This is a genomic window from Kineococcus sp. NPDC059986 (assembly GCF_040702905.1).
Taxonomy (GTDB): Bacteria; Actinomycetota; Actinomycetes; order Actinomycetales; family Kineococcaceae; genus Kineococcus.
Map to the genome: position 1 here is coordinate 56,337 of NZ_JBFBND010000010.1, position 57,671 is coordinate 114,007.

Sequence of the window (57,671 nt, forward strand, 5' to 3'; positions counted from 1 at the left end):
TCGCCGACCTCGTGGCGGCCGACGACGCCGCGCGGGCGTGGCTCGCGCCGCTGCTCGCCCGGGACGACGTCCGCGTCGTGCTCACCGGGGCCGGCACGTCGGCGTTCGTGGGGCTGGTCCTGGCCCCCGCCCTCACCCGGCTGCTCGGGCGCCCGGTCGAGGCGCTCGCGACGACCGACCTCGTCGCGGACCCGCGCGGAGCCCTCCTCACCGACCGCCCCACGCTGCTCGTGTCCTTCGCCCGGTCCGGGGACAGCCCCGAGAGCGTCGCCGCGACGCAGGTCGCGGACGCCGCGGTGGCCGAGGTCCACCACCTCGTCGTCACCTGCAACGCCGGGGGCCGCCTCGCCACCGCCCACACCGGGCGCGCGCGCTCGCACGTCGTGACCCTGCCGCCCGCGACGAACGACCGCGGGTTCGCCATGACGTCGAGCTTCACGTCGATGCTGCTCGCGGCGCGCCTCCTCCTCGCCCCGGCGGCGAGCGTGCCGGTGCCGGCCCTCGCCGAGGCGGCCGAGGCGGCCCTGCGCACGGCCGACGACCTCGCCGCCGTCGCGGCCCGCGGTCACGACCGCGTCGTCCTGCTGGGCAGCGGTCCGCTGGAAGGCCTGGCCCGGGAGGCCTCGCTGAAGCTCCTCGAACTCACGGCCGGTGCGGTCGTCGGGCTGCACGACACGTCCCTGGGGTTCCGCCACGGCCCGAAGTCCTTCCTGCGGCCCGGGACCCTCGCGGTCGTCTTCCGCTCCGGGGACCCGTACACGCAGCGCTACGACGACGACATCGTCGCCGAGCTGCGGGCCGCGCTGGGCGAGCGGGACGTGCTCGTCGTCGACCCGGGGCTCCCCGACGGCGTGCCGGACGACCTGCGGGCCCTGCCCGCCGCGGTCACCGCCCAGCTCCTCGCACTGCGGTTCGCCCTCGCCGGTCCCGGCACCCCCGACGACCCGTTCCCCGACGGGGAGGTGAACAGGGTCGTGCAGGGGGTCACCGTCCACCCGTGGCAGCCGTGAACGCCGCCGGGGGTCCCACGCAGCCCGCCGTGTTCCTCGGCGTCGACGGCGGTGGCACCAAGACGGCGCTCTGCGTCCTGACGGAGCAGGGGGAGGTGCTCGCCGAACTCCTCGCCCCCAGCTGCTACCACCTCGAGGGCGACGGCACGACGGACGTGACGCGGGACGTGCTCGCCGCGGCCGTGGCGCGCGTGTGCGCCGAGGCGGGCACGGCCCCCGCGGCGGTGGAGTTCGCGTTCTTCGGGCTGCCGGCCTACGGCGAGGTGGCCTCGGACGTCCCCGTCCTCGACGCCCTCCCCGCCGACCTGCTGGGGCACGACCGCTACGCCGTGGACAACGACGTCGTCGCGGGGTGGGCCGGGTCCCTCGGCGGCGCCGACGGGATCGGGGTCGTCAGCGGAACGGGCTCCATCGCTTACGGCCGCAACGGGACGCGAACCGCCCGCGTGGGTGGCTGGGGCGAGGGGTTCGGCGACGAGGGGTCCGGGCACTGGCTCGGGCTGCGGGCCCTGCAGGAGTTCTCGCGGATGAGCGACGGCCGCCGGGCGCCGGGTCCGCTGCTCGACGTGCTCCGCGAGCACCTGTCCCTGCGCACCGACCTCGAGGTCGTCGACGTCGTCCTCAACCGCTGGCGCCGTTCCCGGCGCGAGGTCGCGGCCCTGTCGCGGCCGCTGGTCGAGGCCGCCCGGCGCGGGGACGCCGTCGCGGCGGGCGTGCTCGAGGAGGCCGCCGCAGAACTGGTGGCCCTCGTCGTCGCGGCCCGGACGCGCACGGGGTTCGCCGACGACGCGGTCGTCCCCGTCTCCCGGTCCGGCGGGGTCCTCGCCGTCCCGGAGGTGGCGGAGGGTTTCGCCCGGCGGTTGTCGGCGCTGGGCGGCTACGACGTGCGCACCCCCCGCTTCGAACCGTCCCGGGGGGCGGCGCTGCTGGCCGCGCGGCTGTCCGGCCGCCCGTTGGCGCCGCAGGCCCTGGAGCGGGTGGAACGCACGGCCGCCGAGGTGGTCGACGCGACGGGTGTCGTGGCAGGATGGAACCCCGCGGTCGTTCCGGGTTCAGGTATTTCAAAGTGAAACTATCTGGTACCCTGGGAGGATGACCGAGCAGAACCCCCGCTGGCTCACCTCCGACGAACGCCGGGTCTGGCTGCGGCTCAGCGCGCTCATGGAACTGCTCCCGGCTGCCCTCGACGCGCAGCTGCAGCGGGACGCCGACCTCACGAAGACGGCCTACCTGACGCTGGCGATGCTCTCGGAGGAACCCACCCGCAGCCTGCGCATGAGCGAACTCGGCGCGCGCTCCAACGCCAGCCCCTCGCGCATCTCCCACGTGGTGTCGCGGCTGGAGAAGGACGGCTGGGTGCGACGGGAGAAGAGCCCCTGCGACGGCCGCGGTCAGGTCGCGATCCTCACCGACGCCGGCTGGGACAAGGTGGTCGCCTCCGCGCCCGGTCACGTCGAGCGCGTGCGCCAGCTCGTGATGGACCCCCTCGACCCCGAGGACCTCGGTCGTCTCGACGCCGTCATGGTCAAGCTGCTCGACGTCCTCGACCCCGACGCGAAGTTCGCCGCGACCGCGCTGGCGCGGCAGGTCTGACAACCGAGAGGGCCCCGGGGAGCGTTCCCCGGGGCCCTCTCGCGTGCGGTGCGTCAGACGTGGTCGCGCCAGGAGTGCTCGGGTTCGTACCCGAGCAGCCGGCGGGCCTTGTCGATCGACAGCAGCGTCTCGTGCTCGGCGAGTTCCTTGCGGACCTCGACACCGGGGTAGACCTCGGCCATGAGGTCCGCCGAGGAGCGCGTCATCACCGTGTCGGCGTTCGCGACGATGCAGACCTCGACGCCCGGGCCCTTGCGCTGCAGCGCCTTGCGCACGGCCTGGGCGCCGTCGCGCGCGTCGATGTACCCCCACAGGTTCCACTTGCGCAGCAGCGGGTCGGCGTCGAAGGACGGGAACCGCGCGTAGTCCTCGACGTGCATGACGTTGGAGAAGCGCAGCCCCGTCATCGTCAGCTCCGGCTCCCACCGGCAGAAGTGGTGGGCCATCTCCTCCTCGAGCGACTTCACGAGGGAGTACGTCGACTCCGGACGGACCCGGTACTCCTCGTCCAGCGGCGCGTAGGGCGGGGGAGCGGCGTCGAACGGCAGCCCCAGGACGGTCTCGCTGGAGGCCCACACGACGTTGCGGATCCCGGCGGCGCGGGCCGCGTCGAAGACGTTCCACGACGCGGCGGAGTTGTTGCGGAACGTCGCGCCGTTCGGCGCCAGGCCCGGGGCCGGGATCGCCGCGAGGTGGACGACGCCGTCGAAGGGACCGCCGCGCTCCTCGATGCGGCCCGTGACCGCCTCGGTCACCTGGCCGTGGTCGGTGAGGTCGATGCGGACGAACTGGGCGTCGTCGGCGTCCGTCAGCCCCGGCGGGGGCGTCTGGTCCAGCGCGAGGACGGAGAAGCCGTGGTCGAGCAGGTCGCGCAGCACGATGCGGCCGAGCTTGCCGGCGGCCCCCGTCAGCACGACGCGGGGTTTCTCAGCAGACAACGGTGTCCTCCAGGGGTGGGGCGGAGTTCAGTGCGGATTCAGTACAGGTCCGGGTCGACGACCGGGATCTGCTGGGTGTCGACGCCGAGCACCGCCCGTTCGTCGGGCTTGTTCGGCAGGACGCCGACGACGTAGGAGTTCACGGCCTCCTCGAGGCCCACGTCGCGCGACGCCCGTTCGGACAGGTACCAGCGGTGCTCGAGCACCTCGTGGAACAGTTCAGCAGCCTCGACCTTCCCCCGCATCTCGCGGGGGACCGCGCGCTGCACGGGTTCGAAGACGTCGGCGACCCAGTCGTGCGCGACGATCTCCTCGTCCTCGCCCTGGCGGCCGTTCGCGGCCGTGTAGGAGTCGAGGTCGTTGAGCAGGCGCCGGGCCTGGTTCTCCTCGGCGTCCAGCCCCGTGAGCCGCAGGAGGCGACGGGAGTGGTGGCCGGCGTCGACGACCTTGGGTTCGATGCGGACCGTCGTGCCGTCGATGTCGGTCGTGATCGACAGTTCCCCGACGTCGAACCCCAGGTCGTTGAGGCGGCGGATGCGGGCCTCGACGCGCCAGCGGTCGCCGCGCTCGAACGACTCGGGTTCGGTGAGCTCGGCCCACAGCACGTGGTACCGGGAGACGATGCGGTCGGCGATGGCCAGGACCTCGTCCATGTCGGCCTCGAGGGCCTCGGAGGCGACGACGTCCATGAGTTCGCCCGCGATGTTCGTCCGGGCCAGGTCGACGTCGTACGCGCGCTGGCCGGGGGACAGCTCGTCGTAGAGCTCACCGGTCTCGGCGTCGACGAGGTACGCCGCGAAGGCCCCCGCGTCGCGCCGGAACAGGGTGTTGGACAGCGACACGTCGCCCCAGTAGAAGCCCGTCAGGTGCAGCTTCACGAGCAGCACGGCGAGGGCGTCCACGGCCCGCTTGGCCGTGTCCGGTCGCAACGTCTGGCTGTAGAGCGCCCGGTAGGGCAGGGAGTACTGCAGGTGCCGGGTGATGAGCACCGCGTTGAGCGGCTCCCCGTTGCGGTCCACCCGGCCGGTGATGACGGCGACGGGGGCGACCGAGGGCACCTCGAGCCGGTTCAGCAGCCGCAGCATCCGGTACTCGCGGTGCGCGATGGGCGCGTTGGTCTCCTTGACCGCCAGCACCCGGTTGCCGAGCTTGACGAACCGCACGATGTGCCGGGAGATCCCCCGGGGCAGCGCGGCGAGGTGCTCCTGCGGCCACTCCTCCAGCGGGACGTCCCACGGCAGGTCCAGCAGTTGGGGGTAGGGGCGGGCAGCGGTGATCTGCAGCGACGCCGCCGTCGAGGTGCTCACCCGACCATCCTCTCAGTCCCCGTCCCGCCCGGCCCATCCCCTAGGCCCAGCCCCTCGGTCCCGTCAGCACGCAGGGCCGCCACTCCGGAGCGGAGTGACGGCCCTGCGTGCCTACCGGGTCGTGCGTGGGGGCGTCAGCCGCCGATGCGCTCGCCGCTCGTCACGTCGAACAGGTGGACGTGGCCCTGCTTCGGGGTGAAGTGGACCGTCGCACCCTTCTCCGGAGGACGGCGGCCGTCGACGCGCGCGATGACCTGGTGGGACTCGCCACCGGGCTGCGCGAGCGAACCGTAGATGTAGGCGTCGGCGCCGAGCTCCTCGACGACCTCGACCTGGACGGGCAGACCCGAGGTGGACAGCTCGAGGTCCTCGGGGCGGACGCCCAGGGTGACCTTGTTGCCCGTGCCGGCGAGGAGCGAGCGCTCCACGGGGTGCACGGTGTCGCCGAACTTCAGGCCACCGTCGGTCGACTCCAGCGTCAGCAGGTTCATGGCGGGGGAGCCGATGAAGCCGGCGACGAAGACGTTGTTCGGGTGGTCGTACATGCGGCGGGGGGTGTCGACCTGCTGCAGCAGACCGTCCTTGAGGACCGCGACGCGGTCGCCCATCGTCATGGCCTCGACCTGGTCGTGGGTGACGTAGACGGTCGTGACGGCCAGGCGGCGCTGCAGGGACGCGATCTGCGTGCGGGTCTGGACGCGGAGCTTGGCGTCGAGGTTCGACAGCGGCTCGTCCATGAGGAAGACCTGCGGCTGGCGGACGATGGCGCGGCCCATGGCGACACGCTGACGCTGACCACCGGAGAGCGCCTTCGGCTTGCGGGTCAGGTACGCCTCGAGGTCGAGGATCTTCGCCGCCTCCTGCACGCGGCGCTTGATCTCGTCCTTCGGGGTGCCGGCGATCTTGAGCGCGAAGCCCATGTTGTCGGCGACGGTCATGTGCGGGTAGAGCGCGTAGTTCTGGAACACCATCGCGATGTCGCGGTCCTTCGGCGGGACCGTCGTGACGTCGCGGTCACCGATGAGGATGCGTCCACCGTTGACGTCCTCGAGACCGGCGAGCATGCGCAGGGAGGTGGACTTGCCGCAGCCCGAGGGGCCGACGAGGACGAGGAACTCGCCGTCCTCCACGTGCAGGTCCAGGGCGTCCACCGCGGGCTTGTCGCCGCCGGGGTAGATGCGCGTCGCCTTGTCGAACGTGACCGTAGCCATCGTCGCTGTCCTTCCACCGGCAGGTACGTGCCGGACGATCCGTTGTGGAATGGGTGTGTCTTCAGTTGTCCTGTGGTGCGCCCGTGTCGTCGACCACGGGCGCTGAGGGCGTCCGTGCACGGCGGTGTGCATCGCTGCACCGCGGGTCCGCAGATCATGCACGACGGAACCCGGCGGGGCAAGGGCTTGCCCGGGATGGGTCTGCCCCCCGGCGGTGTTGACGAGGGCAGGACGTCGCACGGTTGCGGCGTCCGGGGGACAGCCGCCGCCCTGGTCGTCGGCTCCCTCGAGCCTGGAGGACACTGAGGACCGTGGACCTGGAAGAGACCAAGCTGCCCGGCGTCGGGCTGCGGCACGACTTCACCACCGCGCGGGGCCGTCGCATCGGCGTGATCTCGACCCGCGGCGGTGAGCGCGAGCTGCTCGTGTACTCCCAGGACGACCCCGACGCCTGCCACGCCGTCGTCGACCTCGACGGCGACGAGGCCGAGGTGCTCGCCGAGCTGCTGGGCCAGCCCCGCGTCATCGAGCGCCTGGCGCGGCTGCGCGAGCAGATCGAGGGGCTGGCCACCGAGGGCATCTACCTCGAGGACTCCTCGCCCTACGTCGGCAAGACGCTCGGCGACGCCGCGATCCGCAGCCGCACGGGCGCCTCGGTCGTGGCCCTCGTGCGCAACGGCGAGGTCGTCCCGTCGCCCGCGCCGTCCCAGCGGTTCTCCTCCGGTGACAAGATCGTGGTCGTGGGCACCCAGGAAGGGGTCCGCGCGACCGCGGAGCTCCTGCACAACGGCTGAGGCCGGGGCGGGACAGCCGGTCGGAGCGCAGGGAGGGGAACGGGTCTGGAACAGGTGCACACCGCTGCTCTGCTCATCGAGCTCGGTGCGGTCATCTTCGGGCTCGGTCTCGTCGGTCGCCTCGCCGGCCGGCTGGGGATCTCCCCCGTGCCCCTGTACCTCCTGGCGGGCCTGGCCTTCGGCGCCGGTGGGGTCGTCCCGCTCAACGCCCCGGAGGGGTTCCTCGACGCCGCCTCCGAGATCGGCGTCGTCATGCTCCTGCTCATGCTGGGGCTGGAGTACTCCGCGGGCGACCTGCTGGGCAACCTGCGGCGGCAGGCGCCGGTCGGACTGCTCGACCTGCTGCTGAACGGGTTGCCCGGTGCGGCCTTCGGGCTGCTGCTGGGGTTCGGGCCCGTCGGCGCGCTGGCCATGTTCGGCATCACGGCCGTCAGCTCCTCGGGGATCGTCGCGAAGGTCCTGGCCGACCTGGGCCGCCTGGGGAACCGGGAGACGCCCGCGATCCTCGGCATCCTCGTCCTGGAGGACCTGGGGATGGCCGTCTACCTGCCGATCCTCACCGCGGTGCTCGCGGCCTCGGGGGTCTGGGAGGCGACGGGCTCGGTGCTCATCGCCCTGGCCTGCCTCGCGGTGGCGCTCGTCGTGGCGCTGCGCTGGGGGTCGGTCATCTCGAAGTTCGTCTCGGGCGGCTCGGGTGAGGTGACGCTGCTGCGCGTGCTGGGCCTCGCGTTGCTCGTCGCCGGGGTCGCCGAGCAGCTGCACGTCTCGGCCGCCGTGGGGGCCTTCCTCCTCGGCATCAGCCTCTCGGAGGACCTCGCGCCGGAGGCGCACCACCGGCTCGAACCGCTGCGCGACCTCTTCGCCGCCGTCTTCTTCGTCTCCTTCGGGTTGTCGACCGACCCCACCTCGCTGCCCCCGGTGCTGCTGCCGGCGCTGCTGCTCGTCGTCGTCGGCGTCGTGACCAAGCTCGTGACGGGGTGGGTGGCCGCGCGCCGCGCCGGCATCGCCGTGCCGGGCCGCATCCGCGCCGGCGCCGCGCTCATCCCCCGTGGGGAGTTCTCCATCGTCATCGCGGGGCTGGCGACGGCGGCCGGTGTCGACGCCCGGCTGGCCGCGCTCGCCGCGGCGTACGTGCTCGTCATGGCCGTCCTCGGACCCGTGCTGGCCCGCTTCGCCGACCCGTGGGCGCGCGCCTACGTGCGGCGGCAGCGGGAGCGTGCCGCGACCACCGCCCGCTGACCCTCCCCGCTCCCTGGAACGGCCGCCCGCACCCGCGGGCGGCCGTTCTGCGTGGGGGCGGTGAGGTCTCTGTGCACGGGACTGGGTGCCGCTGTGCCTTGACACTCCAAACATCTGACGAATACGGTCACAGCCAATCCCGCCCTGACGTACTCGACGAGGAGGCGCCGTGCTCACGCACGCGAACTTCGGCGGCGGCGAGCGTTGTGTCGATGCACAGCACGCCGCGGCCGAACTCAGTGGTCTGATGAATCGGTCGCGCTCGTGGCGCTGACCCCGTTGCGGCCCGGGAAGGTCGCGGACGCAGCCGGCACCAGCGTGCGGGGGCCGTCGGCGGCCCGCCGCAGCCTGCGACGGCACTGGCAGCTGTACCTCATGCTGGCGGTCCCGCTGCTGTGGTTCGTCGTCTTCAAGTACATCCCCATGGTCAACGCCGTCATCGCGTTCAAGCAGTACAACGTGGTCGACGGCATCTGGGGCAGCGACTGGGTCGGCCTGGCGAACTTCCAGCGCTTCTTCGACAACCCCGTCTTCGAGCGCATCGTCTCCAACACGTTCCTGCTGTCCGTCTACGCCGTGCTGGCTGGCTTCCCGATCCCGATCGTCCTCGCGCTGGCGATCAACGAGGTGCGGTTGCGGTTCTTCGCCAAGACCGTGCAGCTCGTCACCTACGCGCCGTTCTTCATCTCCACGGTGATCATCGTCTCGATGACGATCCTCATCCTGTCGCCGCGGATCGGCCTGGTCTCGGACGTCTTCGGCTTCTTCGGCGCGGACGACCCCAACATCCTCGGCGACCCCAACGCCTTCCGGCACATCTACGTCTGGACCGACGTGTGGCAGACGGCGGGCTACTCCGCCGTCATCTACCTCGCGGCGCTCGCGGGCATCGACCCGACGCTCTACGAGGCGGCCCGCGTCGACGGCGCGAACCGGCTGCAGAAGATCGTCAACGTCGACCTGCCGGGCATCGCGCCGACGGCGGTCATCATCCTCATCCTCGGTGTCGGCAACGTCATGTCGCTCGGGTTCGAGAAGGCGTTCCTCCTGCAGAACCCGCTCAACCTGTCGCAGTCGGAGGTCATCGCGACCTACACGTACAAGGTCGGGCTCATCAACGCCGACTTCAGCCTGGCCAGCGCCATCGGCCTGTTCAACTCCGTCATCAACCTGGTGCTGCTCCTCACGGTGAACCGGGTCGCCAAACGAGTCACGGGGAGTGGTCTGTGGTGAACGGGACGACGACGGAACCGCGGCGGCGGACCCGGGGACCGCAGCAGGTGCCTCGCGCCCGGCAGGTGAAGGACCCGGGCGTCGACAAGGTCTTCATGGTGGGCGTCTACGTCCTGCTGGTGACGGCGCTCGTCATCGTGCTCGTGCCGCTCGTCTACATCGTCGCGAGCTCCTTCAGCTCACCCGCCGCCGTCTCGGCGGGCCGGGTGTTCCTGTGGCCCGTCGAGCCGACCCTGCGCGGCTACGAGGTGGCGCTGTCCAACTCGGCGATCCTCAAGGGCTTCGCCAACTCGGTCTTCTACACGGTGGCCGGTGCCGCGATCAGCGTGACCCTCACGATCATGATCGCGTACCCGTTGTCGCGGCCGGGGCTGTGGGGTCGCACCGTCATCACGAAGTTCGTCGTCTTCACGATGCTCTTCGCCGGCGGGATCATCCCCACCTACCTCGTCGTGCAGGCGCTCGGGCTGCTCGACACCCGCGGCGCGCTGCTGCTGCCCCAGGCCATCGGGGTGTGGCAGGTCATCATCGCGATCGCGTTCCTGCGCTCCTCCATCCCCGAGGAGCTGCACGAGGCGGCCGCCATCGACGGGGCGAGCGACCTGCGGATCCTCTTCACCGTCGTCCTGCCGCTGGCCAAACCCCTCATCGCCGTCATCGCGCTCATGTACGGCATCGCCCAGTGGAACTCCTACTTCGACGCCCTGCTGTACCTGCGCGACCCCGACCTGGCGCCGCTGCAGATCGTCCTGCGCAACATCCTCGTGCTCAACACGTCCGGGGGCAGCACCGACGCCGCCGCGATGATGGAGCGCCAGCAGCTGGCGAACCTGCTCAAGTACTCGCTCATCGTCATCGCCACGGTGCCGCTGCTGCTCGTCTACCCGTTCGTGGCCCGCTACTTCACCAAGGGCATCCTCGTCGGCGCCGTCAAGGGCTGAACTCCCGCTCGACCCTCCCGTCCGCTCCGGTGACGCCGTCGTCGCCGCCCCTCGAAGGGATCCCCATGTCCAGTCCCAGCCGGTTCCGCTCCCGTGCCCGCACGCTCGCCGTCGGCCTCGCCGCCGTCACGCTGTTCGCCACCACCGCCTGCTCCGGTGGCGACGACCCGGGCGACGCGGACAACCTCTCGATCTTCGCCGCCCAGGGTCCCGACGTCGACCTGAAGACGAACTCCTTCTCGAAGGAGATGGAGGAGCTCTCCGGGTACACGTTCGACTGGCAGACCACGACGTACGACGGGACGACGGCCGCCGAGGCGCGCCGCATCCAGCTCGCCGGCGGGGACTACCCCGAGGTCTTCCTCATGATCCCGTGGGTGGACCAGTTCTCCCAGCAGGACCTGCTGCGCTACGGCCAGCAGGGCGTCCTGCAACCGCTGAACGACCTCATCGACCAGCACGCGCCGAACATCAAGCAGGCGTTCGCGGACTCCCCGGAGTTCAAGGCCCTGGCGACCGCCCCCGACGGCAAGATCTACGGCATGCCGCAGTGGAACGACTGCTTCCACTGCTCGTACCAGTCCAAGCTCTGGATCAACACCGAGTGGCTGCAGAAGCTGAACCTGCAGATGCCCACGACGACCGACGAGTTCTTCGACGTCATGATGGCCTTCAAGACGAAGGACCCGAACGGCAACGGCAAGGCCGACGAGATCCCGCTGACCTCCAGCGTCGACGACCTCCTGCTGCCGTACTTCGCCAACGCGTTCCTCTACGACCCGCAGGGCAGTGCGACCTACCCGTCGACCCTCACGCTGGAGGGCGGCAAGGTGACGCTGCAGGCGCAGCAGGACGCCTACCGCGACGCGCTGGCGTTCATGAACACGATGTACGCCGCGGGGTTGATCGACCCCGGCGCCTTCACCCAGAACCGCGACGCCTTGATCGCCAAGGGTGACAACGCGGAGGCTCCGCTCATCGGCGCCGCGACCGCCCTGCACTCCGGGATCTTCGTGACCACCTACCAGGACGACGGCCGTGACGAGGCCTACCAGGCGCTGGCGCCGCTGAAGGGCCCGAAGGGGGTCCAGTACGCGTCCTACAACCTGCCCAGCATGCCCGGCGCCACGTTCGCGCTGACCAACAAGGCCAGCGAGGAGGAGCAGGTCGCCGCGATCAAGGTGCTCGACCACATGTTCCCCCAGGACCAGCACCTGCGGGCCGAGTTCGGCATCGAGGGCAAGGACTGGTTCAAGCCCGAGCCCGGCGAGACCGCGCTCGACGAGACCCTCACTCCCATCGCCCGCATCCCCGAGACGGACCCCAACGTGAAGCCGGCCAACGACGGCTGGGGCGCACTGGCGCAATACAACGAGAACGCCGAGTTCCGCAACGCCCAGGTCCAGCCCGCGGACGGCTACGAGCGCATGCTCTTCGCGGCCAGCAAGCTGTACGAGCCGTACGTCCCGCAGGACCAGGTCTTCCCGTACTGGTCGGTGTGGGTGCCGCAGGAGGAGTCCGCGGAGGTCGCCGAGCTGACGACCAACATCGAGAACCTCGTGGCGCAGGCCAGCGCCGAGTTCATCACCGGCAGCCGCGACGTGGACGACGACGGCGCGTGGGCGTCCTACGTCGAGGAGTTGCAGTCGACGGGCCTGCCGCGGTACCTCGAGATCCAGCAGAAGGCGTACGACGCCTCCAAGTGAGGCGCGCCGTCCCACCACCCACCAGCCCCGGAGAGACATGACCCACCAGCCCGCCCCCCGGCACGTCTTGCGCTGCGACCGACCGGCGGCCCGGTTCGCCGATGCGTTCCTGCTGGGGGACGGGCGGTTGGGCGTCACCGTCGCCGGTGGTGCCGGGACCGAGACGTTCGACCTCAACGCCGACACCCTGTGGTCGGGAGGTCCGCTCGCACCCCGCACCGACGCGGGCGCCGCACACGTCCTGCCGGGCCTGCGGGCCGCGGTCGCCGCGGGGGACCACCACCGCGCCGACGAGCTCGCCCTGCAGCTGCACGCCGACGGCTACACCGAGTCCTACCAACCCGTCGGCCGGCTGTCCTGGGCCTTCGACGCGTCCGCGGGGGAGCCGGGGGAGTACGCGCGTGACCTCGACCTGGGGTCGGCGGTGGCCTCGACGCGGTACCGGCGTGCGGGGACGGAGCACCGGGTGGAGACCTTCGTCGCGCCGGGCTCCAGCGTCCTCGTCGCGACCACGGGCCGGGAGGGCGGGGACCTGCCCGCCGTCGAGTTCACCAGCCCGCACCCGCTGCCGGTGCAGCGCGTCGAGGAGGTCGAGGCCGGCACCCTGGTGCTGGCGGCCGGTCGCGTCCCGGCCACCGTCGTCCCGAACTACGTGCCGGACGACGACCCGGTCCGGTACGCGGACGACGAACCCGACGCCGACGGGACCGTCGCGCGCGGCGGCGGGTTCGCCGTCGCCGCGCTCGTGCACGGGGACCGGGACGGGACGGGAGACTCGGCGCGGTTGACCGCCACCGTCGTGACCGGGTTCCGGGGGTGGGACCGGCGTCCGTCGGCCGACCTCGAGGAGCTCCTGCGGCAGGCGCGGGAGCAGGTGCTCGCCGCCGCCGGCGAGAGCACCGCCGACCTGCGGGAGCGGACGACGGCCGAGCACCGGCGCTGGTTCGACCGCGTCGACCTCGACGTCACGGCCGCACCGGGTCACGAGGAGGACGTCGCCGTCGCGCAACGGGTCTTCGACCTGGGGCGGTACCTGCTCGTCGCCTCCTCCCGGCCCGGGACGCAGGCGGCGAACCTGCAGGGGATCTGGAACACGGACGTCCGGCCCGGCTGGAGCAGCAACTACACGACGAACATCAACGTCACCATGAACTACTGGGCGGCCGAGACGACCGGGGTGGCCGAGCTGCACACCCCGCTGTTCGACCTCGCCCGCGACCTCGCCGAGGCGGGCCGGGAGACGGCGCGGCTCGACTACGGCGCGCGCGGCGCGATCGTCCACCACAACACCGACGTGTGGCGGTTCTCCCGGGCGGTGCGGGGACGGACGTTCTGGTCGAACTGGCCCTCGGCGCTGCCGTGGCTGGCCGCGCACACCTACGACCACGTCGACTTCGGTTCCGCCGCCGACGGTTTCCTGGCGGAGGTGGCCCTGCCCGTGCACCGGGCCGCGGCCGCCGCCTCGCTCGACCTGCTCGTGGAGGACGCGGACGGACGGCTCGTCCCGAGCCCGTCGACGTCGCCGGAGAACTCGTTCCTGCTGCCCGACGGCTCGCAGGCCGCCGTGACGGCCGGGGCGACGATGGACCGGGAACTCACGCGTGAGGTGTGCACCCACTACCTCGACCTCCTCGCCCGGGCGGGACTGCCGGACGACGACCTCGCCGCGGAGGTGCGCGGGGTGCTGGGCCGGCTCGCCGAGCCGGCCGTCGTCGACGGGGTGCTGCAGGAGTGGGGACCGGGTCTGGAGTCGGCCGAACCGGGCCACCGGCACGTGTCGCACCTGTACGGGGTGTTCCCCGGGACGAGCACGACGCGTCGCCGGACGCCCGAGGAGCTCGCCGCCGCCCGCCGGTCGCTGGAGGGCCGGTTGAGCCACGGTGGCGGTCACACCGGGTGGAGCCGGTCGTGGGTCGTGGGGTTGTCGGCCCGGTTCGGGGACGGCGCCGCGGCGCAGGAGCACCTGCGGGTGCTCGTCGAGGACCTCATGTCGGACTCGCTCCTCGACCTGCACCCGCACAACGGCTGGCCGGGGAACGCGATCTTCCAGATCGACGGGAACTTCGGTGCCGTCGCCGGCATCGCTGAAACCCTGCTGCAGGGGCACGACGGGGCGCTCGACCTGCTCCCCGCCCTGCCCCCGGCCTGGGTCACGGGATCGGTGCGCGGGTTGCGGGCGCGCGGTGGGCACGTCGTCGACCTGCGGTGGGCGGACGGCGTGCTGACCGGCGGACGCGTCCTGGCGGGACGTGACGGGGAACTCGCCGTCCGCGTGCAGGGGGCGGACGTCACCGTGACCACGGCGGAGGGTGAACTCGTCGCGAAGGGCGCCGGCGAACTCGTGTGGGCGGCGGCCGCGGGGGTGGAGTACCTGCTGGAGGCGACACCGGCGCACTGACGTCCCGTGCTCGCGACCGGTACGTTCCGACCCGTCCACGCTCTGCGGAGGGGTCGGGACGTACCGGTCGCGCCGGCATGCCCCGCGTCTCGCGGGTCAGCGGGCGAGCCACCCCCCGTCGGCGGCGAGGACGACCCCGTGGACGTAGTCGGCGGCGGGGCTGGCCAGGAACACCACGGGGCCGGCGATGTCCTCCGGTGTCGCCCAGCGGCCGGCCGGGATCCGTTCCAGCAGAGCGCGGGAGCGGTCGGGGTCGGCGCGCAGGGCCGCGGTGTTGTCGGTCACGACGTACCCGGGGGCGACGGCGTTGACGTTCACCCCGCGGGGGGCCCACTCGTTGGCGAGCGCCCGGGTGAGACCCGCGATCGCGTGCTTGGAGGCCGTGTAGCCGGGGACGTTCACACCCCCCTGGAAGCTCAGCAGCGACGCCGTGAAGACGACCTTGCCGTGCCCGCGCTCGAGCATCGACGCCCCGACGCGCTGCGTCAGCGTGAACTGGCTCGTGAGGTTCACCTGCAACACGTGGTCGAAGTCGGCCTGCGGGTGGTCCGCGGCCGGGGTGCGGCGGATCGTCCCGGCGTTGTTCACCAGCACGTCCACGCCGCGGCCGGCGAGGTGGTCCCCGAGGTCGGCGACGGCACCCGCGTCGGCGAAGTCGCAGCCGAGCGCCTCGTACGTCCGGCCGCTCGCGCGCACCTCGTCGGCGACGTCGCCCTCCGGGGGGTTCGTCGCAACGCCGATGACGTCGGCGCCCGCGGCGGCGAGTGCCACCGCGCAGGCACGCCCGATGCCACGGCTGGCACCGGTGACGACGGCGAGCCGGCCCGTGAGGTCGAACGGCGAACTCACGCCTCGACCTCCGCGGCACGGCAGTCGACGAGCACCTTGACGGCGCCGCCCTCGGCCAGCGCCGCGAACGCCTCGTCGACCCGCGACAGGGGCAGGACGTGCGAGACCAGTGAGGCGACGGGCAGGTCGCCGGCGGCCACGAGCCGGACGGCCTCCTCCACGTCACCGCGTTCGTACAACCGCGCACCGAGGAGTTCCAGTTCGCGCCAGAAGAACGGGTGCAGGTCGATCTCGCGCGGGGCGGCGTGGATGCCGACGAGGCACAGCCGGCCGCGCACCGCGAGCGCGCCGATCGCGGAGGTCAGGCCCGGGGCGGACCCGGACACCTCGAAGGCGACGGCCGCACCGGCCCCGCCCGTCCGCTCGCGGGTGAGTGCGGACAGGTCCTGCGTCAGGGGATCGACGACGTCGAGGCCGAGCGCGGCGGCGAGGGCGCGTCGCGTGGCGTCGGGTTCGGACAGGACGACCTCCGCGCCGGTGCGGCGGGCGACGAGCGCGATGAGCAACCCGACCGGTCCACCGCCGACGACCGCGGCGAACTCGCCGGCCTGCAACCGGGAACGTCGCACGTCGTGCACGGCGACGGACGTGGGTTCGAGCAGGGCCGCGTCCTGCGGGTCGGTGCCGTCCGGGACCCGGACGAGCGTGTGCTCGGGCACGACCCAGTGCTCGGCGAGGGCCCCGGGGGAGTCGATGCCGAGGAAGTCGAGGTGGTCGCACACGTGGGAGAACCCGTTGCGGCACGTGGCGCACGTGTCGTCCGGACGCAGCGGGACGACGGTGACGAGGTCGCCGACGGACCAGCCCGACACTCCCGCCCCGAGCGCGCTCACCGTGCCCACGGTCTCGTGCCCGATGACGGCGGGGGTGCTCACCCGGGCGTCCATGTGGCCGGCCGCGATGTGCAGGTCGGTGCCGCAGATCCCGGTGAAGAGCGGCGCGATCTCGACCTCGCCGGCGCCGGGTGCGCGGCGTTCCACCTGGTCGGCGTGGACGTCCCCCGCGCGGTGGTAGCGGGCGGCGAGGTGGGTGGTGGTGCTCACGCGAGGATCCCTCCGGTGGCGACGGCCTCGGGCGCGCGGCGCGCGACCCACACGGGTCCGTCGGGGAACGTGTGCTCGGCGATGGAGGGGGCCAGCATCTCCCCGCCCCCGCCCGGGGCGAGAGGTGCGCGGTACCGGCCGTTCTCCAGCTGCACGGGGGTCACGAAGTGCTCGTGGAGGTGGTCGACGTGTTCGACGACCCGGTCGGTCCAGGTCCCGGAGATGCTGACGTAGTCGGCCATCGACAGGTGCTGCACCATCTCGCACAACCCGACACCGCCGGCGTGCGGGCAGACGGGAACCCCGTGGTGGGCGGCGAGCAGGAGGATGGCGAGGTTCTCGTTGACCCCCGCGACGCGGGCCGCGTCGATCTGCACGACGTCGACGGCCCCGGCCTGCAGGAGCTGCTTGAACACGACCCGGTTCGCGACGTGCTCACCCGTCGCGACCTTGATGGGGTGCAGCGCACGGCGGACGGTCGCGTGACCCAGGACGTCGTCGGGGCTCGTGGGTTCCTCGATCCAGTACGGGTCGAACGGGGCGAGGGCGCGCATCCACGTGATGGCGTCGCCCACGTCCCAGCGCTGGTTGGCGTCGACGGCGATGCGGATGTCCTCACCGACCGCTGCGCGCGCGACGCGCATCCGGCGCACGTCGTCCTCGACGTTCGCGCCGACCTTGAGCTTGATCTGGGTGAAGCCGTCGGCGACGGCCTGCTCGGCCAGGCGCGCGAGCTTGTCGTCGGAGTAGCCCAGCCAGCCGGGGGTCGTCGTGTAGGCGGGGTACCCCAGGCGCAGGAGTTCCGCCTCGCGCTCGGCGCGGCCGGGGACGGCGCGGCGCAGCAGCTCGAGCGCCTGCTTCTGCGTCATCGCGTCGGTCAGCCACCGGAAGTCGACGAGGGAGACGACCTCCTCGGGCTCGAGGTGGGCCAGGAGCCGCCACAGGGGTTGCTCGGCCCGCTTGGCGCGCAGGTCCCACGCGGCGTTGAGGACCGCGCCGACGGCCATCTGCACGACGCCCTTCTCCGGGCCCAGCCACCGCAGCTGCGGTTCGTGGACCATCTCCTTGGAGAACGCCCCGAGGTCGCCCAGGACGTCGTCCACGCGGCGGCCGACCACGAACGGGGCCAGGGCGTGGATCGCCGCGGTCTGCAGGTCGTTGCCGCGGCCCGTGGTGAAGGCGAGCGCGTGCCCCTCGTGCCCGTCGCCGGCGTCGGTGCGCAGGACGGCGTACGCCGCGGAGTAGTCCGGTTCGGGGTTCATGGCGTCCGAGCCGTCGAGGTGCTCGGAGGTGGGGAACCGGACGTCGTGGACGTCGAGGCTCGTGAAGACGGCGGCGGTGGACAAGGGTTCCTCCAGGCATCTGACGACTCCCTGGCGGTCGCCGAGCCGGGAACTCCGGTGGGGAGTGTCCGCGACCCGGGGCCGACGGGAGGTCGCGCGCGCTGCGGTGGGAGCGCGACGGGTGGTGCGGACCCGCTCGAGGGGCACCGCGGCGGTGGGGGCGGTCGGTCGGCCGGGTGCTCCTGCGGGGACGGGTCGGGCGGGTGAGGTCGAAACTATCCGCCCAGACATCAGATGTCTAGGTCTGGTGGGATCCGTGCACAATGAGCGCGGACCGGCTGCCGACGCGCCCGTCCGTCACACGACCCGGCTGCGTGCCGGTGAGGGCTGGAGGTGGGAGTGGCTGCTCCGCTGACGGAGGCCGCCATCGAGCGCGTCCGTGAACTCATCATCCGTGGCGACCTGCGCCCCGGTCAGCGACTGCCCGCCGAGGCCGCGCTGTCCGAGCAGCTCGGTGTCTCCCGGTCCGGTCTGCGCGAGGCCGTCCGGGCCCTGGCCACCGCCGGCGTGCTGGAGGTCCGGCGCGGGGACGGCACCTACGTCACGAGCCTGACGCCGGACCGGTTGTTCACCGGCATCGCCGACGCCGTCGACCTCATGGCCGACGAGCACCTCCTCGCGATCATGGAGTGCCGCCGGCTCGTCGAACCCCAGGCCACGGCGCTCGCCGCGGCCCGGGCCGACGCGTCCGGGCTCGGAGCCGTCGCCCACCACCTGCGCTGCATGGAGGAGGCCGAGGACGAGGAGGGGCTCGTCGCCCACGACGAGCAGTTCCACGCCGCCGTCGCCGCCGCGAGCGGCAACATGGCCCTGGCCGCCATCCTGCGGGGGATCTCCGGGGCGACGGTGCGGGCCCGCGTGTGGCGCGCGCTCACGGTCGCCGACTCCCGGCAACGCACCATCGCCGAGCACGCCGCGATCTACGAGGCCGTCCGCGACGGTGACCGCGAACGCGCGCACGCCGCCGCGCTGCTCCACGTCGCGAACGTCGAGGCCTGGCTGCGCACGACCCTGCAGCGCTGACCCCGCGCCCCCACCTGGAGCGGAAAACACTCTTCCCGCCCTCCGGGAACGATCCCAGAGGGCGGAAAGAGTGTTTTCCGCCTAGCGGTGGGGGGTGCGGAGGTCGGCGAGGCGGTGCAGGAGGGCGGCGACGTCCGCGGGGCCCTCGACGCGGAACGCGGCGCCCGTCTCGCCGTCGCCGACCTTCACCGTGACGTCCCCGGCGGCGGGGTCGAGGGCGGCGAAGGCGTCCTCGTCGGTCACGTCGTCGCCGGCGAACAGGACGGCCTCGACGGCCGGACCGTCCGCGGTGAGACGGTCGCGCAGCCGCAGCAACCCGGCCCCCTTGCCCAGCTCCACGGCCCCGAGCTCGACGACCTCCTTGCCGCGCAACGCGTGCACGCCCTCCCACGTCGCCGGCCCGGCGAGGGCGGCCTGCGTCAGCCGCTCGGCGTCGGGGCGGGAGGCGCGCCGGGTGTGCAGCACGGCCGACATGGGTTTGCGTTCCACGTGCGCGCCGCCCACGCCCTCGACGAGGGCGTCGAGCTCGGTCCCGAGCCGTTCCAGCAGCGCGGACTCCGCCTCGCTGAGGCTCTGCCCACCCGCGGCGCCCTCGAGCGAGCTCTGGGTGCCGTGCCCGCCGACGAGCACGACGGCGGCCGGGGGAGCGGCGCACGCGCGCAGGTCGTCGAGGTCGCGACCGGAGACCAGGGCCACGTCCGTCGACGCGACGAGCCGTTCCAGCGCCTCGGCGGCGGCGGGCAGCGGCCGGGCGGCGGAGGGTTCGTCGACGATCGGCGACAGGACCCCGTCGAAGTCGAGCGCCACGAGCACCCGACCGCGGCCCGTGAACCGCGCGAGCGCCGCGTCGAGGTCCCCGTCGAGAGGTCCGGGCACGTCCGGCCCGCTCACGAGGCGGCCCCGTCCGCGTCGGCCGCGTGCGCCACGGACGTCGACGCCGGCGTCGTGTGGTGCTCGGCGAGGGCCTGCAGGAACGAGGCCGCCCACCGCTGCACGTCGTGGTCGCCGACGCGCCGCCGCAGCGCACGCATCCGGCGCCCCGCCTCACGCGGCGACATCCGCAGCGCGCGGACGATCGTGTCCTTGAGGCCGTCGATGTCGTGCGGGTTCACCATGAGCGCCTGGCCGAGTTCGTCGGCCGCCCCGGTGAACTCCGAGAGCACCAGGACACCGCGTTCGTCGTGGCGCGCGGCCACGTACTCCTTGGCGACGAGGTTCATCCCGTCGCGCAGGGCCGTGACGAGCATGACGTCCGCCGCGAGGAACAGGGCCGCCATCTCCTCCTTGCCGTAGGAGTGGTGCAGGTAGTGCACCGCGGTGTTCCCGATGGTCCCGTGCGTGCCGTTGATGCGGCCGACGGTGACCTCGACGTCCTGCCGCAGCTGGATGTACTGCTCGACGCGTTCGCGCGACGGGGTGGCGACCTGGATGAGCGAGGCCTCCTCGACCTGCACCTTGCCGTCGTCGAGGAGTTCCTCGAACGCCTTGAGGCGGTGCAGGATCCCCTTGGTGTAGTCGAGCCGGTCCACCCCGAGCAGCACGTGCTCGGGGTTGCCGAGGTCGCGGCGGATCTCCGCCGCGCGCGCCCGGACGCTCTCCCGCTGGGCCAGGTCGTCGAGGGCCGCGAAGTCGATCGAGATCGGGAACGACGCCGCGCGCACCTCCCGGCCGTCCTCGTCGTCCAGCCGGATGCGCCCGGAGCGGGCCGGCAGGTTCGAGGCCCGGCGGCACGCCCGCGTGAAGTTCTGCGCGTCCGCCAGCCGCTGGAAACCCACGAGGTCGGCGCCCAGGAGGCCGTCGATGATGGCCTTGCGCCACGGCAGCTGCGCGAAGATCTCGAACGGCGGGAACGGGATGTGGTTGAAGAACCCGATCGACAGGTCGGGCCGGCGCCGTCGCAGCATCCGCGGGACGAGTTGCAGCTGGTAGTCCTGCACCCACACCGTCGCGCCCTCGGAGGCCTGCTCGGCCGCGGCCGCGGCGAACCGCTCGTTGACGCGGACGTAGGCCTCCCACCAGCTGCGGTGGTAGCCGGGCGCCACGATGACGTCGTGGTAGAGCGGCCACAGCGTGCCGTTGGAGAACCCCTCGTAGTAGTCCTCGACCTCCTCGGCCGACAACCCGATGGGCACGCACCGCACGCCCTCGGCGTCGAAGGGGTCCGGTGGGTCACCGGGCGTGCCGGCCCAGCCGACCCAGGCGCCGTCCTCGCGCTGCATGACCGGTTCGAGGGCCGTGACGAGACCGCCGGGGCTGCGCCGCCAGGACGTCGTCCCGTCGGGTTCCTCCACGCGGTCCACGGGGAGCCGGTTGGCCACCACCACCAGGTCGTAGTCGCCGGCCATCGGGGGGTCCTCCTCGGTCGATCGCTGCGCGACCTCGCTCCGATCGCACGGCCGACCCTACTCAGTGCCCGCCCGCCCCACCCCTCGTGATCGCCGACGGCGCCGGACGCGCGAGCCTGAAGCTGGGCTGAGGAGTCGTCCGGAGCGTGTGAAGAGGCCGTGCGTGACGGGGCAGGGAGGACGCGCTGCCGTACCGTGGGGTCGTGGTCACCCCCTACCCGCACTCCTCGGGCGACGCGCGGACCCGTGCCGTGCCCGCGGGCGGGCCGGACGGCCCCCACGGTCCGCAGTCCCCCCGGGGCGTGGACGACCTGCGCGTCGAGCGGACCCCCGCCCAGAGCTGGTCACCGCACGTCTACGCGCCCTCACCCGGCGACAAGCTCGGCCGCTACCGCCTGGACCGTGAGATCGGCCAGGGCGGCATGGGCATCGTCTACCTCGGCCTCGACGACGAGCACCGCGCCGTGGCGCTGAAGGTCCTCAAACCGCACATCGCCGCCGACCCGCAGGCGCGGCAGCGCCTGGCCCGCGAGGTGTCGACGCTGGAACGCGTCCGCTCCCCGCGCGTGGCGGAGGTCATCGCCGCCGACGTCGACGGCCAGTGGCCGCACCTCGTCACGCGCTACGTCCCCGGTCCCTCGCTCGAGCACGTCGTGCAGACACGGGGACCCTTGCGCGGCAGCCGGTTGCGCGACCTGGGCCACGGGCTCGCCGAGGCGCTGCACGCCATCCACGCCGCGGGGGTCGTGCACCGCGACCTCAAGCCCAGCAACGTCCTCGTGCTCGACGGCCTGCCCGTCGTCATCGACTTCGGCATCGCGCACGTCGCCGACGACGTCCGGCTGACCTCGACCGGTCTCGTCATGGGGACCCCCGGCTACCTCTCCCCGGAGGTCGTCGCCGGCGGGCTCGTCTCGCCGGCCACCGACTGGTGGGGCTGGGCCGCGACCGTCGCGTTCGCCGCCAGCGGCAGGCCGCCGTTCGGCACGGGCCCCATGGAGGTCGTCCTCGACCGCGTCCGGCGCGCCGACGTGGACCTGTCCGAGGTCCCGGTGGACCTGCGCGGTCCCGTCCTGGCGGCGCTCGCGGTGAACCCCGCGCACCGCCCGCACCCCGACGCCCTGTTGCGGGCGCTCGACGGCGCGACGACCGGTCCGCTGGCGCACTCCGACCCCGGCGCCCGGACCACGGCGGTCCCCTCCGCTCCCGTCGACCCGGTGGCGCGTTCCCGGTTCGCCTCGCTCATCGCCGACGAGTCGCTGCCGACGGGGCCGCAGTCAGCCCGACCGGTCGACCCGCGGTCCGAGTCCCCGGCCGAGGCGACGAGCGTGCTGCCGCCCGTGCGGCCGGCGCCTGCGACGGCTGCCTTCCCGCAGGCGGGTCCGGCCGACCGGCGACCGCCCGTGCAGCAGGCGCCGCCCGGGTGGATCCCGCAGGCCCCCGGCCCCGGTCCGAGCTGGGGCCAGGCCCCCGTTCCGACCCAGGCCCACGCGCCCGTCGGACACGTCGGGGGGCAGCCGGCGGGCCAGGCGCCGCGGCTCGGCACCAACGGCGAACCCGCGCGCCCGCAACGGTCCTGGACGATCCTCGCCGGTCTGGTGGCCCTCGTCGGCGTGTTCGCCGTCGCCCCCGCGGCCGGGGTCGTGCTGGCGCTCCTCGGCGGCACCGTCGCCCGGACCGTCGACCGCGCCGCCGCGGGGCTGTTCCGCCGTCGGTGGGAGGCCGGACCCCGCTCGACCGACGCGCTCGCGGTGGGCGCCGCCACTCCGTGGCACGCCCTGCGCGCCGCTGTGTCGACGGCCTTCGCCGCGCTCATCCCGCTGCTCGTCGGGGTGAGCGTCGTGTTCATCCTCGGCACGTTCACGCACGGTTCCCTCGGCGGGTACCAGAGCCCGTGGAACCTCGGCGCGGCCGGCCTCGCGGGAACGCTCGTCGCCTGGCACGGCCCGGGGGGCCGGTCCCTGCAGCGCGGGACCCGGACCGCGATCCGCAGCGCGCTGCGCGGGGAACGCGAGACGGGGATCGCGATCGGCGTCCTGCTGCTCATCGCCTTCGCCGCGCTGCTCGTGGTCCTGGGCGGGGGGCAGGTCGACTGGCGGCCGCTGACGTCCTCACCGCTCGACTGGCTGAACTGACCCCGCACCACTGAAACTGCGCCCGCGGCGGGTCAGTGCCAGACGGCGCCCGTCCCGTCCATGGCCGCCCAGAACGGGTTCGAGGCGTCGATCTCCCCGCGCCGCACGGGTTTCCCCGTGAACGCGGACGCGTAGACGGCCGCGACGAGTTCCAGCGTCTCCCGGGCCGCGGCGAGCGGGACGGGCGGGGTCCCGCCGGTGTCGAGGGCGTCGAGGACGGCCCTGAACTGGGCCTGGTGGCTGGAGGGGACCCCGCGGGGTTCGCGGGCCCAGGCCGCCTCGACCGCCTCTTCGTGACCGGGGGCCGCGGTGACGCGGAAGTCGTCGTCGCGGTAGCCGTAGAGGTGCGTCAGTTCCACCGTGGCGAACTGCAGGTCGAAGCGCATGACCGTCGTCTCGCGCACCGACACGGCCGAGTTCACGACGCTCGCGAGGCTGCCGTCGGCGAACCGCACGGTGGCGACGGACACCTCCTCCGTCTCGGTCGGCCGGGAGCCGTGGGCGGCCATGGCGCTGACCTCCTCCCACGGGCCGAGGACGGCGAGCAGGACGTCCAGCTGGTGGATGCCGTGGCCCATCGTCGTGCCGCCGCCCTCGAGGGCGAAGGTCCCGCGCCACGGCACCTGGAAGTAGGCGTCGGCGCGGTACCACTGGGTGAGGCACGTCGTGACGAGCGGCCGGCCGAGCGAGCCGTCCTCGACGAGCGAGCGCAGCCGCTGCACGCCCGAGCCGAACCGGTGCTGGGAGACGACGGCGACGGATCCGGTCGACGCGCGCTCGGCCGCGAGCAGGCGGTCGGTCTCGGCGAGCGACAGCGCGACGGGCTTCTCGACGACGACGGTGGCGCCGACCGCGAGGGCCTCCTGCGACAGGTCGACGTGGGCGGCCGGCGGCGTGCACACGTGGACGAGGTCCACCGGTCCGTCGGCCAGCACCTCGGTGAGCGTCGCGGCGGTGCGGGGCACCGACCACTCGGCGGCGAAGGCGGCGGCGCGGTCGGCGTCGACGTCCACCGCGGCCACCACCTCGACGCGGTCGCCGAGCGCGCGCAGGGCCCGCACGTGGGAGTGGGCGATCGCGCCGGTGCCGACGACGACCGCGGTGCGGGGGGCCCGCTGCGGGTCCTGGGGGGAGGTGGGCACGAGGGGCTCCTCGGACGGTGGGCTCGGCCGCTCCCGCGAGGTGGGCGGGGCGGTCGTCGACCCGCGGATAGCGCTTACCAGGCGACCCTAGCAAGGTCGCCCTCGCGCGGGAACCCTCCGGTCAGGACAGGGCGGGCGTGCTCGCCCGCAGCAGCACGTCGCCCACGACGTGCTCGAAGCGCGCCGGACCGCCCTCGGCGGAGTCGACGAGGTCGAACAGGCGGTGGCCGATGTCCGTGAGCGGCAACCGGACCGTCGTCAGCGCCGGGGCGATGTCGCGCAGCGTCGGGATGTCGTCGAACCCGGCCACGGCCAGGTCGCGGGGGACGTCGAGCCCCGCGTCGCGCGCCGCGGCGATGGCCCCCACGGCCATGACGTCGTTGGCGGCCAGGAGCGCGGGCGGCGGTTCGGCGCGCCGGCGGCGGTGACCCCGGCGCTCCAGCAGGGCCGCGACCCCGTCGTACGCGCCGTCGCGCGTGAACGGCCCGGCGACGCGCTCGGCCGGTTCCAGGCCGCGCGCCGCGAGACCGGCGAGGAACCCGGCGGTCCGGTCGCGGGCCGTGACGAGGTTCCCCGGGCCCTCCAGCAGCCAGAACTCCCGGTACCCGAGGTCCGCGACGGCCTCGGCCAGCCGCCGCGCCCCGCCCTCGTTGTCGACCAGGACGGTGTCGACGCCCAGGACGTCCTGCGTCGCCGCCGCGACCTGACCGCCGCCGCTGCGGAAGGCGTCCAGTTCGGTGCGCAGGGCGTCGGTGCGTTCGGCGTCGGTCCAGCGCGACCCCGCGAGGATGACGGCCCGGACCCGCTGGCGCCGCAGGGCCGCGACGTGGGCGACCTCGCGGTCGGCGTCGCCTCGGGTGACCGACAGCGTGACGATGGCCCCGGCCGACTCGGCGGCGTTCATGACACCCGCGGCCAGCGAGGAGAAGTAGGGGTCGGCGATGTCGTGGACGACGAGGCCGACGACGTCGGACCGTCCGCGGGCCATGGCCTGCGCCTGCGCGTTGGCGCTGTAGTCCAACCGGGCCGCGGCGTCGTGGACCCGTTCGCGCAGCGCCTCCCCGACGACCCTGGTGCTGCCGTTGAGGACCCGGGACGCCGTGGCCAGGGAGACCCCCGCCTCGCGGGCGACGTCGTCGAGGGTCACCGGCCCGTCGGGACGGGACCTCCGGGCGCGACGTCGGGGTTCAGTGCTGGCCACGGGGACATCGTGCCCTGTCGGGGGACGCCCCGTGGGCAGCCTCAGAGGACGTCGGCGTACTCCTCGGCGTGCCGACGCACGTGCAACCGCACGAACGTGCAGGCCGGGACGACGCGCCACCCCCGCGCGCGGGCGTCCCGCAGGGCCGTGTCGACGACCTTCGTCGCCAGGCCCTGGTGCTCGTGCTCCGGGTCGACCTCGGTGTGCACCATGGCGATCGACGCGACGGCCGCGTCACCGGTGGGGGCGCCCTGCGGGACGTAGTCGGCGAGGGCGACGACCCGGCCGTCGAGCCGGCCCTCCCAGCGGTGCGCGGTCTCGTCGTGGGTGACGACCAGGTCGTCGGCGGGGGTGCCCATGGCGTCTGCAACGCCCACCGCGACCCCCACCTTCCCGCCCCGTCCCCGGCAGGGGGAGGCGCTCAGGTGAGGGCGGGTTCGGGGTCGGGCAGCCGCACCGCGCGGGGAGGTGCTGCCAGGACCACGAGGTGACGGGCGTACGCCTCCGTCGTCACGAACGCCGGGAACTCGGTGCCGAACGTCGCGTCCTCGACGATCCGGCGCGCGTCCTGCAACCGACCCGCCGCGCCGGGCACGCCGTCGAGCTCGGCGAGCGCGCGGCCGAACTCCTCGTCGAGCGTGCGTTGCACCAGGCGTCGGTCGACGGCACGGCCGTCGTCGAGGGACACGCTGTGCCGCAACCAGGTCCAGACCTGCGTGCGGGAGATCTCGACCGTCGCGGCGTCCTCCATGGAACCGTCGACGGCCACCGCCCCCGACCCGCCGAGCCACGCCCGCAGGTACAGCAGGCTGACCCGCAGGTTCGCCCGCAGGCCGGTCTCGGTGACGCGGCCGCCCGCGGAGGCGAGGTCGAGCAGGTCCTCGGCGCCGACAGCGACGTCCTCGCGCAGCCGGTCGCGCTGGTCGTCGGCGCCGTGCAGGACGGCGTCGAAGGCCGCGCGGGCGACGGGGACCAGGGCGGGTTGCGCGACCCAGGACCCGTCGAACCCGTCGTGGGCCTCGCGCGTCTTGTCCGCGGCGACGGCGTCCCGGGCGCGCCGGGTCGCCTCGGGATCGGTCCGCGAAGGGACGGCCGCGGCCATCCCCCCGATCGCCATGGCGCCGCGCCGGTGGCAGGTCCGCACGAGCAGGTCGGTGTAGGCGCGCATGAAGGGGACGGTCATCGTCACCGACGCCCGGTCCGGCAGGACGGCGGCGGGGTCCTCTCGGAGGTTCTTCAGGGCGCTGAACAGGTAGTCCCACCGGCCGGCGTTGAGACCCGCGGCGTGTTCCCCGAGGGCGTGCAGCACCTCGTCCATCTCGAAGACCAGGGGGAGCGTCTCGACGAGCACGGTGGCCCGGATCGACCCGCGCGGCAGGTCGAGCGCCTCCTCGGCGACGACGAAGACGTCGTGCCACAGCGCGGCCTCGGCCGCGGACTCGAGCTTGGGCAGGTAGAAGTACGGGCCGTGGCCGCGCTCGAGCAGCCGCCGGGCGTTGAGGAACAGGTGCAGGCCCGCGTCGACGAACGCGCCCGCGACCGCCGCGCCGCGGACCCGGACGTGCTTCTCCACCAGGTGCCACCCGCGGGGACGGACGACGATCGTCGGCAGGTGCTCACCGAGGCGGTACTCCTTGCCCTCCGGCGTCGTGAAGTCGATGCGGCGGTCCAGGGCGTCGCGCAGGTTCCGGTGTCCCTCCACGACGTTCGCCCACGTCGGGGACGTCGCGTCCTCGAAGTCCGCCATCCACACGTCCGCCCCGGAGTTCAGGGCGTTGACGGTCATCGTCCGCGTCGGCGGTCCGGTGATCTCGACGTGCCGGCGGGTCAGGCCCGGGGGTGGGGGCGGAACCCGCCAGCCCGCGTCCTCGCGGATCCGGGCCGTGTGCGGGGAGAACCCGAGCCGTTCCTCCCCGGACAGCAGCCGGGCGGTGCGGGTGCGCCGGGCGCTCAGCAGTTCGGCCCGGCGACCGGCGAACGTGTCGTGCAGCAGGGCGACGAAACCGAGGGCGTCGGGGGTCAGCAGTTCGGCGCCGCGGGCGGGGGACGGGGCGAGCACCTCGACGGTGCCGCGCGGGGTCAGGACGGTCACGGGAACTCCTCCTCTTCGAGTCGTGGACGGCCGGTCAGAACTGTTCGTGCTCGGTTGACCCGGCCATGGCCGTCGTCGCGGCGTCGGGGGACAGGGCCCGGGTGACGTGGTCGAAGTACCCCGTGCCGACCTCCGCCTGGTGCCGGACGGCGGTGTAGCCGTGCTCGACGGACGCGAACTCCCGGGTCTGCAGTTCGGCGTACGCCGTCATGCCGCCCTGGGCGTAGCCGCGGGCGAGTTCGAACATCGAGTGGTTCAGGGCGTGGAACCCGGCGAGGGTGATGAACTGGAACGCGTACCCCAGTTCGCCCAGCTCCTGCTGGAACGTCGCGATCTGGTGGTCGTCCAGTGCCGCACGCCAGTTGAACGACGGCGAGCAGTTGTAGGCGAGGAGCTTGCCGGGGTGCTCGCGGTGGACCTCCTGGGCGAACTCCCGGGCGAACCCGAGGTCGGGCCGGCCCGTCTCGACCCACAGCAGGTCGGCGTACGGCGCGTAGGAGCGACCACGGGTGATGGCCGCCTCGGGTCCGCTGCGGACGCGGAAGAACCCCTCGCCCGTGCGCTCACCGGTCACGAACGGTCGGTCCCGGTCGTCGACGTCGCTCGTCAGCAGGTCCGCGGCGAGGGCGTCGGTGCGGGCGACGACGAGCGTGGGGACGCCGCAGACGTCGGCCGCGAGCCGCGCCGCGTTGAGCGTGCGGACGTGCTGGGCCGTCGGGACGAGGACCTTCCCGCCCAGGTGGCCGCACTTCTTCTCGCTCGCGAGCTGGTCCTCCCAGTGCACCCCGGCGGCCCCGGCGGCGATCATCGACTTCATGAGCTCGAAGGCGTTGAGGGGTCCGCCGAAACCCGCCTCGGCGTCGGCCACGACCGGCGCGAGCCACGGGCTCGGTCCTTCCCCGCGGGGGTTCTCGGCCCACTCGATGCCGTCGGTTCGCAGCAGGGCGTTGTTGATGCGACGGACGACCGCGGGGACGGAGTTCACCGGGTACAGGCTCTGGTCCGGGTACGTCTGCCCGGAGAGGTTGGCGTCGGCCGCGACCTGCCACCCGGACAGGTAGACCGCCTCCAGTCCGGCGCGGACCATCTGGACGGCCTGGTTCCCCGTCAGCGCCCCGAGGGCGGGGACGAACGGCCGGGTGTGCAGCAGGTCCCAGAGCCGGTCGGCACCGAGCCGGGCCAGGGTGTGCTCCTCGGTGACCCGGCCCCGCAGGCGGACGACGTCCTCGGCCGTGAAGTCGCGGCGCACCCCGGCCCACCGCGGGGAGGTCGCCCACTCCCTGCGCAGGGCGTCGGCGGGGTCGAGGGTGAGGGGGCTCGTGGTGGTGGAAGGGGTGGTGTCGGTGCTGGTCACGGGGGTCTCCTCCGTCGCAGGACCCCCGTCGGTGGGGGCCGTGCAGAGAGCTTGTCGCGTTGTTCCGCCCCCGGAAGGGGTTCGCCCCTGTCAAGAACCGCACTTCTTGCCCTAACGTGCAGGGATGGACGATGGCACACCCGGCGGTGTCGACGGGGTCGGTGACCTCGTCACCCTGGGCCGGCGGGTCCGGCACCTGCGCACGGCACGGGGACGGACGCTCGACGACCTCGCCGGCGCGGTCGGCAGTTCGGCGTCGCGGTTGTCACTGCTGGAGAACGGCCGCCGCGAACCGAAGCTGTCCCTGCTGACGGCACTGGCCCGCGAGCTCGGGGTTCCCCTCGCCGAGCTGCTCGCCCCGGAACCCCCGAGCCGCCGGGCGGCCCTGGAGATCCGGCTGGAGCACGCCCAGCGCTCGCCGCTCTACGCCTCGTTGGGCCTGCCCGCCGTCCGGCCGGGCAAGCGCGCGCAGCTCGAACTCCTCGAAGCCCTCGTCGGGTTGCACGACGAACTCGTCCGGCGCGCGCACGAGCGGGCGGCCACCCCCGAGCAGGCGCGGGAGGCCAACGTCGCGCTGCGGCGGACGATGCGCGCCCAGGGGAACTTCTTCGGGGAGGTGGAGGACGCGGCCGCGGGGTTGCTCGACGCCGTGGGGTACGCGGGCGGGCCGTTGTCGGAGCGGCACGTCGACGCCCTCGCCGCGCACCTGGGCTACCGGTTCGTCGCGGTCGACGACCTGCCGCACTCCTCCCGGTCGGTCACCGACACCCGGCACCGCGTCATCTACCTGCGCGCGCAGGACCGCGTCGCCGGCGGCCCCCGCCGTCGGGGGGTCGCCCTGCAGGCCCTGGGGCACCTCGTGCTCGGTCACGGGGAACCGGCCGGGTACCCCGAGTTCCTCCGTCAGCGCGTCGAGGTGAACTGCTTCGCGGCCGCCCTGCTCGTGCCGCGGCGTGAGGTCGTCCGGCAGTTGCAGGCGGCGAAGGCGGCGCGCGACATCGCCGTCGAGGACGTGCGGGACGCCTTCAACGTCTCCTACGAGACGGCCGCGCACCGGTTCACGAACGTCGCGACCCACGACCTCGGGTTGCCCGTGCACTTCATGCGCGTCCACGAGTCCGGCACGGTCTCGAAGGCGTACGAGAACGACGGGGTGCTGTTCCCGGTGGACGCGACCGGTGCGATCGAGGGGCAACCGGTGTGCCGGCACTGGACGGCGCGGACGGTCTTCGACCGCCCGGCCGGCGTCCCGTACCACCAGTACACCGACACCCCGAGCGGGACGTACTGGTGCACCTCCTCGGTCGACCCGGCGGGGGACCCCGACCCCGGTGCGCCGCCCGGGCGGTTCAGCGTCAGCGTCGGCGTGCCCTTCGCGCACGTGAAGTGGTTCCGCGGCCGGGAGACGACCGAGAGGTCGCAGTCGCGGTGCCCGGACCCGACGTGCTGCCGGGTCCCGCCGGCCGAGCTGGCCGACCGGTGGGCGGCGCACGCCCGCCCGTCGGCGCGGGCGCACTCCCACCTGCTCGCCGCGCTGCCGCCCGGCACGTACCCCGGCGTGGACGACACCGAGGTGTACCGCTTCCTCGACGCCCACACCCCGCGGTGAGCCCCGCCGCGTGCACGCGCGGGGCGGCGGTGCGACAGTGGTCCGGCGCGGAACGCGTTGCGGGACAACAGACGTACTGAGGACAGGCACACCTGCCCGGGTCACCCGGGAGGAGAGGAGCGGTCGTGGCCGTGTCGCACCCGGGGGAACCGGCGCTGCACCAGGGGGAGGTGAGCTCCCGGCTGAACTGGCTGCGGGCCGCCGTGCTCGGCGCCAACGACGGCATCGTGTCCGTCGCCGGTCTGGTCGTCGGGGTGGCGGGGGCCACGACCGAACGTCCCGTCCTGCTGACGGCCGGGGTCGCGGGCCTCGTCGCGGGCGCGCTGTCCATGGCTGCGGGGGAGTACGTGTCCGTCTCGACCCAGCGCGACACCCAGCGGGCCCTGCTGGAGACCGAGCGCCGGGAACTGGCGGAGATGCCCGAGCAGGAGCTCGAGGAGCTGGCCCGCATCTACGTCGACAAGGGCTTGTCCGAACCCCTCGCCCGGCAGGTCGCGGCCGAGCTCACGGCCGGCGACGCGCTGCGGGCCCACGCCGACGCCGAACTGGGCATCGACCCCGACGAGGTCGTCAGCCCGTGGCAGGCCGCGTGGGCGTCCGCCGCGTCGTTCACGGTGGGGGCGCTCGTCCCGCTGCTGACGATCGTGCTGCTGCCGACGAGCGTGCGCGTCGTCGCCTGCTTCCTGGCGGTCGTCCTGGCGCTGGCCCTCACGGGCGCGCTCAGCGCCCACTTCGGCGGGGCGGGTCACCGGCGGGCGACGATCCGCACCGTGCTCGGCGGTGCCGTCGCGATGGCCGTGACGTACGGCATCGGGCACCTCGTGGGGCGGTCGGTGTAGCAGGGCGCGAGCGTCACCCGGACGGAGCAGCTCTCAGCGGGGTTTAAGCGGCCCCCGGGCAGGCTGCCCGCGTGGCAGACACCCGGGTCCCCGACCTCACCGCCCGCCTCCGCACCGCGCCCGCGCCGCGGCCGGCCTTCCGGCGCGACGTCGAGGGTCTGCGCGCCGTCGCCCTCGGTCTGGTCCTGCTCTTCCACGCCGGCGTCCCTTTCGTCCGCGGCGGGAACATCGGTGTCGACGTGTTCTTCGTCATCTCCGGGTTCCTCATCACGGGACTGCTCGTGCGGGAGGTGTCGACGACCGGCCGGGTCGACCTGCCAGCCTTCTACGCCCGCCGCGCCCGCCGGATCCTGCCCAGCGCCGGGGTCGTGCTCGTCCTCACCGTCGCCGGGACGGCGCTGCTGGCCCCCGCCCTCCTCGCGGACACCGGTCGGGCCGCCGCCGCGGCGGCCCTGCAGGGGGCGAACTGGTGGCTGCTGGCCGCGGGGGACCTGCACGTCCCGCTGACGCACTACTGGTCGCTGGCGGTGGAGGAGCAGTTCTACCTCGTCTGGCCCGTCCTCCTGCTGCTCGCCCGGCGCCGGCCGCTGCTCGCGCTGGGGGTGCTCAGCGCGGTGTCCTACGCCGCGAGCGTGCTGGTGACGCCCGGGAACGAACTGCTCGCCTACCTGGGCACGGGCACCCGCATGTGGCAGTTCGGCCTCGGTGCCGCCCTGGCCCTGCTCGCCCCCCGCATCGCCGAGCTCACCGCGGCTCACCCCGGGCTCACGTCCGGGATCCGTTGGGCCGCAGCGGGTGTCCTCGCCTCCGCCGCCGTGTGGGTGGGGTACGTTGCCTACCCGGGCTGGGCCGCGCTCGTGCCGACGCTCGCCGCGGCGCTGCTCATCGCCGGCGGGACGAGCGACCCGGCCGCCGGTCCGGGCCGGCTCCTCGTCTGGCGGCCCGTCCGGTTCTGCGGGCGCATCTCCTACACCTGGTACCTCTGGCACGTCCCCGCGACGTTCTTCGCGGTGGCGCTGTTCCCGGCCGTCGACCGCTGGCCCTTCCTCCTCGTCGTCGAGCTCCTCGCCGGCGGTCTCGCGTTCCTCACCACGGTCCTCGTCGAGGACCCGCTGCGCCGCAGCCGTGCGGTCGCCTCGACGCGGCGGGGACTCGTGCTCGGCGGGGTGGTGACCGCGGTGTCGCTCAGCGCGGCGGTGCTGGCGCTGGTCTGACGGCGGGCCCTGCGGTCGGCGCAGCGGTCGGCGTGGCGCCGACGGGAGGAGGTGCGAGGCTGGGGCCGAGCGAGCCCGACCGACCGGAGGACCCGATGACCACGCAGACCCGCACCCGCACGAGCTGGTCGCTCGAGGCCGGCGGCGAACCCCGGGTGCACGTCCTGCACGACAACCCCGACTGGTTCGCCCCCTTCGAGGCCGCGTTCCGCGCCGAGGGCGTGCCGTTCCTGGAGGTGCTGCTGACGGACGGCTCGATCGACCTCGATGCCGAACCGGCCCCGGGCGTGTACTGGTCCCGCCTGAGCGCCTCGTCGCACACGCGGGGGCACGCGCACGCGAAGGAGTTCACGCGCTCCGTCGTCGCCTGGCTCGAAGGCTGGGGGCGGCGCGTGGTCGGCGGCTCGGCCGTCGTCGAACTCGAGGTGAGCAAGGTCCGGCAGCACGCCCTGCTGCGCCGCAGCGGGATCGACGTCCCGCGGACGCTGGCCGTCTTCGGCCGCGACGGACTCGCGGAGCGGGCGCGCGAGCTGCCCGTGCCGTTCATCACGAAGCACAACCAGGGCGGCAAGGGGTTGGGGGTGCGGCGGTTCGACTCCCACGAGGAGTTCGACGCGTACATCGCCTCCCCGGAGTTCGAGGAACCGGTGGACGGCGTCACGCTGCTGCAGGAGTTCCTGCGGACCGCCGAGCCGTTCATCACGCGCGCGGAGTTCGTCGGTGGCCGGTTCGTCTACGCGGTCCGGGTCGACACGTCGGCGGGCAGCTTCGAGCTGTGCCCCGCCGACGCGTGCGCCGTGCCCGGGGTGGCGGCCGAACCCTTCGCCCTGCGACCGGAGGTCACCGCGGACACGCCCGTCGTGCAGCGGTGCGCGCGGATGCTGCGCTCGGCGGGGCTGGAGATCGCGGGGGTGGAGTTCGCCGAGACCGTCGACGGCCGCACCGTCGTCTACGACGTCAACACCAACACGAACTACAACCCCGCCGTCGAGGCCGTGGCCCCGGAGTCGGCCCCCGGGGCCATCGCCCGCCACCTCGGCTCCCTGCTGCGGGCCGAGGCGCTGCACCGTCCGGCGGCGGGGGTCACCGCCGGGTGAGGGGAGCCCGCAGTCTCAGGTGCTCGCGCAGCGTCGTCCCGACGTACTCCGTCGGGTAGGCGCCGCGGTCCTGCAGCGCCGGGACGAGCTGGTCGACGATCTCGTCGAGCCCGCCGGGGACGAGGTACGGCGTGACGTTGAACCCGTCGCAGGCGCCCGTGCGGACCCAGTGCGTGAGCTCGTCCGCCAGCTGCGACGCCGTGCCCGCGAAACCCCGCTCGGAGGAGTGGTGCAGCACCAGGTCGCGCAACGAGAACTTGTTCTCCTCCGCGACCGCGCGCCACTGCTGCGCCAGGGCCCGGGCGTCGGCCCCCGCCCGGTGGGCGCCCCGTGTGCCGTCGATGTCCGTGATGACGGGGTCGTGCGCCGGCAGCGGGCCGTCGGGGTCGAGGTGCGAGAGGTCCTCGCCCCACACCTGCCCGACGAGGGACAGGGCCGTGGCCGGGGTCACCTGCTGCTCCAGGACCCACCGCGCCTTCTCCTCGACCTCCGTAGCGGTGTCGGCCACCACGATCTGCGTCCCGGGCAGGACGAGGACGTCACCGTCGGGCCGCCCCGCGGCCAGGGTCCGCCGGCGGACGTCGTCGGCGAAGGCGAGGGCATCGGCGTGGTCCGTGCCGTGCCGGGAGAACACGACGTCCGCCGTCCTCGCCGCGAAGTCGCGGCCGGCGGGGGAGTCACCCGCCTGGAAGAGCACGGGGTGCTCCTGGGGGCTGCGTCGGACGGTCGGGGTGAACTCCACGTCGAAGAACCCGTCCTGCACCCGGACGGGGTTGAACCGTTCGCCGTCCCAGCTGTCCCACACGCGCTGGGCGGTCCGGACGAACCGCTCGGCGCGTTCGTAGCGGTCGGCGTGGTCGAGGTACCCGCCGCGCCGGAAGTTCGCCCCCGTCCAGGCGTTGTCGGTGGTGACCACGTTCCACGCGGCGCGGCCCCCGGACAGGACGTCGAGCGAGGCGAGCCGGCGGGCCAGGTCCGCGGGGTCGTTGTACGTCGTGTTCTGCGTCGCGACGAGGCCGATGTGCGTCGTCAGACCAGCCAGGGTCGCGAGTTCGGTGAGCGCGTCGGGGCGGCCGACGACGTCGAGGTCGTGGACCTTCCCCCGCTGTTCGCGCAGACGCAGACCCTCCCCGAGGAAGAACGCGTCGAACAGCCCCCGCTCGGCGGTGCGGACGAGCTGCACGAACGTCGAGTGCGCCATCTGAGAACCGCTGCGGGGGTCGGACCAGATGGTGCTGTGGTTCACGCCCTGGAAGAACACCCCGAAGTGGACGACGGCGTCGGGGAAGCGCAGGTCGGTGGTGCGCGGGTCGGCGGTGGTCACAGGGCGGCTCCTCCGACGGGAGTGGGCTGAGGGGCGAACCGGTTGGCGGGACGGGGCAGTCCCAGGGTGGTGCGCAGCGTCGTCCCCGGCAGCGGGGCCCGCAGGAGCCGGGCCAGGCGCAGGGCCGGGAGCGTCGTGCGCACGAGTGCCGGCAGGTCCTCGTCGAGGACCGCCGCGTGCAACCGGACCCCGTCGACGGTGCGGCTCAGGTCGGTGAGGTACCGGGCGAAGGCCTCGCCCGACCCGGCCCACCGGACCCGGGAATTCCCGGCGTCCGGCGCGGGGGCGGAGGCGTCCAGGGCCGCCAACCGGTCGGCGGCCGGGTGCGCGGTGGTGTCCAGGGCGAACTCGACGTCGAGGACGACGAGGGGAGAGCCTGGGGACCGTCGCGCCCCGGGGTTCCCCGTGAGCACCACGTCGGGGACGTCGGGCCGGTTCCCGAGGTCGTCCTCGTGCACCACGACGACGGCGTGGCCCTGCGGGGACCGCGGAACGGTCAGCGGGCCCTTGACCGACCAGCGGCCCGTGTCGACGTCGACGTGGTGGAGGCGGTCGCGGTCGACGTACCGCCCGGTGGCGACGTCCCGGATCACGGCGTCGTCCTCCCAGGAGTCCCAGAGGGCCCGGACGGTGTCCACGACGTCCGCGAGTTCGGTCGCGGGGTCCGCGGCGACGGGCAGGTCCACACCCCGCGCGACGGCCGGCGGGGACGTCGTCGCGATCCAGCCGGCACGGCCCGCGCTGGAGTGGTCGAGCGAGGCGATCTGGGCGGCGACGTGGAAGGGCTCGGAGTACGTCGTCGCCGCCACGGGGAGCAGGCCGATCGCGTCCGTCGTGCCGGCCAGGAAGGCTGCGCGCTGGACGGCGTCCAGGTGCCCCACCGGGTTGCGCGGGTCGGTCGCGGGCGGGTCCTCGAACGTCAGTCCCGTCAGCCCCTGGGCCTGGGCGGTGACGGCGAACCCCCGCAGCCGGGAGGGGGAGTGGACCTCGTCGGGGGTGCTGCGGGAGCGGCGCCAGGCGGCGGGGTGCCAGCCGCCGCCGTCGACGTCGAGGAACACGTGCAGGGGAGTGGTCACGGGGTCTCCGGAGTGGTGTCGGGGAGTGTGCTGCGCGTCTCGCGCAGCGGGTCGGGCAAGGGCCTCCCGGCGACGCCGGTCGTGTGCGACAGTGAGGCCCCCGAGAGTGGAGGTGCGAGAGGTGCTGCGACGACAGTGGGCGCGATGGTGCGCTGCCGCAACCAGTCTGGGGTCGGTCGTGGTGCAGGGGCTCGCCCTGGCCGGCCACGGCCAGTGGGGGTTCCCGTGGTCGCCAGCGGACCTCGCCCACGCGCAGGAGGGCGGCCACGACGCCGGCCGCCACCTCGAACCAGGCCCCGGCGAACTGACCTGGACGGAGTTCGAGTCCGAGCTGCACGCTCTGCTCGCCCACGAGGCTCCCCGCACCGGCGAAGGGCCGCGGCCCAGCAGCGAGCCGCTGGCCTGAGCGGCGTGCGCCCCGGGGTCACCGGCGGGTGGCGGTCAGGGGGGCGAGGAACGTCTCGGGTGCCGGTCGGGCGTCCGACACCGGCCCCCAGTGGCCGTCGACGACCCCGTAGGTGAGCTCCGGACCGGTCGTCAGGTACTGCCGCAGGGCCCGCAGCAGGCGGTCGACGTCGGCGGACGACGTGCCCACCCCGGTCGAGACGCGCAGACCTCCCGCGCCCAGCCCCAGGGCGTCGGCGAAGCGGTGTGCGCAGAACCGGCCGTCCCGAACCCCCGTGCCGTGCTCGGCGGACAGGTACGCGGCGACCTGCGAGGCGGGGTGACCCGGGACGGTGAAGGTCACGACAGCGACGGCGTCGCGGGGGTGCGGTCGCACGACCTCGACCCCGGGCAGGGCGGTCAGCCCGTCCACGAGCCGGGCGCGCAGCTGCGCCTCGTGGGTCTCCAGGGCCCCGACGGGGAGCGCCGCCAGCGTCCTGCACGCCTGGGCGAGGGCGACCGCGCCGACCACGTTGGGTGAACCCGCCTCGTGCCGGTCGGGGCCGTCCGCCCACGCCACCCCGTCCGCGCTCACGTCCAGCGTCGCGCCCCCGCCGGCCAGGTAGGGGTCGGCCGCGTCCAGCCAGTCCCGGCGACCGACGAGGGCCCCGCTGCCGAAGGGCGCGTACAGCTTGTGGCCGGACAGGGCCAGGTAGTCGATCCCGTCGCGCGCCAGGTCCACCCGCCGGTGCGGCACGAGCTGCGCGCCGTCCACCGCGGTGCGGGCTCCGGCGTCGCGGGCCGCCCGCGCCAGCCGCCGCAGCGGCAGGACCTCCCCCGTGACGTTGGAGGCCCCCGTGACGGCCAGCAGCCCGTAGCGGCCGGTCGCGAGTTCGGCCGCCAGCAGGTCCGCCGTCTCCTCCGCGTCGGCCCCGCCGCGCACGACCGTGGTCCGCGCCGACCGCTGCCAGGACAGCAGGTTGGCGTGGTGCTCGACGTCGGCGACCAGCACCCGGGTCCCCGCGGGGACGGCCTTGGCCAGCAGGTCGAGGGCGTCGGTGGTGCTCCTCGTGAGGACGACGACGTCGTCGGGGCGGGCGCCCACGAACCGGCCGACCTCGGCGCGGGCCTGCTCGAAGAGGGCGGTCGAGACGCGGGACAGGTACCCGGCGCCGCGGTGCACGCTCGCGTAGTGCGGCAGCACCTGGGCGACCCGGTCGGCGACGGCGCGCAACGCCGGGGCGCTCGCCGCGTTGTCGAGGTTCACGTAGGTCGAGGTGCCGCCGGTGGCGAGGGGGACCGGGGTGTCGGCGCCGACGACGGGGAGCAGCGGGTCGACCGGACCGGGGCGGCGACAGGAGGGTCGGAAGGGGGAGAGGGTGCTGGTGCTCACGCAGGAACTCCTGGGAGAGGGGGACCCTGCCGGGAGAACCGGGTCGCCCGGCGAGGTCCGCGCTTGCCGGCTCCACCACGGAACCGGCCAGGTCGTCACCCGGGGCACCCCACCGCGGAGGAGGGTTGCCGGCCAGCGAGCCGGGGCTTGTCGCTGGCGCTCATGACCTGTGCAGGAGCCTGCCACGAGGATCCCGAACGATCAACATCGGTGTGTCGGCGGCCTTCCTTGAGCCCGTCCTGCGCCGCCCGGGTGGTCGTTCCCGGACCACTTGTGGAGCCGAGCGAAGTGCCTCTATGGTCGGAGCACACCATCCAGAGCGGCCGAGAGTCCTGGCTCGACGACGCCGCAGCAACCCCCCGAGCCCGGGCGAGGGTGCTAACGCCAGGCCGATGGAGCCCGTGATGCGCAACACCGATGTCGAACCGACCCCGCGACCCTGTGCGGGACCGGCGCGATGACGCTCGCCCCCCTCGTCGCCGGTGCGGCGGGGCGGCCGACGCTCAGTTTCGAACTCTTCCCGCCGAGGACGGCGGACGGGCGGGATGCGCTGTGGCGCAGACTGTCCGACCTCCTGGCCACCGGACCGGACTTCGTCTCGGTGACCTTCGGGGCGGCCGGTGCCACCCGGGGTCCGAGCCGTGACCTGCTGGCCCACGTCCTGAGTTCCACGGCGGTGCCCGCCATGGCGCACCTGACGTGCGTGGGTTCCTCCCGCCGCGAGGTCGTCGACCTGGCGTGCGAGTTCTTCGACGCCGGCGTCCGGAACGTCCTCGCCCTGCGCGGGGACCCGCCGTGCGGGGCGGGGGAGTTCACCCCCCACCCCGACGGCGTCGCGACGGCCCGCGACCTCGTCGAACTCCTCCAGGTCGCCGACCGGCGGCGCCTCGCGCTGCGGGGTGGGCGTCTCCCCGTCGACGTCCCCCCGCTCAGCCTCGCCGTCGCGGCCTTCCCGCGGGACCGCGACGAGCACGAACTCGCGGTCCTGCGCGCCAAGCAGGACGCCGGCGCGCAGTTCGCCGTCTGCCAGGTCGGCTGGTCCGCCCGGGAGTACGGGACGTTCCTCTCCCGGGCCCGGGCCGCGGGGATCACGATGCCCCTGCTGCCCGGGCTGGCGGTGACCCACGAACTGCGCCGGCTCGAACGGATCGGCGAGCTGACCGGTGTCCCCGCACCGCGGGAACTGCTCGCGGCCCTGGACTCCGGCGACGAACGCGTCCGTCGCCGAGCGGCCACGGCGTTCACCTCCGGGCTCGCCCGCGACCTGCTCGCCGTCGGCGCACCCGGCCTGCACCTCTACACCTTCAACGCGGTCGAGCCCGTCCTCGACCTGCTCGACGACCTGCGCGACCACCTGCGCGACCACACGACCACGACCCGTCCCGCCGAACGCCGCGTCCGCGCGGTAGGAGGAGCCCTCCGATGAGCCAGCACCCGACCACCGACCAGCCGGCGTGGACCGCGACCGTCCTCGGCTACCCCCGCATCGGCCCCGACCGCGAGACGAAGAGGGCGCTGGAGGCCCTGTGGGCCGGGCGTGCCGACCTCGCCGCGACGGAGACGGCCCTGGCGGCCGTGCGGGCGGCGACGGTCCGGCGGCTGAACGCGCTGGGCCTGCCCGCCCACGACGCCTCCATCCCGTCCTCGTTCTCCGCCTACGACCAGGTCCTCGACACGGCCGTCGCCGTGGGTGCTGTTCCGGAACGGTTCGCCGACCTCGTCGCGGCCGACGGACGGGTGGACCTGCAGGCCTACTCGACGATCGCCCGGGGGCGCGGCGCGCTGGCCCCGCTGGAGATGACGAAGTGGTTCGACACGAACTACCACTACCTCGTCCCCGAGATCGGCCCGGGCACCGCGTTCCGGTTCGCCGACGACCGCGGCGTCCGGGAGTTCGCCGAGGCCCTCGCGGACGGGTTCCTCACGCGTCCCGTCCTCGTCGGTCCGGTCACGTTCCTGCTGCTGGCCAAGGCGTCCGACGACAGCCCGGCCGGGTTCTCCCCGCTGTCGCGGCTCGAGGACCTGCTGGGTGCCTACGAGCAGCTGCTCGCCGCCTACGCCGCGGCGGGGGCGACCTGGGTCCAGCTCGACGAACCGGGGCTGGTGAGCGACTCCGCCACGGCCGGTGTCGACGGGCTCGACGAGCTGGTCCGCGCCACCTACGAGCGGCTCGCGGCGGTCCCGTCCCGTCCGCGGCTGCTGGTCGCCACGCCCTACGGGGACGCGCACGGGTTCCTGGGGGCGTTGAGCGCGGTGGAGGGGATCGCGCTCGACCTCGTCAAGGGCTCCGTGCCCGCGGACGGTTCCGCGCTGGCCGGCAAGACCGTCGTCGCGGGCGTCGTCGACGGGCACAACGTCTGGCGCGGTGACCTCGAGCACGCGCTGGCGACACTGCGTTCCCTGCAGGACGGGCCCGCCCACGTCGTCGCGGGGACGTCGACCTCGCTCCTGCACGTGCCGCACGACGTGGACCGCGAGACGGCGCTGCCGGAACGACTGCGCAGCTGGCTGGCGTTCGCCGACCAGAAGGTCGCCGAGGTGGTGCTGCTGGGCCGGGCGCTCGCCGACCCCGCGGCCGCAGGAGTCGCGCAGGGGCTGGCGGCGTCGGCCGCGGCCCGCGCCGACCGGCTCGGCGCGCCCGGAGTCGTGCGGCCCGACGTGCGGGAACGACTCGCGAGGCTGACCCCGGAGGCGTTCCGCCGCAGCGACTACGCCGTCCGCCGTGCGGCGCAGGAGGTGGCGCTCGGGCTGCCCCTGCTGCCGACGACCACCATCGGCTCGTTCCCGCAGACGCCGGAGATCCGGCGGGCGCGGGCGGCCTGGAGCCGCGGCGAACTCGGTCAGGAGGCCTACGAGGAGTTCCTGCGCGCCGAGATCGACCGCGTGGTGCAGCTGCAGGAGGAGCTGGGGCTCGACGTCGTCGTGCACGGCGAACCCGAGCGCAACGACATGGTCCAGTACTTCGCCGAGCAGCTCGACGGGTTCGCCGTCACCGAGCACGGCTGGGTGCAGTCGTACGGTTCGCGCGGGGTGCGACCGCCGATCCTGTGGGGCGACGTGACCCGTCCTGCGCCCATCACGGTGCCGTGGAGCACGTACACCGCCGGGCGCACGGCCAAACCCGTCAAGGGGATGCTGACCGGTCCGGTGACGATCCTGGCCTGGTCGTTCGTCCGGGACGACCAGCCGCTGGGGGACACCGCGAAGCAGGTCGCCCTGGCGCTGCGCGACGAGGTCGCCGACCTCGAGGCGGCCGGCATCGGGATCGTCCAGGTCGACGAACCCGCGCTGCGTGAACTGCTGCCCCTGGCCGCGGCCGACCAGCCCGCGTACCTGGACTGGTCCGTCGCCTCCTTCCGGCTCGCCACCGCGGGGGCGGTCGACACCACGCAGGTGCACACCCACCTGTGCTACTCGGAGTTCGGCGAGGTCATCGACGCCATCGACGGCCTCGACGCGGACGTCACGAGCATCGAGGCGGCACGATCGCGGATGGAGGTGCTCGAGGACATCGCCCGGGCGGGTTTCGCCCGCGGCATCGGTCCCGGCGTCTACGACATCCACTCCCCGCGGGTCCCCTCCGTCGAGGAGGTCGTCGGCCTGCTGCGGGCGGCCGTCGCGTCCGTCCCCGCGCGCCAGGTCTGGGTGAACCCCGACTGCGGGCTCAAGACGCGCGGGTACGCCGAGACGACGGAGTCGCTCCGGAACCTCGTCGAGGCGGCGCGCACCGTGCGGTCCGAACTGCCGGTGGCGAGCCCCGTCGCGGGCTGATCCGCACCGTCCGACCGAACCCCTCCGTCCATCCGGGCGGAGGGGTTCCGTCGTTCCCGGACCCGTTGCCGCGCGCTCGGTTGAGTTCCGGCACGGTTCCCCGTAGAGTTCCTGGTGCAACCATCCAGAGCGGCTGAGAGACCTGGCTCCGCGACGCCGCAGCAACCCCCCGGACACGGGCGCGGGTGCTTCCGCCAGGAACGATGGAGGGGTTCTCGTGGAACGGACGTCGCACGTCGCCATCCTCAGGCGCGTCGTGGACCTCTGCCGCACGGGCGCCACCAGCTGTCGCTGACCGATCTCCTCCGCAGTTCCCCGGCCGGCCCTCGCCGGTCCCGCACCCGCCGTCGTGCCGGTGCGCCCCACCCACTCCTCAGGAGACCTCTTGCGCAGCAGTACGTCCCTACCCAGAACGACTCTTCCCAGAACTCTGTCCGCCGCCGGCCTCGTCGTGCTGACCGCCCTCACCGCGTGCAGCGGCGGGACCAGCCGGGCCGGGGACGCCGAGGGTGGCACCCCCGTCCGCGGGGGGAACCTGAAGTTCGCGATCTCCGTCGACTCCGGGTGCATCGATCCCCAGCAGGTCGGCAACAACGACGCCCTGAACATCGGGCGCCAGCTCGTGGACTCCCTCACGGTGCAGGACCTCGACGGGAGGATCCAGCCCTGGCTGGCGCAGAGCTGGGAGGTCAGTCCCGACGCGAGGACCTTCACCTTCCACCTGCGGGACGGGGCGACGTTCTCCGACGGCAGCCCCGTCGACGCGGCCGCGGTGAAGGCCAACCTCGACGGGATCGTCGCCCTGGGGGCCAAGGCGTCCCTCGGCTCGACCTACCTGCAGGGCTACACGGGGACGCAGGCGCCGGACGTGCGAACAGCGGTCGTGACGTTCGCCCAGCCCAGCGCGCAGTTCCTCCAGGCCACCTCCACGATGAGCCTCGGCCTGCTGTCGGTGCCGACGACCTCGGCGGACCCGGCGACCCGGTGCGAAGGAACGACGCTCGTCGGGTCCGGCCCGTTCACCGTCGGCAGCTACGCCAACGGTTCGAAGACCGTGCTGGAGAGGCGGGCCGGGTACGACTGGGCGCCGACCGGGGCCAAGCACCAGGGGGAGGCCTACCTCGACACCATCACCTACGAGGTCGTCCCCGAGGCCAGCGTGCGCACGGGATCGCTGCAGTCGCAGCAGATCGACGCGACGACCGGCATCGCATCGCAGGACCTGCCGCAGTTCGACGGCAACGGGTTCTGGACCCAGCGTCGCGCGAACCCGGGCATCCCGTACAACTTCTTCCCCAACGAGTCGCGCCCGGTCTTCTCCGACGAGAGGGTCCGGCAGGCGTTCTCGAAAGCCGTCGACCGCACGACCCTCGCCAGCATCCTCAACCCCGGTGACGTCGCCGTGACGTCGGCCTTGTCGGCCTCCACCCCCTCGGCCCCCGACGACTCCGCCGACCTCGCGCTCGACGTGGCGGGGGCCAACCGGTTGCTCGACGAGGCCGGCTGGGTCAAGGGCGCGGACGGGATCCGGGCCAAGGACGGCAAGGAGCTCACCGTCACCGTGACGTTCTGGCAGCCCACGACCGCCGTGCTGGAGCTCGTCCAGCAGCAGGAACGCGCAGTCGGCATCGACCTGCAGCTCAAGCAGGGCACCACCGCCGAGACCACGGCCCTGCAGAACTCCGGCGACTACGACGTCCTGTTCTACAACCTGACCCGGTCCGACCCGGACGTGCTGCGGACGATCTTCTCGACCGAGACCCGCAACGTGAACCACCGGGCGCACAGCCAGGTCGACGACCTGCTCACGCAGCAGGCCGCGACGACGGACCCCGCGGCGCGGGCCCAGCTCGTGGCGCAGGCCTCGCAGCTCCTCGTCGAGGAGGCGCACTCGATCCCGCTCATCGAGCTGTCGACCGTCATCGCCGCGAACGACGACGTGCGCGACCTGCAGTTCGAGGGCTCGTCGCGGCTGTGGTTCCACGACGCCTGGAAGCAGGCGTGAGCACCGTGACGCGGGAAGGGGCCGGGTCGTGACGGGGTACGTCACCCGCCGGCTCGGGCAGGCGGTCGTCGTCCTGTGGGCGGCGTACACCGTGACGTTCGTCGTCCTGTACCTGCTGCCCAGCGACCCGGTGGAGATCATGCTCGCCGGGGGGCAGGGCGGGGAGCAGTCCACCGTCGATCCGGCGCAGGTCGCGGCCCTGCGGCACGAGTACGGCCTCGACGAACCGCTGCCCGTGCAGTACGTCCACGCGCTGTGGAGGACGCTGCACCTGGACTTCGGGCGGTCGATCCAGAACGGGGCACCGGTCACGTCCCTCATCGGGGACGCGCTGCCGCAGACGGCGGTCCTCGCGGCGTCCGCTCTCGCCGTCGCGCTCGTCCTCGGGGTCGGGATCGCGTTCCTGTCCACGTGGGTCCGGCGGTCCTGGGTGCGGACGTTGCTGCTGGCACTGCCCCCGCTGGGTGTGTCGCTGCCGACGTTCTGGGTCGGCCTGCTGCTCGTCCAGGTCTTCTCGTTCCGGATCCCCGTGTTCCCCGCGCTGGGCAACCAGGGGTTCGCGACGCTCGTCCTGCCGTCGGTGACCCTCGCCGTGCCGGTCTCGGCGTCGATCGCGCAGGTGCTGGCCCGGGGCCTACGCACCGCCCTGGCCGAACCGTACGTCGAGACGGCCCGCGCCAAGGGCGCGTCCCGGGCCCGGGTCCACCTGCGGCACGCGTTCCGCAACGCCACGATCCCGGCACTGACCATCGTGGGGGTCATCGTGGGAAACCTGCTGGCCGGTGCCGTGGTGGTGGAGACCGTCTTCTCCCGCGTCGGCATCGGGCGGCTGACCGTCACCGCCGTCAACGGTCAGGACATCCCCCTCGTGCAGGGGCTCGTCCTGCTGGCGGCCGCGGTCTTCGTCGCCACCAACCTCGTCGTGGACCTGCTGTACCCCGTCGTCGACCCGCGCATCCGGGTCGTCGGGGTGCCGCGTCGCCCGCGAGCCGTCACCAGGACCCTCGTGGGGAGCGCGTCGTGAGCACCGGAGTGAGCAGGGGGGCGCCCGAGGACGTCCTCGACGTCCTCGACATCGGGGAGCGCTACCGGGAGGCGGCGAGGGGACCCGCGCAACCGCGTCGCGGGCTGCCGACGTGGGCCAGGCGCCCGGACCTGCTGCTCGCTGGTGCGGTGGTCCTGATGGTCCTGGCCTGGGCGGCGTTCCCGACGCTGTTCACCTCGCAGAGCCCCGTCGACGGGGTGCCCGCGGACCGCCTCCAGGGTCCGTCCGCGGCGCACCTGTTCGGCACCGACCACCTGGGCCGCGACCTGTTCTCCCGGGTGGTCCACGGGGCCCGGCTCACGCTCCAGGCCACCGTCCTCGCCGTCCTGATCGGCCTCGTCGTCGGAACCCTCACCGGGCTGGTCTCCGGTTTCGTGCGCGGCGTCGTCGACGACGTCCTCATGCGCACCATGGACGTCCTGCTGTCCATCCCCGCCCTGCTGCTGTCGATGGCGCTCATCACGGCGCTGGGCTTCGGGACGGTCAAGGTCGCGATCGCCGTCGGGATCGGGACGGTCGCGAACTTCGCCCGCGTCATGCGCTCGGAGGTGCTGAAGGTCAGCTCGGCGGTCTACGTCGAGGCCGCTCGGGCCAGCGGGGTCCGGACGACGGGCGTGCTGTTCCGGCACGTCCTCCCGAACGCGGCCGGGCCCGTGTTGTCCCTGTCGGCACTGGAGTTCGGGGTCGCCGTCCTCGCGGTCTCCGCGCTGAGCTTCCTCGGCTTCGGCGCACCACCGCCGGCGCCCGAGTGGGGTTCGCTCGTCGCGGGCGGGCGGGACTACCTCGCGACCTCGTGGTGGCTGACGACGTTGCCGGGAGTCGTGGTGGCGGCGGTCGTGCTCTCCGCCAACCGGATCGCCCGGGCACTGGAGAGGGGCACGGCGTGAGCGACGCGTTGTTGAGCGTGCGGGACCTGAGGATCTCCTACGGGTTCCGAGAGGTCGTCCACGGGGTGTCGTTCGACGTCCACCCCGGTGAGGTCGTCGCCGTCGTCGGGGAGTCCGGGTCCGGCAAGAGCACGACCGCGCACGCCGTCGTGGGGCTCCTGTCGGGGGCGGGCAGGGTGGACTCGGGGTCGGTGCTGTTCGAGGGCGACGAGCTCGTCGGCCTCGGCGAGAGGGCGTGGCGCTCGGTGCGCGGGGCCCGGATCGGCCTGGTCCCGCAGGACCCGACGTTGTCGCTGAATCCCGTCCAGCGGATCGGGGAGCAGGTCGCGGAGGTGGTGCGCATCCACGGTCTGGCCAAGGGTGCCGCCGCCCGGCGGCGGGCGGTCGAACTCCTCACCGCCGCCGGGCTGCCGGACGCGGCCGTGCGCGCCGAGCAGTACCCGACGGAACTGTCGGGAGGCATGCGGCAGCGGGTCCTGCTCGCCATCGGGCTGGCCGCCGGACCCCGGTTGCTCGTGGCCGACGAACCGACGAGCGCGCTCGACGTCACGGTGCAGCGGCAGGTGCTGGACCACCTGGAGTCCCTGACCCGGGACACGGGGACGGCGGTGCTGTTCATCACGCACGACCTCGCGGTGGCCGCCGACCGCGCCTCCCGGGTCGTCGTCATGTCGCAGGGCGAGGTCGTCGAGGTCGGCACCGCCCGGCAGGTGCTGACGGCACCGGAGCACGCGTACACGCAGTCGTTGCTCGCGGCCGCGCCGAGCCTGCACAGCGCGCGCATCCGGGCCGTCCCGCGCGAGCGGACGGCGCCGCCGGCGCCCCGGTCGCCCGGACCGCTCGTGCAGGTGCGGTCCCTGGTCAAGGAGTTCCCGCTGCCCGGTCGGGGCAACGTCCAGACCGCCGTGTCGGACGTGAGCTTCGACGTCGGCCGCGGGGAGACGGTGGGTCTGGTGGGGGAATCGGGGTCGGGCAAGACGACGACGGCCCGCCTGGTCCTCGGGCTGGAGCGACCCACCTCCGGACAGGTGCTGGTCGACGGTGTCGAGACGACCGGCCTCAGGGGAGCCGCCTGGCGCGACCTGCGCCGCCGGGCGCAGCTCGTCTACCAGAACCCCTACGCCTCCCTCGACCCGCGCATCGCCGTCGGGGAGACCATCGCCGAACCGTTGCGCGCCTTCGGGATCGGCGATCGGGCCTCGCGCCGGAAGAAGGCCGCGTCGTTGCTGGACCAGGTGCGGTTGCCCGCTGACGCCCTCGAACGACGGCCCGCCGAGCTCTCCGGCGGTCAGCGCCAGCGGGTCGCCATCGCCCGCGCGCTGGCGCTGGAACCGGAGCTCGTCGTCTGCGACGAACCGGTCTCGGCCCTCGACGTGTCGGTGCAGGCGCAGATCCTGGAGCTGCTCGTGCAGCTGCAGGCCGACCACGGGCTGAGCTACCTGTTCATCTCCCACGACCTGGCCGTGATCCGGCAGATCAGCGACACGGTGGGGGTGATGCGTCGCGGGGAACTCGTGGAGTTCGCTCCCGCGCGGGACGTCTTCGCGCACCCGCAGCACGAGTACACCGTGGAACTGCTCGAGGCCATCCCGGGTCGCCGGGCGCTGGAGGTGGTGGAGTGACGGCCGAACCCGCCGAGCTCGTCGTCCGCGCGGTCGGCACCGCCGACCCGTTGGCGAAGCCGCTGTTCGACGACCTCGCCCACGAGTACGGCACCCGCTACGGCGGGTCGGTGGAGGAGGTCCGGCAGGAGTTGGAGCGGTACCCGGCGCAGGAGTTCGCCGCTCCGCACGGGGTGCTGCTGCTGCTCCTGGAGGACGGGACCGCGGTCGCCGGCGGCGCCTACCGCCGCTACGACGAGCGGACCGCGGAGCTCAAGCGCATCTGGACGCACCCCGCGCACCGCCGTCGGGGCCTGGCACGACGGGTGCTGGCCGAGCTGGAACGGCGGGCGGTGGCCGGCGGCTACGAGGCGCTGTACCTGACGACGGGGCCGCGGCAACCCGAGGCCAAGCACCTCTACCTGACCTCCGGGTACGTCCCCCAGTTCGACCTCGACGTCGATCCCGAGACGATCGGTCCGCTCGCGTTCGTGAAGGAGCTGGACCCCCGGCCAGGGGTGGTGGGGGCCTCCTCGTCGTAGCGCCACCCGTGGCGTGTCCGCAGTGGCTCGCCCACGTCGTCCACTCTCGATCCACCACCGGAAGGCCCTTCCGTGAGCACCTCGCCCAGCCTGCTGCCCGACTCCCGTCGGTCGCACCTGCCCACGACCCCCGACGAGGGGCTGCGCCGCCGCGGCCTCCCGGAGGAGGGGGTGGAGCGGCCGGTGAGGGCCCTGCTCCCCGAGAGGGCGCTGGAGGCTCCGGGACCGATCGCGCTGCGCGCCGACCTCCCCGTGGGCGCGGCGATCGAGCAGGCCGTTGCCGAGGGGGCGCTGGGCCGCACCCCCCTGGCGGTCGTGCAGTCCCGTCAGGGAGCTCGACGTCCTCACGTGCTCGGCGACGTCCTGGGTGCCACGACCTTGGCCGGTCTCCGCAGGCTGGTCCGTGACGACCCCGAGGTCGCCGCGACCGCGCTGCGCGAGGTGGCCGACCCACCGTTGCCGCAGGTCGGGGTGGGCCAGGACGTCGACGAGGCGTGGGAGGCGTTGGGTCCGGCTCCCGCGGCGTGGGTCCTGGTGGCCGGTCGCGTCGTCGGCTGGGTCCGTCGTGCCCGGCTCGAGCAGTTCCGCACCCCCGGTGTCCTCCCGTGAGGGCGTGCCCGCGCTCGCGTCGTGCCGTCGTGCCCTCGTGGCCGACGCCCTGAGGGTCTCCTCGTCGGCCTGCGGGAGGGCGGCGTTGCGGTTGCCGAACTTCCCCTTCCGGCGGCTCTGACCGCCCGAGCACGCGGAACGGCCCGCCCACCCCGAGGGGTGGACGGGCCGTTGCGCCCGAGGTGCGGTTCAGTCGGTCTTGGGCAGCCCGGGCGGGTTGATCTCGGACGTCGGGACCGCCTCGTTGGACAGGTTCCAGCGCTCGAGGGTCTTGCCGTAGGCGCCGCTGGAGATGAGGTGGTTGATCGCGTCGGCGAGCGCCTGGACGAGCCCGTTGTCCTTCTTCGTCGTGGCCGCGATGTCCGCGACGATGGTGCCACCGCCGGGGACGGTGCCGACGATCTTCGTGTCCCCCGAGACGAGCGCGTGGTACGCAGCGGTCGGGTTGGGGCCGAAGTTCGCGACGATGCGGCCCGACTTCAGCGCCAGGTAAGTGTCGGAGGCCTGCTGGTAGTACTGGATCTTGGCCTCCTTCTGGCCGGCGGCCTTGAGCTGCTCGTTCCAGTCCAGCAGGACCTTCTCCTGGTTGGTGCCCGAACCGACCGAGACGGTCAGGCCCGCGATGTCCTCGGGCTCCTTGATCGACGTGATCTCGGAGTCCTTCGCGACCTCCCAGGCGAGGGTGTCGACGCGGTAGGAGGCGAAGTCGTACTTCTCCTTGCGTTCCTCGGTGACGGTGATGTTGGAGAACCCGACGTCGTACTGGCCCGAGTCCATCGACAGGAAGAGGTTCTCCCAGCTGGTGGCCTGGATGTCGGGCTTCAGGCCCAGGACGCCGGCGACGAGGAGGGCGATGTCGGGTTCGATCCCGATGACGGTCTTGTCGTCGTCGGCCTTGAAGCTCAGGGGCGGGGCGCCGTTGCCGGTGGTGCCGATGACGAGGGTCCCACGGTCCTTGATCGCTTGGGGGACCTTGGCGGCGATCTCCGGCACGGCCTCGACGGTGATGCGGCCCTTCTGGGTCGGGCTGGTGTCGACCGACGTGCCACCGGAGTCGCCGGAGGCGGCTGCGGGAGCGGTCGCCGGGTCGGTCCCGCCGCCGCAGGCGGCCAGGACGAGCGGGGTCGCGGCCAGCGACAGGAGCCAGGTTCGACGGCTGATCACGGGGTTCTCCTCGGGGTTCGAGACCTGCCTCGGGGCAGGTCGACAGGGCGGTCCGGCGTTCGCGCCGGACCGGGGTGGGCTGGGTGGTTCAGAGGACCTTCGCGAGGAACGAGCGGGTGCGCTCGTGCCGCGGGTGGTCGAAGACCTCGGTGGGGGTCCCTTCCTCGAGGACGACGCCCTCGTGCATGAACAGCACGCGGTCGGCGACCTCCCGGGCGAAGCCGATCTCGTGGGTGACGACCACCATGGTCGCGCCGGACGCGGCGAGGTCGCGGATGACGTCCAGCACCTCGCCGACGAGTTCGGGGTCCAGCGCCGACGTGGGTTCGTCGAACAGGACCAGGGAGGGTTTGAGGGCGAGCGCGCGGGCGATGGCCACGCGCTGCTGCTGGCCGCCGGACAGGCGGCGCGGGTACTCGTCGGACTTGTCGGCCAGGCCCACGCGTTCGAGGAGGGCCTGCGCCTCCGCCTCGGCCTCGGACCGCTTGCGCCGCTGAGCCGAGACGGGGGCCTCGACGACGTTCTCCAGCACGGTCAGGTGCGGGAACAGGTTGAAGTGCTGGAAGACGAACCCGATCTCCGAGCGCTGGCGCAGGACCTCGCGCTCGTGCAGTTCGCGCAGGTGGTTCCCCGCCCGCTTGTAGCCGATGAGCTCGCCGTTGACCTCGACGACGCCGGCGTCGACCTTCTCGAGGTGGTTGATGGTGCGCAGCAGCGTGGACTTGCCCGAACCCGAGGCGCCGAGCACCACGGTGACGGTGCCGGCGGCCACCGCCAGGTCGACGCCGCGCAGAACCTCGAGCGCGCCGAAGCGCTTGTGGACGCCCTCGAGCCGGACGACGACTCCGGACGCCGGACGGTTCAGGGTCGGCGTGCTCATCGGGAGACCTCCGGGCGACGGGCGCGGGCGGCCAGCACGGTGCGGGCGAGCTTCAGCAGCGGGAGTTCCGCCTGGTGGCGGTCGCTGCCGCGGCCGTAGTGGCGCTCGACGAACCACTGCACGACCGACAGCACGGTGGTGAGGACGAAGTACCAGATCGCGGCCACGAGCAGCAGCGGGATGACCCGGCCGGTGCGGTTGTAGACGACCTGCACTTGGTAGAACAGCTCGGGCAAGGCCATGATGTAGACGACCGAGGTCCCCTTCAGCAGGCCGATGACCTCGTTCCCGGTGGTGGGCACGATGATGCGCAGGGCCTGCGGCAGCTGGATGCGCCAGAACTGCCGGAACTGCGGGATCCCGAGCGCGGCCGCCGCTTCGCGCTGGCCCGGGTCGATCGCCAGGAACCCCGAGCGCACGATCTCGGCGAAGTAGGCGGCCTGGTGCAGGCCCAGGCCGAGGAACGCGGCGGTCAGCGGGGCGATGAGGTTCTGGGTCGAGAAGGTCCAGAACTGCGGGCCGAAGGGGACGCCGAAGCCGATGGTCTTGTACAGGATCGCGAGGTTGAACCAGAACAGGAGCTGCAGGATCAGCGGGACCGACCGGAAGACGCTGATGTAGGCGAAGCTCACACCCTGCAGCAGGGGGTTCTTCGACATCCGCAGGAGGGCGAGCACGGTGCCCAGCACGAGACCGATGGCGGTGCCGACGATCGTCAGCTGCACCGTCAGCCACAGGGACTGCAGGATCGTGGCGGAGAACAGGAACTGCCCGACGGTGGGCCACTCCCAGGCGGGGTTCGTCACGAGGGCGTTGCCGGCCATCGCGGCGACGACCGCGACGGCCGCGGTCGCGACCCACCGCCACGGGTGGCGCGCGGGCAGGACCTTGACGGCCTCCACGGGTTTCTCGGTCCCCAACGGGGCGCTGGGGGCGGTGCCGGTGCGAGTCGTCTCGCTCATCGACGGTCTCCTGGGAGTTCGGACGGGGTGGTGTTGCGGGCCGACAGGTCCTGGTGCACCGCGCGAGCCCCTGCCCGCAGCAGGTCCGCGGCGAGCCGGTCGCCGCGCCGGAAGAGCTCGGCGTTCGTGCCCGGCCGGGCGAACGCCGCGGCGGCGCCCTCGCCCGAGACCCAGGCCCCCGTGGCGAAGCGCCGCGGGTGCGGAGCGCCGTCGTCGCGGACCAGCCGGGCCCGGGCGTCCACGACGAGCCGGCCGTTCGACAGCCGTGTCTCGCCGTCGAGGACCTGGTGGGCCCGGACGTCGCCCCGTTCGCGCAACCGCGTCAGCAGCACGTCGGAGGTCCACTCCAGGTCCGGGACGGGCAGCCGAGCCTCGACGAGCCCCTGCGCCCGCACCTCGTGGGGGCCGCTGTCGGACGTCGCGGTGAACGAGCCCGTCTCGGGATCGGCGACGACGTTCAGCCCGGCCCCGAGGAAGCGCAGCAGACCGGCGCGGGCGAGGGCGGCCAGCTGCCGCAACCGGTGCGGCGGCGGCCCACTGGCGACGTAGCTGAAGAAGCCGTGCCACCAGCCGTCGACGTCGAGGGCCGCGGACCGGGCGTTGAGCCGCCCGGCCGCGTGCAGGCCGGCGGTGACGACGTAGGCGGACAGCAGGGCCGCCACGGCCGCGGCGTCGGGGGAGTGGCGCGCGTCGGCCCGCCGGGTCCGGTCGTCCTCGAGGTGCTGCAGGACGCGCTCGTGGACCTCCTCGCCCGAGGTTCCCCACCACCCGTCCAGGGGGCGGTCCAGCTCGGCGGGGTCGAAGCGGTCGGCGGGGTCGGGGACGGCGCGTTCGACGAGGTCGTCGACCTCGGCCGAACCCCAGGCCGCGCGGGAGAACCGGGCGTCGAACTCGGTGGCCGCCAGCGTGGTGCGGTCCGGGTGGCTGCGGAACAGTTCGCGGTAGTGGGCCCCGGCCAGTTCCTTGGCGATGAGCGGCCAGAGGTCCGCCCGCAGGTCGAGCGGGGCGTCGCCGTGCAGGTCCGAGACGGTCTGCGACGAGTAGTAGCGCGGCAGTCCGAGGTCCCGCGGGGTCTCGTAGCCGATCTTCGAGCGGTACGGCACCCCGCGTCGCGAGCCGGCGTGCAGCCGGGGTTCCCGCCCGCTGGGGTGGTAGTCCAGCGACCCGTCCGGGCCTTCGGTGAACCGCCCGCCGCGGCCCTCGGTGAGGCGTACCACGAGGTCGACGAAGGCCAGACCCATGCCGACCACGACCACGTCCGACCCCGGCCGCAGCACGTCGAGGTCCTGCTCGCTGGTGTAGCCCGGGCGGACGTAGGCCAGGCCGTGGGCGCGGGCGAACGTCGCGATGCGTCGTTCGCGGGGGCCGGGCCGGACGTCGAGGTGCCCCTGCACGAGCAGCACCGCGTCGACCCTCAGGGTCTCCTCCTGCCCGGCCAGGTGCAGCACCTGCCGGCCGTCGAGGGGGTCGTCCGTCAGGTCCAGGACGGTCCGGGCGTGCCGGTGGACCCGCACCCCGGCGGGCAGCTGCGCGAGCGTGCGGGCCCACGCGTCGGCGAAGTACCCGCTGGCGAGGCGACGCGAGGTGAAGGACCCGGGCTCGTGGCGCAGCAGTTCTTCGCGCAGGAGGTCGTCGCCGGTGGCGTCCGCGTCCACCACGAGGGCGGCGCGGTTCTCCTGGACCCAGCCGGCCAGCGACGGCCCGCGCAGCACGGGTTCGGCGAGGCCGGTGACGGACTCGTCGGGCAGGACGCTGATGTCCGCGGCCCGCGAGTTCATCCACAGCAACGGGTCCTGGGCCTCGCGCCACACCCGGCCGGCGCCGGAGTCGTACGGGTCCACCACGTGCACGTCGAGGACGGACCCGTCACCGGTCGCGGTGTGCTGGGCACCGAGACGCTGCAGGAGGACGAGAGTTCGAGGCCCTGCGCCGACGATTCCCAGTGAACGGGTGCGGGGCAGGGAGGAGGTGGGACGTGACACAGGGGTGCTCCGGAGGTCCGCGCCGGCAACGGCGCAGGGGACGTCCGCGGGCGGGGCCGCGACGGACGGGGGTCAGACCCCCGCGCAGACCGCCGAGCTCAGCCGACCCAGGTCGACGTGGCGCCGGCGGACCAGCAGGCTCCCGGGTGCGGTGCAGGAACTCATCTCGCGACTCCCATCGGTCCTGGCGGAAGCACCCTCGCCCGATGGTTCGGGGGGTTGCTGCGACGTCGACGAGCCAGGTCTCTCGGTCGCTCTGGATGGACAGTGCAACGGTAGCCCACGGGGTCGGGTTTCTCCAAGCACCCCACGACGTCCCGTCGGCGCGACGGGGCGGCGGGGGGTCCGGGACGCCCGGAGATCAGTGAGTCGTCCGCGGGGATGCGTTGCGCCCGTGGAGGACTGGGACGACGTCGACACCGAGGGCGAGCAGGGTGCCACCGGCGACGACGCGGGTTTCCCGTCCGGGCAGTCGCGCGAACCCGAGGGTGGCGCAGAGGGAGTGCGCCGCAGTCGTCCTCGGCCCGGAGTTCAGGACGACCCGCTGCAGTCCGCGCCGACGTGCCACGTCGACGGCGTGCCGGGCCAGCGCTGTCCCGACGCCGCGACCACGGGCGGGGACCGCGGTCGCCAGCAGCTGCAGGTCGAGCTCGCCGTCGAGCGTCAGGGAGCTCAGGACTCGCCCGGGACGCGGGAGCGTCATGGTGCCGAGCAGTTCGCCGGAGACGGCGTCGACGGCCACCCACAGCTCCGCCTCGCGGGCCCGCGTCGCGGCGTCGGCGATCTGCCCGGCGTCGTCGTCGGGGAGATCGCCGTCGGCGGCGTAGGCGTCCAGGCCCAGCCGGCAGACGGCCTCGAACTCCTCGGGACGGACCAACCGCACCAGCAGCCCCGGAGCGGGCTCCACGTCCCGGCCGAAGACGGCGAGCCGGGAACCCCCGCGGCCCAGGCGGTGCTCGCGTTCGGGCAGGCGGGTGAAACCCGACCGGTGGTAGAGCCGTTGGGCGGTCTCGTTGCGGGCACCGGTGTCCAGCACCACGCGGGCGAACCCCCGGGCCCGCGCTTGCGCGACGGCGTCCTCGAGCAGCAGCGCGCCCAGCCCGCGGCGGCGGGCGGCGGGGGCGACGGCCAGCAGGCGGAACTCCAGTTCGTCGGGTTCGGCGAAGCGGGCGTGCTCGGTGCCTCCGGCAGCCAGGGTCGCGGTGCCCAGCAGTTCCCGCCCTCACCGTCGGCCTCGACGGCGACGCGGACGTCGGCGGTCCGCGCCCGGCCTGCCGCGTCACGCAGGAGCGCCGCCCGTCCGGCGTCGGGCGGGTACGGGCCCACCGAGAACCCGCTCACCGTCAGCTCTCCGACCGCGTCGAGCTCGTCGGGGCGTGCCGACCGGACGGTCAGCGTGGGCACGCCCGCCGAGACGGGGTCGTCCGTGGTGGTTCTCATCCGGCCTGCGCGGGTTCCTCGGTGGCGAGCCCGGCGGCCTTCCACGCCGGGAACCCGCCGTCGACCTGGACGACGTCCCTGAACCCCGCGGCGAGCAGCTCGGCGGTGACGGGGCCCGAGCCGGCGGGCGATCCGCAGATCACGACGATCTCCTGGTCCTTGCCGGTCAGCTGCTCCAGCGCGCCGGGCTCCCCGACGGCGAACGCGCGGCCGACCTCGGTCTTGGCGACGACGACGGCCTGCGGCAGCTCACCGTGGGCGGCCCGGCCGGCGTCGCTGCGGACGTCGACGAACAAGGCGCCTCCGGCGACGGCGCGGCCGGCGGTCTCGGCGTCGACGAGGGGGGCTTCGGGAAGGGGGGTCTGGATCACGTCACTCCTGCGTCTGGTCGGGGGTCCGCTCACGCGGTCGCGCGGGCGGGTTCGGGCGGGTGCACGGTCGACCGGCCGCGCCACTCCTGCGCGAGCAGTTCGTAGGAGCGGAACCGGTCGGCGGCACGGTACGTCGCCGGCGTCACGAGGACCTCCTCCGCCCCCGTGACCCGGGCCAACGCCTCGAGCCGGGTGACGACGGTACGGCGGGGGTCGCGCTCGAGACGCCGGGGGACAGGTGGTGCTCGGCGAGCCAGAACCCGCGGTAGCCCCAGTCGTCCGCCGCCCGGGCCAGTTCCAGGGTGCCGCCGATGCCCGCCCCGAGTCCCTCGTGCTCGCTCTCGGGGGCGAGGTCGAGGACGGACAGGTCCACGCTCACGCCGGCTGCGCCGCCCGGGCCGGGGACAGACCGAGGTTCTCCCGCAGCGTCGTCCCGGTGTACTCCGTGCGCAGCGAACCCCGTTCCTGGAGCAACGGGACCACCGTGTCGACGAACTCGTCGAGGCCGGTCGGCACCACGGGAGGGTGCAGGATGAAACCGTCCGAGCCGTCGTTCTGGACGAAGTCGTCGAGCTGGTCGGCGACCGTCGTGGGGGTCCCCACGAACGTCGCGCGGGTGGTGACCTCGATGACGGTCTCGCGCAGGTTCAGGGCGCCGCGCGCAGCGATCTCGCGCCACCGCGCCACGACGGCGTTAAGGTCGGGGTCGTGGACCGCCCGTCCCCTCCAGCGCGGCGCAGCAGTGGTGTCGGCGTCGAACTCCGGCAGCGGGCCCTCGGGGTCCCGCTGCGACAGGTCGCGGTTCCAGACCTGCTCGGCCAGCGCGAGGGCGGTCGCGGGGCTGACCTGCTGGTGGGTGAGTTCGCGTGCCTTCTCCTGGGCGTCCGCGACGCTGTCGCCGAGGACGACGCCGGCCGAGGGCAGGATCTTGACGTCGCTCGCCAGTCGCCCGTGCCGCACCGCCCGGGCCTTGACGTCCCGGTAGAAGGGGACGGCGTCCTCGGTGCGCCGGAAGGGGGAGAAGATCGCGTCGGCGTTGGCGGAGGCGAACTCCCGGCCCTGGTCGGACACGCCGGCCTGGATGACCAGCGGGTGCCCCTGCGGGGGGCGGGGGACGTTGAACCGGCCGCGGACGTCGAACTGGTTCGTGTGCAGCTCGAAGGCCCCCACGCCGTGCCGGGCCAGGAACTGCCCGGTGGCGCTGTCTGCCAGGACCTCACCGGAGCTCCAGGAGTCCCACAGGGCGCGGACGGCGATCAGCACCTCCTCGGCCCGCTCGTAGCGCTGCGAGCGGTCGAGGTACCCGCCACGGCGGAAGTTCGCCCCCGTGAACGCGTCGAAGCTGGTGACGACGTTCCACGCGGCGCGGCCCCCGGAGAGGTGGTCGAGGGAGGCGAACTCGCGGGCCAGTTCGTAGGGTTCGTTGAACGTGGTGTTGATGGTCCCGGCCAGGCCCAGGTGGTCGGTGACCCCGGCCAGGGCGGCGAGCACCGTGAAGGTGTCGGGCCGGCCCACGACGTCGTTCTCGTAGATCTCACCCGCGTGCTCGCGCAACCGCAGGCCCTCGGCGAGGAAGAACAGGTCGAAGAAGCCCCGCTCGGCGGTGCGGGCCAGATGGGCGAAGCTCTGGACGTCGATCTGGCTGCCCGCGGCCGGATCCTGCCAGACGGTGTGGTGGTTGACGCCGGGCAGGTGGGCGCCGAGGACGATCTGCTTGCGGGGCTTGCCGTCGGGGATGCTCACGGGTTCCTCCTCAGATTGCGGCGTAGCGGTTGGCGGGCCTGGCCAGCCCGAGGTGGTCGCGCAGGGTGGCCCCGGTGTAGCCCCGGCGGAACGCCCCTGCGGACTGCAGCAGCGGCACGACCTCGTCGACGAGGGCGGGCAGGTCCGTGGCGTTCACCGCCGGACGGAACCGGAAGCCCTCGATGCTCGCCTCGCGCCACAGGAGCAGGCGCTCGACCAGGCCTGCGGCGGAGTCGGCGACGACGAGCGCGTCGGAAACGAACGCCTCGCCGTCCACGGTGTCGAGCCGGTCGAGGCGGTTGCGAGCCGACGCGGCGTCGGAGCCGAGGGCCACCACGAGGTCGGCGTGGACCTGCAGAGGTGGTCCCACCCGGCCGACGGCGGTCTCCGCGGCGCGCACCTCGGCGACGATCTGGCGGGCGTCATCCGTGTCGTGCGGCGTCACGAAGACGACGTCCGCGCTCACGGCGGCGAACTCGTAGGCGGTCCGGGCGTGCGCCAGCGCGGTGACGACGGGTTGGCCCTGCGGCGGCCGGGGGGTGATCGAGGGCCCGAGGACCGAGAACCAGGGGGTCTGCACCGCGACGCGGTGCAGCTGCGTACGGTCGACGAACCGTCCCGAGGCGGTGTCACGGACGACCGCGTCGTCCTCCCAGGAGTCCCAGAGCGCCCGGACGGTGTCGACGACCGCACGGCCCTCGGCGAAGAGGTCCTCCACCGCCGCGGCGACCTCGGGGTCCGACAAGGTCTCGCGGGAGACCGTGGGGACCGCACGCCGTCCGAAGAGCTCGGCCTCGTGGGCGCGGGCCGAGACCTGGGCCCGCCAGCCACCGCGT

Annotated in this window: 50 protein-coding genes and 4 riboswitches (2 of these 54 cut by a window edge); of the genes, 24 read left to right on the top strand and 26 right to left on the bottom strand. The window is 73.6% G+C overall.

Features of this window, described 5'->3' with window-relative positions:
- The 3 genes in view from AB0637_RS09895 to AB0637_RS09905 are tightly spaced (at most 22 nt apart) and all read left to right on the top strand, a layout consistent with a single transcriptional unit that may run on beyond the window.
- Positions 1 to 1,010: the 3' portion of an SIS domain-containing protein gene (locus AB0637_RS09895; RefSeq protein ID WP_366171795.1), read on the top strand. Its footprint begins 103 nt before the window's first position; the window shows 1,010 of its 1,113 coding nt (coding positions 104-1,113); its start codon lies off the left edge, out of view; the stop codon is at positions 1,008 to 1,010.
- Positions 998 to 2,080 carry a BadF/BadG/BcrA/BcrD ATPase family protein gene (locus tag AB0637_RS09900; protein WP_366171797.1) on the top strand — a complete coding sequence of 361 codons (1,083 nt, stop codon included), beginning with the start codon at positions 998 to 1,000 and terminating at the stop codon, positions 2,078 to 2,080. Before AB0637_RS09895 ends, AB0637_RS09900 begins: the two co-directional genes overlap by 13 nt.
- A gap of 22 nt (positions 2,081 to 2,102) precedes the next feature.
- Positions 2,103 to 2,603 carry a MarR family transcriptional regulator gene (locus AB0637_RS09905; protein ID WP_366171799.1) on the top strand — a complete coding sequence of 167 codons (501 nt, stop codon included), beginning with the start codon at positions 2,103 to 2,105 and terminating at the stop codon, positions 2,601 to 2,603.
- Between the two features lie 53 nt (positions 2,604 to 2,656).
- Here the strand turns inward: AB0637_RS09905 and AB0637_RS09910 are convergent, their stop codons facing one another.
- The 3 genes from AB0637_RS09910 to ugpC all read right to left on the bottom strand — a co-directional run bounded on the left by AB0637_RS09910 (position 2,657) and on the right by ugpC (position 6,059).
- On the bottom strand, positions 2,657 to 3,541 hold the full coding sequence (locus tag AB0637_RS09910; RefSeq protein ID WP_366171801.1) for an NAD(P)-dependent oxidoreductase: 885 nt from the start codon (positions 3,539 to 3,541) through the stop codon (positions 2,657 to 2,659).
- 38 nt (positions 3,542 to 3,579) lie between these two features.
- On the bottom strand, positions 3,580 to 4,848 hold the full coding sequence (locus AB0637_RS09915; RefSeq protein ID WP_366171803.1) for a DUF4032 domain-containing protein: 1,269 nt from the start codon (positions 4,846 to 4,848) through the stop codon (positions 3,580 to 3,582).
- Between the two features lie 134 nt (positions 4,849 to 4,982).
- A complete protein-coding gene (ugpC, locus tag AB0637_RS09920) occupies positions 4,983 to 6,059 on the bottom strand; it encodes a sn-glycerol-3-phosphate ABC transporter ATP-binding protein UgpC (RefSeq protein WP_366171805.1) in 1,077 nt (358 codons plus the stop codon).
- Between the two features lie 311 nt (positions 6,060 to 6,370).
- Here ugpC and AB0637_RS09925 point away from each other — a divergent pair, with 311 nt between their 5' ends.
- The 6 genes from AB0637_RS09925 to AB0637_RS09950 all read left to right on the top strand — a co-directional run bounded on the left by AB0637_RS09925 (position 6,371) and on the right by AB0637_RS09950 (position 14,370).
- The gene (locus tag AB0637_RS09925) at positions 6,371 to 6,853 is read left to right on the top strand and encodes a cation:proton antiporter regulatory subunit (protein ID WP_366171807.1); all 483 of its coding nucleotides are present in this window, start codon (positions 6,371 to 6,373) and stop codon (positions 6,851 to 6,853) included.
- A 54-nt stretch (positions 6,854 to 6,907) separates the two neighbouring features.
- Positions 6,908 to 8,092 carry a cation:proton antiporter gene (locus AB0637_RS09930; protein ID WP_366171808.1) on the top strand — a complete coding sequence of 395 codons (1,185 nt, stop codon included), beginning with the start codon at positions 6,908 to 6,910 and terminating at the stop codon, positions 8,090 to 8,092.
- Between the two features lie 318 nt (positions 8,093 to 8,410).
- Entirely contained in the window at positions 8,411 to 9,325 is a 915-nt protein-coding gene (locus AB0637_RS09935; protein ID WP_366171956.1) for an ABC transporter permease subunit, read from the top strand.
- 95 nt (positions 9,326 to 9,420) lie between these two features.
- Positions 9,421 to 10,266, top strand: a complete 846-nt coding sequence (locus tag AB0637_RS09940; RefSeq protein ID WP_366171957.1) for a carbohydrate ABC transporter permease — start codon at positions 9,421 to 9,423, stop codon at positions 10,264 to 10,266.
- A 65-nt stretch (positions 10,267 to 10,331) separates the two neighbouring features.
- Positions 10,332 to 11,972, top strand: a complete 1,641-nt coding sequence (locus AB0637_RS09945) for an ABC transporter substrate-binding protein (protein ID WP_366171810.1) — start codon at positions 10,332 to 10,334, stop codon at positions 11,970 to 11,972.
- A 37-nt stretch (positions 11,973 to 12,009) separates the two neighbouring features.
- Positions 12,010 to 14,370 (top strand): glycoside hydrolase N-terminal domain-containing protein, encoded by a 2,361-nt coding sequence (locus tag AB0637_RS09950; protein ID WP_366171812.1) that lies wholly within the window; start codon positions 12,010 to 12,012, stop codon positions 14,368 to 14,370.
- A 96-nt stretch (positions 14,371 to 14,466) separates the two neighbouring features.
- Here the strand turns inward: AB0637_RS09950 and AB0637_RS09955 are convergent, their stop codons facing one another.
- From AB0637_RS09955 to AB0637_RS09965, 3 genes are read right to left on the bottom strand one after another with little or no spacing between them, the layout of a single operon-like run.
- Positions 14,467 to 15,219 carry an SDR family oxidoreductase gene (locus AB0637_RS09955; RefSeq protein ID WP_366171814.1) on the bottom strand — a complete coding sequence of 251 codons (753 nt, stop codon included), beginning with the start codon at positions 15,217 to 15,219 and terminating at the stop codon, positions 14,467 to 14,469.
- Complete coding sequence (locus AB0637_RS09960; protein ID WP_366171816.1) at positions 15,216 to 16,262, bottom strand: alcohol dehydrogenase catalytic domain-containing protein; 1,047 nt, start codon at positions 16,260 to 16,262, stop codon at positions 15,216 to 15,218. The genes AB0637_RS09955 and AB0637_RS09960 overlap by 4 nt, the downstream gene beginning before the upstream one ends.
- Entirely contained in the window at positions 16,259 to 17,608 is a 1,350-nt protein-coding gene (locus AB0637_RS09965; RefSeq protein WP_366171818.1) for an enolase C-terminal domain-like protein, read from the bottom strand. The genes AB0637_RS09960 and AB0637_RS09965 overlap by 4 nt, the downstream gene beginning before the upstream one ends.
- A 336-nt stretch (positions 17,609 to 17,944) precedes the next feature.
- Here AB0637_RS09965 and AB0637_RS09970 point away from each other — a divergent pair, with 336 nt between their 5' ends.
- The gene (locus AB0637_RS09970; protein WP_366171820.1) at positions 17,945 to 18,628 is read left to right on the top strand and encodes an FCD domain-containing protein; all 684 of its coding nucleotides are present in this window, start codon (positions 17,945 to 17,947) and stop codon (positions 18,626 to 18,628) included.
- A gap of 81 nt (positions 18,629 to 18,709) precedes the next feature.
- Here the strand turns inward: AB0637_RS09970 and otsB are convergent, their stop codons facing one another.
- Both otsB and AB0637_RS09980 read right to left on the bottom strand, forming a co-directional pair.
- Positions 18,710 to 19,504: a trehalose-phosphatase gene (gene otsB, locus AB0637_RS09975; protein ID WP_366171822.1), complete on the bottom strand. Its 795-nt coding sequence runs from the start codon at positions 19,502 to 19,504 to the stop codon at positions 18,710 to 18,712.
- An 11-nt stretch (positions 19,505 to 19,515) separates the two neighbouring features.
- The gene (locus AB0637_RS09980) at positions 19,516 to 20,973 is read right to left on the bottom strand and encodes a trehalose-6-phosphate synthase (RefSeq protein ID WP_366171824.1); all 1,458 of its coding nucleotides are present in this window, start codon (positions 20,971 to 20,973) and stop codon (positions 19,516 to 19,518) included.
- 203 nt (positions 20,974 to 21,176) lie between these two features.
- Between AB0637_RS09980 and AB0637_RS09985 the strand changes: the two genes are divergently transcribed.
- A complete protein-coding gene (locus tag AB0637_RS09985; RefSeq protein ID WP_366171826.1) occupies positions 21,177 to 23,108 on the top strand; it encodes a protein kinase in 1,932 nt (643 codons plus the stop codon).
- A gap of 32 nt (positions 23,109 to 23,140) precedes the next feature.
- Here the strand turns inward: AB0637_RS09985 and AB0637_RS09990 are convergent, their stop codons facing one another.
- The 5 genes from AB0637_RS09990 to aceA form a co-directional block, all read right to left on the bottom strand.
- On the bottom strand, positions 23,141 to 24,250 hold the full coding sequence (locus AB0637_RS09990; RefSeq protein ID WP_366171828.1) for a Gfo/Idh/MocA family oxidoreductase: 1,110 nt from the start codon (positions 24,248 to 24,250) through the stop codon (positions 23,141 to 23,143).
- 121 nt (positions 24,251 to 24,371) lie between these two features.
- Complete coding sequence (locus tag AB0637_RS09995; RefSeq protein ID WP_366171830.1) at positions 24,372 to 25,451, bottom strand: LacI family DNA-binding transcriptional regulator; 1,080 nt, start codon at positions 25,449 to 25,451, stop codon at positions 24,372 to 24,374.
- Positions 25,452 to 25,492: 41 nt separating this feature from the next.
- Positions 25,493 to 25,828: a GNAT family N-acetyltransferase gene (locus AB0637_RS10000; protein ID WP_366171832.1), complete on the bottom strand. Its 336-nt coding sequence runs from the start codon at positions 25,826 to 25,828 to the stop codon at positions 25,493 to 25,495.
- 44 nt (positions 25,829 to 25,872) lie between these two features.
- Positions 25,873 to 27,534 (bottom strand): malate synthase A, encoded by a 1,662-nt coding sequence (aceB, locus tag AB0637_RS10005; RefSeq protein WP_366171958.1) that lies wholly within the window; start codon positions 27,532 to 27,534, stop codon positions 25,873 to 25,875.
- A 43-nt stretch (positions 27,535 to 27,577) separates the two neighbouring features.
- Entirely contained in the window at positions 27,578 to 28,831 is a 1,254-nt protein-coding gene (gene aceA / locus AB0637_RS10010; protein WP_366171959.1) for an isocitrate lyase, read from the bottom strand.
- 190 nt (positions 28,832 to 29,021) lie between these two features.
- Between aceA and AB0637_RS10015 the strand changes: the two genes are divergently transcribed.
- From AB0637_RS10015 to AB0637_RS10030, 4 genes are all read left to right on the top strand, one after another.
- On the top strand, positions 29,022 to 30,506 hold the full coding sequence (locus AB0637_RS10015; protein ID WP_366171834.1) for a helix-turn-helix domain-containing protein: 1,485 nt from the start codon (positions 29,022 to 29,024) through the stop codon (positions 30,504 to 30,506).
- 131 nt (positions 30,507 to 30,637) lie between these two features.
- On the top strand, positions 30,638 to 31,345 hold the full coding sequence (locus AB0637_RS10020; RefSeq protein WP_366171960.1) for a VIT family protein: 708 nt from the start codon (positions 30,638 to 30,640) through the stop codon (positions 31,343 to 31,345).
- A gap of 71 nt (positions 31,346 to 31,416) precedes the next feature.
- Positions 31,417 to 32,559, top strand: a complete 1,143-nt coding sequence (locus tag AB0637_RS10025; protein WP_366171836.1) for an acyltransferase — start codon at positions 31,417 to 31,419, stop codon at positions 32,557 to 32,559.
- 95 nt (positions 32,560 to 32,654) lie between these two features.
- Positions 32,655 to 33,656, top strand: a complete 1,002-nt coding sequence (locus AB0637_RS10030) for an alpha-L-glutamate ligase (protein ID WP_366171838.1) — start codon at positions 32,655 to 32,657, stop codon at positions 33,654 to 33,656.
- Here AB0637_RS10030 and AB0637_RS10035 read toward each other — a convergent pair.
- The gene (locus AB0637_RS10035; protein ID WP_366171840.1) at positions 33,643 to 34,980 is read right to left on the bottom strand and encodes an NtaA/DmoA family FMN-dependent monooxygenase; all 1,338 of its coding nucleotides are present in this window, start codon (positions 34,978 to 34,980) and stop codon (positions 33,643 to 33,645) included. The two genes, AB0637_RS10030 and AB0637_RS10035, sit on opposite strands and share 14 nt — an antisense overlap.
- Entirely contained in the window at positions 34,977 to 36,056 is a 1,080-nt protein-coding gene (locus AB0637_RS10040; RefSeq protein WP_366171842.1) for an LLM class flavin-dependent oxidoreductase, read from the bottom strand. Before AB0637_RS10040 ends, AB0637_RS10035 begins: the two co-directional genes overlap by 4 nt.
- A gap of 178 nt (positions 36,057 to 36,234) precedes the next feature.
- Between AB0637_RS10040 and AB0637_RS10045 the strand changes: the two genes are divergently transcribed.
- Entirely contained in the window at positions 36,235 to 36,462 is a 228-nt protein-coding gene (locus tag AB0637_RS10045) for a hypothetical protein (protein ID WP_366171844.1), read from the top strand.
- An 18-nt stretch (positions 36,463 to 36,480) separates the two neighbouring features.
- Here the strand turns inward: AB0637_RS10045 and AB0637_RS10050 are convergent, their stop codons facing one another.
- Positions 36,481 to 37,833 carry an aminotransferase class V-fold PLP-dependent enzyme gene (locus tag AB0637_RS10050; protein ID WP_366171846.1) on the bottom strand — a complete coding sequence of 451 codons (1,353 nt, stop codon included), beginning with the start codon at positions 37,831 to 37,833 and terminating at the stop codon, positions 36,481 to 36,483.
- A 54-nt stretch (positions 37,834 to 37,887) separates the two neighbouring features.
- A riboswitch (SAM riboswitch) is annotated at positions 37,888 to 38,001 on the bottom strand.
- 139 nt (positions 38,002 to 38,140) lie between these two features.
- Positions 38,141 to 38,232, top strand: a riboswitch (SAM riboswitch).
- 58 nt (positions 38,233 to 38,290) lie between these two features.
- On the opposite strand from AB0637_RS10050, the gene AB0637_RS10055 reads away from it, so the two are divergent.
- From AB0637_RS10055 to AB0637_RS10090, 8 genes are all read left to right on the top strand, one after another.
- Positions 38,291 to 39,259: a methylenetetrahydrofolate reductase gene (locus AB0637_RS10055; protein WP_366171848.1), complete on the top strand. Its 969-nt coding sequence runs from the start codon at positions 38,291 to 38,293 to the stop codon at positions 39,257 to 39,259.
- Entirely contained in the window at positions 39,256 to 41,604 is a 2,349-nt protein-coding gene (gene metE, locus AB0637_RS10060) for a 5-methyltetrahydropteroyltriglutamate--homocysteine S-methyltransferase (protein ID WP_366171850.1), read from the top strand. Before AB0637_RS10055 ends, metE begins: the two co-directional genes overlap by 4 nt.
- Before the next feature lie 117 nt (positions 41,605 to 41,721).
- A riboswitch (SAM riboswitch) is annotated at positions 41,722 to 41,814 on the top strand.
- Between the two features lie 241 nt (positions 41,815 to 42,055).
- A complete protein-coding gene (locus AB0637_RS10065) occupies positions 42,056 to 43,609 on the top strand; it encodes an ABC transporter substrate-binding protein (RefSeq protein WP_366171852.1) in 1,554 nt (517 codons plus the stop codon).
- A 28-nt stretch (positions 43,610 to 43,637) separates the two neighbouring features.
- Entirely contained in the window at positions 43,638 to 44,633 is a 996-nt protein-coding gene (locus tag AB0637_RS10070) for an ABC transporter permease (protein WP_366171854.1), read from the top strand.
- Positions 44,634 to 44,737: 104 nt separating this feature from the next.
- Positions 44,738 to 45,541, top strand: coding sequence for an ABC transporter permease (locus AB0637_RS10075; RefSeq protein WP_366171961.1), 804 nt, complete (start codon positions 44,738 to 44,740; stop codon positions 45,539 to 45,541).
- Positions 45,538 to 47,163 carry an ABC transporter ATP-binding protein gene (locus AB0637_RS10080; protein WP_366171856.1) on the top strand — a complete coding sequence of 542 codons (1,626 nt, stop codon included), beginning with the start codon at positions 45,538 to 45,540 and terminating at the stop codon, positions 47,161 to 47,163. The genes AB0637_RS10075 and AB0637_RS10080 overlap by 4 nt, the downstream gene beginning before the upstream one ends.
- On the top strand, positions 47,160 to 47,684 hold the full coding sequence (locus tag AB0637_RS10085) for a GNAT family N-acetyltransferase (RefSeq protein ID WP_366171858.1): 525 nt from the start codon (positions 47,160 to 47,162) through the stop codon (positions 47,682 to 47,684). The genes AB0637_RS10080 and AB0637_RS10085 overlap by 4 nt, the downstream gene beginning before the upstream one ends.
- A 72-nt stretch (positions 47,685 to 47,756) precedes the next feature.
- The gene (locus AB0637_RS10090; RefSeq protein ID WP_366171860.1) at positions 47,757 to 48,293 is read left to right on the top strand and encodes a hypothetical protein; all 537 of its coding nucleotides are present in this window, start codon (positions 47,757 to 47,759) and stop codon (positions 48,291 to 48,293) included.
- A gap of 189 nt (positions 48,294 to 48,482) precedes the next feature.
- Here AB0637_RS10090 and AB0637_RS10095 read toward each other — a convergent pair whose 3' ends face one another.
- The 10 genes from AB0637_RS10095 to AB0637_RS10140 form a co-directional block, all read right to left on the bottom strand.
- Entirely contained in the window at positions 48,483 to 49,457 is a 975-nt protein-coding gene (locus AB0637_RS10095; protein ID WP_366171862.1) for an ABC transporter substrate-binding protein, read from the bottom strand.
- An 88-nt stretch (positions 49,458 to 49,545) separates the two neighbouring features.
- Positions 49,546 to 50,337 carry an amino acid ABC transporter ATP-binding protein gene (locus AB0637_RS10100; protein WP_366171864.1) on the bottom strand — a complete coding sequence of 264 codons (792 nt, stop codon included), beginning with the start codon at positions 50,335 to 50,337 and terminating at the stop codon, positions 49,546 to 49,548.
- The gene (locus AB0637_RS10105; protein WP_366171866.1) at positions 50,334 to 51,299 is read right to left on the bottom strand and encodes an amino acid ABC transporter permease; all 966 of its coding nucleotides are present in this window, start codon (positions 51,297 to 51,299) and stop codon (positions 50,334 to 50,336) included. The genes AB0637_RS10100 and AB0637_RS10105 overlap by 4 nt, the downstream gene beginning before the upstream one ends.
- A complete protein-coding gene (locus tag AB0637_RS10110) occupies positions 51,296 to 53,281 on the bottom strand; it encodes an FAD/NAD(P)-binding protein (RefSeq protein ID WP_366171868.1) in 1,986 nt (661 codons plus the stop codon). Before AB0637_RS10110 ends, AB0637_RS10105 begins: the two co-directional genes overlap by 4 nt.
- Positions 53,282 to 53,353: 72 nt before the next feature.
- Positions 53,354 to 53,446, bottom strand: coding sequence for a putative leader peptide (locus tag AB0637_RS10115; RefSeq protein ID WP_366171870.1), 93 nt, complete (start codon positions 53,444 to 53,446; stop codon positions 53,354 to 53,356).
- Between the two features lie 7 nt (positions 53,447 to 53,453).
- A riboswitch (SAM riboswitch) is annotated at positions 53,454 to 53,548 on the bottom strand.
- A 94-nt stretch (positions 53,549 to 53,642) separates the two neighbouring features.
- Complete coding sequence (locus AB0637_RS10120; RefSeq protein ID WP_366171962.1) at positions 53,643 to 54,494, bottom strand: GNAT family N-acetyltransferase; 852 nt, start codon at positions 54,492 to 54,494, stop codon at positions 53,643 to 53,645.
- Positions 54,495 to 54,717: 223 nt separating this feature from the next.
- Positions 54,718 to 55,092, bottom strand: coding sequence for a rhodanese-like domain-containing protein (locus tag AB0637_RS10125; RefSeq protein WP_366171872.1), 375 nt, complete (start codon positions 55,090 to 55,092; stop codon positions 54,718 to 54,720).
- Between the two features lie 142 nt (positions 55,093 to 55,234).
- Positions 55,235 to 55,471: a hypothetical protein gene (locus AB0637_RS10130; RefSeq protein ID WP_366171874.1), complete on the bottom strand. Its 237-nt coding sequence runs from the start codon at positions 55,469 to 55,471 to the stop codon at positions 55,235 to 55,237.
- Positions 55,468 to 56,835 carry an NtaA/DmoA family FMN-dependent monooxygenase gene (locus AB0637_RS10135; protein WP_366171876.1) on the bottom strand — a complete coding sequence of 456 codons (1,368 nt, stop codon included), beginning with the start codon at positions 56,833 to 56,835 and terminating at the stop codon, positions 55,468 to 55,470. The genes AB0637_RS10130 and AB0637_RS10135 overlap by 4 nt, the downstream gene beginning before the upstream one ends.
- Before the next feature lie 10 nt (positions 56,836 to 56,845).
- On the bottom strand, positions 56,846 to 57,671 hold the 3' portion of the coding sequence (locus AB0637_RS10140; RefSeq protein ID WP_366171878.1) for an LLM class flavin-dependent oxidoreductase. It continues 368 nt past the right edge of the window; only the last 826 of its 1,194 coding nucleotides appear in the window; its start codon lies off the right edge, out of view; it ends in the stop codon at positions 56,846 to 56,848.

Coding starts and splice junctions, on each gene's coding strand:
- AB0637_RS09905 (WP_366171799.1), top strand. CDS start 2,103: ATGACCGAGCAGAACCCCCGCTGGCTCACCTCCGACGAACGCCGGGTC.
- ugpC (WP_366171805.1), bottom strand. CDS start 6,059: ATGGCTACGGTCACGTTCGACAAGGCGACGCGCATCTACCCCGGCGGC.
- AB0637_RS09940 (WP_366171957.1), top strand. CDS start 9,421: ATGGTGGGCGTCTACGTCCTGCTGGTGACGGCGCTCGTCATCGTGCTC.
- AB0637_RS09945 (WP_366171810.1), top strand. CDS start 10,332: ATGTCCAGTCCCAGCCGGTTCCGCTCCCGTGCCCGCACGCTCGCCGTC.
- AB0637_RS09950 (WP_366171812.1), top strand. CDS start 12,010: ATGACCCACCAGCCCGCCCCCCGGCACGTCTTGCGCTGCGACCGACCG.
- AB0637_RS09980 (WP_366171824.1), bottom strand. CDS start 20,973: ATGGCCGGCGACTACGACCTGGTGGTGGTGGCCAACCGGCTCCCCGTG.
- AB0637_RS10015 (WP_366171834.1), top strand. CDS start 29,022: ATGGACGATGGCACACCCGGCGGTGTCGACGGGGTCGGTGACCTCGTC.
- AB0637_RS10030 (WP_366171838.1), top strand. CDS start 32,655: ATGACCACGCAGACCCGCACCCGCACGAGCTGGTCGCTCGAGGCCGGC.
- AB0637_RS10055 (WP_366171848.1), top strand. CDS start 38,291: ATGACGCTCGCCCCCCTCGTCGCCGGTGCGGCGGGGCGGCCGACGCTC.
- metE (WP_366171850.1), top strand. CDS start 39,256: ATGAGCCAGCACCCGACCACCGACCAGCCGGCGTGGACCGCGACCGTC.
- AB0637_RS10100 (WP_366171864.1), bottom strand. CDS start 50,337: ATGAGCACGCCGACCCTGAACCGTCCGGCGTCCGGAGTCGTCGTCCGG.
- AB0637_RS10105 (WP_366171866.1), bottom strand. CDS start 51,299: ATGAGCGAGACGACTCGCACCGGCACCGCCCCCAGCGCCCCGTTGGGG.
- AB0637_RS10115 (WP_366171870.1), bottom strand. CDS start 53,446: ATGAGTTCCTGCACCGCACCCGGGAGCCTGCTGGTCCGCCGGCGCCAC.